The sequence below is a fragment of the Micromonospora sp. NPDC049523 genome (assembly GCF_040676775.1).
Lineage (GTDB): Bacteria > Actinomycetota > Actinomycetes > Mycobacteriales > Micromonosporaceae > Micromonospora_G.
On sequence record NZ_JBFAPP010000024.1, the window covers coordinates 57672 to 112684 of the forward strand.

Genomic DNA, 55013 nt, shown 5'->3' on the forward strand with positions numbered 1-55013 from the left:
GCAGCTGATCGCCAACAGTCGCCCCTGCGGGTCGACGGCGGGCAGTTGACGGCCACGCTCGGCGAACAGTTCCAACCGGTCCGGGTGGGCCGACCAGCGCCAGGGCTGGGTGTTGTGCAGCGAGGGTGCGTACCCCGCGGCGACCGCCGCCCGGGCGAGTACTGCCGCGGGCGCACGGTCCGGTACCGAAGCCGGGTCGACCATAGCGATTCTCCTGTCGTCACATGTCCGTGTCGGATGTCCGTTGGTGGCCCGGCCCGCCGGGTCGGCGGGCCGGGCGTGCGGTGGCTACCTGAGCCAGGGCAGCCGCCGCACGATCGGTAGCCGGGCCCAGACCCGACCGAGTCCGGCGGTGTCGCCGGCGGCGGTCAGCGCGAGGCCGGCCAGGACGGCGGCGTTGATGAGGTGGTCGTCCATGAAGATGTTGTTCTCCGGCGGCAGGACGACGCTCCACATCATCACGAAGAGCAGGCCACCGGCGACCGCTGCGACGCGCAGGCCGATGCCGAGCAGCAGCGCGACCGCGATGGCGGCGAGACCGATCATGAACAACCAGTCGGCCCATCCACTGCCGGCGATCGAGTTGTAGAAGCCCTTGAACGGCCCGGCCGCGCCGAAGTTCAGGAAGCCCTCGGTCGGGCTGCCGCCGTTGATCCAGGCCGACTTCGACTCGGTCTCGTGGCCGAGCCCGAAGGTCTTGTCGAGGAAGGCCCAGAGGAAGGTCCAGCCCAGGGCGATCCGGACGCCGGCCCAGACGTAGCGGGCCGCCCGCTGTCCCACGTTCTCCGCGCGCTGCTCGGTCGGGATCGCAGTGGTTGCGGGCCCGGTGTGCCGCTCGGCCATCGCGGTCATTGTCGCCACGTCCCTTCTCGGTATCCCGCCAGGCGCTCTGGCTACCTCCATTCGACGCCAACCAGCGGGCCGAAATCAGGGGCCGTGGTCCTGTTCCGGGACGGGACCTTCGGCCCCTCCTGACGGGACTCCTGAACGGGTTCTGTGGCGGGCCACCCGTGCGGCGGGGGGCGCGTACGGCGGGTCAGCGCTGTTGTGACCAGGCTTGCCAGAGCATGGCGTAGTGGCCGGACTCGCGGGCGATCAGTTCCTCGTGGGTGCCGGAGTCGAGCACCCGACCGGCCTCCAGCACCACGATCCGGTCCGCGGTGACCGCCTGGGTCAGGCGGTGGGCGACCACCAGTGCCGTACGGCCCCGCAGCGCCCGTTCGGCCGCCCGTTCCAGCACCCGTGCCCCGGCGCTGCCGGCGTCGGCGGTGGCCTCGTCGAGGATCACCACCCGTGGGTCGGCCAGGATCACCCGGGCCAGCGCCAACTGCTGCGCCTGCGTCACCGAGAGCTGGTGTCCGCCGTCGCCGACGACCGTGTCCAGGCCGTCGGGCAGCGCCAGTGCCCAGTCCAGTGCCTCGACCTCGGCCAGCGCGGTACGCAGCTGCTCGTCGGTGGCGTCCGGCCGGGCCAGCCGCAGGTCGTCCGCGAGAGGCCCGGCGAACACGTGCACCTCCTGGGTGACCACCGCGACCGTCCGGCGCCGCTGCTCCGGCGGTAACTCGCCGAGATCCACCCCGCCGAGCATGATCGTGCCCGCTGTCGGCCGGTGTACGCCCGCGACGAGCTGGGCCAGCGTGGTCTTGCCCGCGCCGCTCGCCCCGACGAGCGCCACCCGCTGCCCCGGCGCGATGTCGAGGGTGACCCCCGACAGCACCCGCTGTCCGGGCAGGTAGGCGTACTCGACGTCGACCGCCTTCACCGAGGTGTCCACCGGCGTGGGGTGGTCCGGTGCCGTCGCCGGGGTGTCGAGCTGGGTCACGCCCACCAGCCGGGCCAGGCTCGCCGTCGCCACCTGGGCGTCGTCCACCAGTCGCAGCGCCGAGTTGATCGGGCCGAAGAGGTTGTGGAAGTAGAGCGTCGCGGCGGCGGTGGTGCCGATGGTGACCGCACCGGCGTCGGTGAGCACGAAACCGACCACGAGTACGGCGGAGAGCCCCACGAACTCGGCCAGGTTGAGCCGGCCGTAGAACCGCGTGATCAGGCGTACGGCGCGCAGCGCCAGGTCGACCGCACCACGCGAGCGGTCGGTCACCTGCGCCAGGTGGCGCTCGTCGAGCCGCAGTGCCCGTACGGTCGGCGCGCCGCCGATGCTCTCCAGCAACTGCTGCTGCTGGGCGCCGACGGCCACCCGGTGCGCGGCGTACAGGGCCGGGCTGCGGCGCAGGTACCAGCGGACGGTGTGCCACTGGATCGGGACGGCCAGCAGGGCGGCCAGCAGGAAGCGGTAGTCGAGCACGGCGAGGCCGACCAGGGTCAGCCCGATGACCAGCACCGAGCGGGCCAGTTCGGGCAGTGCACCGCGTACCGCCTCGGCGATGGCGGTGACGTCGTTGGTGACCCGCGAAGTGAGGTCGCCGGAGCCGGCCTGCTCCAGCCGCCCCAATGGCAGGTGCAGTGCCCGGTCGACGAACTGTTCCCGCAGGTCGGCGAGCATTCCCTCGCCCAGGCGGGCGATCATGCCGATGCCGATCGCGGTGGCCACCGCCTGGGTGAGCGCGATGGCGATCAGCAGCACCGCCGGTACGGTGAGCGCGCCGACCGTCCCGCCGTCGGTGACCAGGTCGACGATGTGTCCCAGCAGCGGCGGGGTGAGCAGCCCGATCGCGGTGCCGGCCGCGAGTACGCCGAGCGACCCCACGGCCAGTGCCCGCCGTCCGCGCAGCAGGTGCCGTACCGCCGCGGTGGTCTGGGCCGGGCTGGCGATGGGTAGCACGTGCGGGGTCACTGGTCTCCCTTGTCAGGCGTTCGACGTCGATCGGCTGTTTCGCGCCGGCCGGGCGGCGGTTGGCGTCCTAGCGGCACCGGTCGGCGGTTTCAGGCGAGGACCGTCGTGCGGTAGCGCTCGTGGTCGCGTACCAGGTCGGTGTGTTGCCCGACGACCGGTTGCCGGTCACCGTCGAGCAGCACCACCCGGTCGGTGACGGCGAGCAGGGCGGGGCTGCCGGTGACCAGGATCGTCGTCCGTCCGGCGCGCAGTTGCCGCAGTCGTACGGCGATCCGGGCCTCGGTCGCGGCGTCCACGGCGGTGGTGGGCTCGTGTACGACGAGCACCGCCGCCCCGGCTTGCAGCGCCCGGGCCAGGGCGACCCGCTGACGTTGCCCGCCGGAGAGCGACCGGCCGCGTTCACCGACCATGGTGTGCATCCCGTCCGGCAGTACATCGGCGACCTGGTCGACCGAGGTGGCGGCGAGCACCCGGTCGAGTGCGTCCGTCTCGCCGCCGGCCGCGGTGACGTTGTCCAGGACACTGCCCTCGAACAGCACCGCGTCGTGGGTGGCGGTGAGCATCGCCGCGCGGACCAGCGCCGGGTCCAGTTCGGTCAGCGCGATCCCGTCGAGGGTCACGGTGCCGCTTGCGGGGTCGGCCTCGCGGGCCAGGTACCGGACCAGCGCGGCGGCCGCCGCCGGGTCCGGGGCGACCACGCCGAGCATCTCTCCGGGCGCCACCCGGAGGTCGTCGATGTGCAGCGGACCGTCCGCGATCCCGTGCAGCCGCAGTTCGCCGCGCACCGGGGTGGCCGGGCCGGGGCCACCGGGCCGGACCGCCGGGGTGGCCGCGTGCACGGCGGCGATCCGGGCGGCCGACGCGCGTGCCTGCGCGAGTTCGGCGTTCACCCAGCTCACCAGGGCCAGCGGGTTGAGCAGGAACAGTGCGAGTCCGACCGCGGCGATCAGCTCACCGATGGTGATGTCGCCGCGGATCGCGAGCCGGGCGCCCCAGAGGGCGACCGCGGTGATGAAGACGCCGGTGACGGCGATCAGCGCGCCGTCGTGCCAGGCCTGTGCCTGCGCGGCCCGCAGGGTGGCGGCCAGCGACCGGCGGTTGATCAGACGGTAGCGGGCCCAGGCGGCCTGTTCGGCGCCGATGCCCTTGAGGATCCGCAGGCCGGCGACCAGGTCGGCGGCGACCCCGGAGGCGTGCGCGGCGTTCTCCTGCTCGGCCGCGCTGCGCCGCTGGAGCAGACCGCCGAGCAGGTGCGCGACCCAGAGCACCGGCGGCGCACCGAGCAGGATCAGCACGCCCAGCGACACCGACATGCTCAGCAGGGCCACGGCGGTGGTGGCCAGCGCGGCCAACGCCGCCGCCCCGGCGGTCAGCGCCATGTTCACCGCGCCGACCCGGCTCGCGTCGCTGGTGGCGATGTTGACCAGCGCCCCGGAGAGGTGCCCGCGCTCCACCCCGCCGTACGGGGCGAGGACCCGCCCGGTCAGCTCGCGGCGGATCTCGTGCGCGGCCTGTTCGGCCGCCCGTTCACCGGCCCGAGCCGCGAACCGATAGCACGTCGACAGGGCCGCGAAGACCACCGCCAGTACGGCGAGCCACTGCACCAGTGCCGAGGTGGATCCGGTCGCCACCGCCCGGTCCACGACCACGCCGATGATCACCGGCACCAGCGCCTCACCGGCCTGGTGACCGATCGCGAGCAGAGCGCCGAGGGTGACGTACCGGCCCTGCCCGGTGACCGCCCGGCGCAGGATCCGGCGTGCGGTCGGTCCCGCTGCCGGCTCGGCCGGGTTGGGCATGGCCGGCGCGGGCGCCTCGGTCACCCGGCTCATGCCACGGCCAGCGGAGTCGTGCCGGCCCGGTGGTGCCGACCGACCGGAATGATCATCGGGGTGCCGGTGACCGGGTCGACGGTGATCCGGCAGTCGAGGTCGAAGACCTGCTCGACCAGCTCCGTGGTGATCACCTCGGCGGGGGCACCCTGCGCGACGATCCGTCCCGCCTTCATCGCGATCAGGTGGTCGGCGTACCGGCTGGCCTGGTTGAGGTCGTGCAGCACCATCACGACGGTGCGGTGCTCCTGCCGGTTGAGGTCGACGACCAGGTCGAGTACGTCGATCTGGTGGGCCAGGTCGAGGAACGTGGTCGGCTCGTCGAGCAGGAGTACCGGCGTGCCCTGCGCGATGGACATCGCGATCCAGGCCCGTTGCCGCTGGCCGCCGGAGAGTTCGTCGACCGGGCGGTGCGCGAGTTCGAGCATGTCGGTGGCGGTCAGCGCCTCGTGCACCGCCCGTTCGTCGGTCGTGGACCACTGCCGCCACCAGTTCTGGTGTGGCGCGCGCCCCCGGGTGACCAGGTCGATGACGGTGAGCCCGGCCGGTGCGACCGGTGACTGCGGCAGGATCCCGATCCGGCGGGCCACCTGCCGGGTCGGCATGGACTGGATCGACCTGCCGTCCAGTTCGACCGCGCCGGCGCGCGGCGGGAGCAGCCGGGCGAGTGCCTGGAGCAGGGTCGACTTGCCGCAGGCGTTGGCGCCGACGATCACCGTGATCCGCCCAGGCGGGATCGCGACCTCCAGGTCGTCGACCACGACCAGTTTGTCGTAGCCCAGACGCAGGCCGGTCGCGCGCAGGTCGGGGGGTTCGCCCGTGGTGTCGGACGTGGCTCGGCCGGGCGGTTCAGCGATCACGGGTCATCCTCCGGAGCCGGTTCGGTTGGCGCGGGCGAGGAGCCAGAGCAGGACCGGGGCACCGAGCACACCGGTCACCACCCCGACGGGCAGGTGGTCGTCGGGCAGCACGTGCCGGGCGATCAGGTCACCGGTCAGCACGATCAGGGACCCGGTCAGCGCGGAGACCAGCAGCGGCGGTGCGGCCACGGCGGCCAGCCGCTGCGCGATCTGCGGCGCGATCAGCGCGACGAACAGGATCGGGCCGGCGGCGGCGGTACCGAACGCGGCCAGGCCGACGGCGGTCACCAGCAGCGCCAACTGGGCGCGGGCGACGTGCGTACCGAGGCCGGTGGCGACCGCCTCGCCGAGTTGCAGCGTACGCAGCCAGCGGCTGAGCAGCAGGGTTGCGGGTACGAGCACCGCCAGCGCCAGCCCGATCGGGCGTACGTGTTGCCAGCCGCGTTCGTTGAGGCTGCCGACCAGCCAGCCGACGGCCTTCTGCGCTTCGAACGGCAACGCCTTGGCGATCAGGTAGTCGGTGGCGCTGGTGCACATCCAGGCGACCCCGATGCCGACCAGGACGATCCGGTAACCGGTCGCCCCGCGTCCCCACGCGAGCACGTACACCGCGAGGGCGGCGACGAGGGCGCCGAGCAGGCCGAGCGCCTGGGTGCCGAGCCCGGCGCCGAAGCCGAGCACGATGCCGGCGACCACCGCGGTCTGCGCGCCGGCGATCACCCCGATCATGTCGGGGCTGGCGAGCGGGTTGCGGGTCATGGTCTGGAACACCGCACCGGAGATGCCGAAGGCGGCTCCGACGAGCAGGCCGACCAGCACCCGGGGCAGGCGCAGCTCGTTGACCACGAGCAGGGTGCCGGAGTCGCCGACACCGAACAGGGCGGGGACCACGTCGGTGACCGATATCGGGTAGTCACCGGTGGCGACGCCGAGGCAGAACACCCCGAAGGTGGCGACCGCGAGCACGGTGGTGACCACCAGCACGCGTACGGACACCACGCCGGACACGGCGCCCCGGCCCAGCCGGAACGTGGCCCGTCCGGCTTCGGTGGAGAGTTCGAGCAGCGCCATCAGAGTTCCGCCAGCCGACGTCGGCGGACCAGGGCGATGAAGAACGGCGCACCGAGGAAGGCGACGATGACGCCGACCTGGATCTCGCCGGGCCGGGCCACCACCCGGCCGGCGATGTCCGCCGTCAGCAGCAGGATCGGGGCCAGGACCAGGGTGTACGGCAGCAGCCAGCGATAGTCCGGCCCGGTGATCATCCGCACCAGGTGCGGTACGACCAGCCCGACGAAGACGATCGGTCCGGTCACCGCGACCGTGGCGGCGGCCAGCACGGTGACGGCGGCGGCTCCGCCCAGCCGGATCAGGCCGACCCGGCGGCCGAGTGCGGTGGCCACCTGGTCGCCGAGGGCGAGGCTGTTCAGCGCGGGTGCGAGGGCGAGCGCGGCGAGGATGCCGACGGCGAGGAACGGCAGCACCCGCAGCAGGGTGCCACTGGTCTGCCCGGCGATGGAGCCGGCGGTCCAGTACCGGTAGCGGTCCAGTGCGAGCGGGCTGGCCAGCACGATGGCGCTGGTCAGGGAGCCGAGCAGCAGGGTCACCCCGACTCCGGCCAGGGCCAGTTTCACCGGGGTCGCGCCGCCGCGTCCCACCCCGCCGAGCAGGTAGACGACGGCGCTGGCCAGCAGCGCGCCGAGGATGGCGAACCAGATGTAGCCGTACAGGCCGGTGAGATGCAGCACAGCGCTCGCGGTGACGATGCCGAAGGCCGCGCCGGCGCTGACCCCGAGCAGTCCCGGGTCGGCCAGCGGATTGCGGGTCAGTCCCTGCATCACGGCACCGGCCAGGCCGATAGCGGCACCGGCCAGCAGCCCGAGCGCGGTACGCGGCAACCGCAGCCCGCGTACGATCGCGAGGATGTCCTCGGGTGCCCGGCCGGGGTCCACAAGGGACGACACGACCTGGGTGAGCGGGATCTGCCGGGCTCCGATCGCGATCGACAGCAGGCAGACCAGAGCGAGTACGAGCAACCCGGCGGTGAGCGCGACCACGTGGTGTCGGGTGCGCCCGCGCACCGTGGGTGGCCTGATCGGTGCGCTCACATGGTCTCCCCTCGCGGTGGTGTCTTCGCGGCGTTGATCGTCGCTCGACACGGGTGCGAGCATCCTACGGCTTGAGGTTAGGTAAGCCGACCCTTACTATATGGCAACCTCTCCTCGGCCGGTGCCGAGGCTCAGCGCGACGCGATTCCCGAAGGGGACCAATGCTTAGCCCGTCGAAGATAGTCAATGGCCGGTCCGGCCTGCTGGCGCGGACGCTGCTGGCGGTGGCCTTGACCGCCACAGTGGCCGCCTGCGGTGGCGAATCCGCCGAGCCCGAGACCGCCGCGCCATCGGCGAACTCCGGGGCGTTCCCGGTCACCATCGAGCACAAGTACGGTTCCACCACCGTCACCAAGGCGGCCACCCGCGTGGTCACCCTGGGGCTCAGTGACCAGGACACGGTGCTGGCGTTGGGCATCAAGCCGGTCGGCGCGGTCGACTGGTTCGGCGAGCGCCCGTTCGGCAACTGGGCCTGGATGAAGGACAAGTGGGGCACCACCCCGCCGGAGATCGTCGGCGAGCGGGACGAGTACCAGGTCGAGAAGATCGTCGCGCTGAAGCCTGACCTGATCATCGCGCAGTATTCGGGCATGACGCAGGAGCAGTACACCACCCTGTCGAAGATCGCCCCGGTGGTCGCCCAGTCCAAGAAGTACGACGACTACTCCACGCCGTGGGACGAGATGGCCCGGGTGATCGGGCAGGCCCTCGGTCAGCAGCCGAAGGTCGACGAGCTGCTCGCCGCGATCGACCAGCGCCTCGCCGACATCCGCAAGCAGCACCCGGAGTTCGCGACCCAGACCGCCGTGGTGGCGGACCCGAGCGAGCCGGGCACGTACGCCGCGTTCGCCAAGAGCGACCCCAAGGCGCAACTGCTCAACGAGATGGGCTTCAAGCTCTCCGAGCAGGTCGAACAGGTCGCCGGCAAGGACACCGCCGCGGTGATCAGCTCGGAGCGGCTGGACCTGCTCGACGTGGACCGGCTGGTGCTGCTGACCACCGACGAGTCGGTGGAGCCGCGGGTCAAGGCCGACCCGGTTTACGCGGCGCTGAAGGTGGCCAAGGAGCAGCGGGCCGTGTTCGTGCCCTACATGGAGCCGCCGGTCGGTGCCGCACTGTCCTTCGTCACCGTGCTCAGCGTTCCGTACGCGATCGACCAACTCCTGCCGATGCTCGTCGCGCCCGGTCGGTAGACGTGGCGGCCTACCTGCCGTTCGCCGTACGGGTGCTCCGGGTGCAGCGCCTGAGCCCGACCTTCGTACGCGTGACCGTGGCCGGCGAATCCCTCGCGGGGTTCGCCGGTCACGGCTTCGACCAGCGGATCAACCTGCTGTTCCCGCCCAACGGCGATCCCGACGAGCTGCCCACCGGCCCCGACTGGGTGCAGCGGTGGCAGTCGGTCCCGGTCGACCGGCGCCCGCCGCTGCGGACGTACACCGTGCGGGCGTTCCGGCCGGAACGGCGCGAACTCGACCTGGACTTCGTCCTGCACGGTGACATCGGGCCGGCGTCGCGCTGGGCGGGTGCCGCCCGCCCCGGTGACTCGATCACCATCATCGGCCCGGTGGCCGGACATCCCGGACCCGTCGGCGACGTGGCCTGGGCGCCGCCGCCGCACCCGAGGCGGCTGCTGCTGGCCGCGGACGAGGCCGCCCTGCCGGCGGCGTCCGCCATCGCCGAGGCACTCGGACCCGAGGACCGGGCGACGGTGGTGCTGGAGGTGGCGGAGCCCGCCGACGCCGTCGAGTTCGAGGCGCCGGCCGGTGTGACGGTGATCTGGTTGTCCCGCAGCCGGGGCGAGCGTCTCGGACCGGTGGTACGCGACCTGCTCACGGACCTGGTACCGGTGCCGGTGGGCGCGACCTCGACCGTCCAGCCCGGACATCCGGAGCGCGCCGCCACGGGTGGCGGAGGTAGACCCGAGCTGGCGGACGACGGCGAGGACCCGTGGGACGTACCCGAGCCGGGTGACACGGACGGCTCGGCCGGCTTCTACGCCTGGCTCGCCGGGGAGGCGGGTGCGGTGGTGGCGATGCGTCGCCACCTGGTGGGGGAGCGCGGGATCGACCGGCGCGCGGTGGCCTTCATGGGGTACTGGCGACGGGGCCGGTCCCAGGAGAACTGACGGCTCGGGCGGTTCCGGGGCCGGTGCTCGACGCACTGGAGCCGGAACCGCCCGAGCTTGGTTGTCAGGGCTGGTTGGTGAGGTAACCGCCCATGGTGTGGAAGTACTCGGTCGCCGGGTACTCGGTGCCGTCGTCGGTGCGTACCCGCTTGATCACCAGGCCGTGGCTGCGGCCGTGCCGGGCCTCGCTGCCCGCGACGATGACGATGCCGTCGCCTTCCTTGATGAAAACCCGGCCGGGGGTGCCGCCGTAGTAGCCGCGCGACACCCCGGCCTCGATGACCCGGATCCGCTCGCCCCGGTGGTGGGTGAACGCGTTCGGGTACGGGTCGGCCAGCGCCCGGACCAGCCGCTCCAGGTCTTCTGCCGGCCAGGTCCAGTCGATCAGGCTGTCCTGGATGGACCGCTTGTGGAAGAAGCTGCCCTGGCTCGGGTCCTGCTTGGTCCAGTCCGTGCGACCGGATTCGATCAGCGCCAGGCCATCCAGTGTGATCGGCCCGAACAGCGCCAGCGTGCGGTGGAACAGGTTCGCGGTGGTGTCGGTCGGCCCGACCGGCACCGCGCGCTGAAGCACGATGTCGCCGCCGTCCAGGGTGTCGTCCATCAGGTGCGCGGTGACCCCGACCTCCGGCTCGCCGTTGATCAGAGCCCAGATCAGCGGGGAGAAGCCGGCGTACTTGGGCAGCAGCGAGTCGTGCACGTTGAGGGTGCCGTGACGAGGGATGTTGAAGATCGCCGGGGGGAGCCAGGTGCGCCAGTTGGTGGCCACGATCACGTCCGCGTCGGCCTGCTTGACCTGGTCGGCCAGTTCGTCGTCCGGGCGCTGGCGCAACAGCACCGGTACGTCGTGCGCGCGGGCCAGGTCCGCCACCGAGTCGTCCCACATCTGCTCGTACGCGTGATCGCTCTTGGGATGCGTCACCACCATGACGACCTCATGTTCCGAGTCCAGCAGCGCCTGCAGGGTCCGATGACCCCAGGTCTGGTAACCGAACATGATCACTCGCATGTGGAGGCCTCCTGGCGATAGGGGATACTAGTCAGGCAAGGCTTACCTAGCTAGCGTGTGCGGTGTTGCTGTCGACTCATTGACCGAGATTTGAAGCAAGGGTAGCCTACCCTAAATCGACGATCTAGGGGTGTGGTCCATGGCGCACGTACCGCCGCATGACGAGGTGCCTGTTCACGACATCGTCGGAGTGGGGTTCGGGCCGTCCAACCTGGCCTTGGCCATCGCCCTGACCGAGCAGGCCGGCACAACCGGACCGGGCGAGGTGAAACGGCCGCTGAGCGCGGTCTTCCTCGAACGACAACAGAGCTTCGGCTGGCACCGGGGCATGCTGCTCGACGACGCGACCATGCAGGTTTCCTTCCTCAAGGACCTGGTCACGCTCCGCAACCCGACCAGCCGGTTCAGCTTCCTGGCCTACCTGCACGCCAAGGACCGGCTGGTCGACTTCATCAACCACAAGACGCTCTACCCGCTGCGGATCGAGTACCACGACTACCTCGAATGGGCCGCCGCCCAGGTCGACAACCTGGTCCGGTACGGCCACGAGGTGATCGGCGTACGCCCGGTGACCACCGAGGACGGCATCGAGCTGGTCGACGTGCTGGTCGACACCGGCCAGGGCACCACCGTGCACCGCGCCCGCAACCTCGTGCTCGCCACCGGTCTCACACCTCGGCTGCCGGCCGGCGTGATCACCGGCGACCGGATCTGGCACAGCCGCGACCTGCTGTTCAACCTCGCCCGACGCACCGGCCCCGCCCCGTCGCGGTTCGTCGTCGTCGGCGCCGGACAGAGCGCCGCCGAGGTCACCGCGCACCTGCACGAGCGGTTCCCCGACGCCGAGGTCTGCGCCGTCTTCTCCCGCTACGGCTACAGCCCGGCCGACGACAGCTCGTTCGCCAACCGGATCTTCGACCCGGGCGCCGTCGACGACTACTTCGACGCGCCCGCCGAGGTGAAGACCCAGCTCATGGACTACCACGGCAACACCAACTACTCCGTGGTGGACGGCGACCTCATCGCCGAGCTGTACCGCCGCAGCTACCGGGAACAGGTGCTCGGCCAATCCCGGCTGCGGCTGCTCAACACCTCCCGGCTGCGCGCCGCCGTGTCGCACCCCGACGGCGTACAGGTCACCATCGAGACGTTGATCACCGGGCAGCCCGCCGTACTCGACGCGGACGTGCTGATCTGCGCCACCGGTTACGACCCGGTCGACCCGGCCACCATGCTCGGTGAGCTGAGCCGCTACTGCCACCGCGACGAATTCGGCCGACTGCGGCTGGACCGGGACTACCGGGTCTGCACCAGCGAAGAGCTGCGCTGCGGCATCTACCTGCAGGGCGGCACCGAGCACAGTCACGGGATCAGCTCCTCCCTGCTGTCCAACGGCTCCGTACGCGCCGCCGAGATCCTGGAGTCGATCGTGGCCCACCGCGACCTGGCCAACTCGGTGCCGGCGTACCCGGCCGGGGCACTGCGGGCCTGACCGTCACCGGTGCTCCGCCCGGTCGGACGGACACCGGCACCGTGTCCCGCCTGCCTGCCCGCCGCGGGACGGCCGCGCCCGCCGCCGTCCCGCGCATTCCCGCGCAACCTGTCGAAGAGGTGTGAGTCTTCTTGTCCGCCAGCGAACTGACCACCGTGGACGACGCGCTCCGGTATTGGCGCGACCGGCTGACGCCGGCCGCGCCGGAGATCGCCCTACCGTCCGACGGACCGGAACGGGAACTCACCGAGGACAACGACCCGGACCTCGCCGGCCACCGGCGGGTGCTGCCGGCCGCCCTCGCCGCGCTGGTCACCGAGCACGCACGGCAGGCCGGCGCGAACCCCGACGACGTGGTGCTCGCCGGCCTCGCGGCCCTGCTCGCCCGCTACGGCAACGGCACCGACCTGGTGCTGACCGCCGCAGACCTGCCGCTGCGGCTGGACCTGGACGGCCACCCCGGCTTCGGGGACCTGGTCGCCCGGGTCACCGCCGCGCGGGTCGAGGCATCGGCGTACGCGCTGCCGCTGCCGGCGATCGCCGCGCACCTGGACCCGGAGCGGAACACCCCGCTCACCAACATCGGGTACGCCGGCACCCCCGACCCCCGGTTCGACCTGTGGCTCGGTGTCACCGAGACGGCGGGCACCATCACGCTGGAACTGCGGCACTCCCGCCGCGCACTGACCGGTGCGGGTGCCGACCGGCTGCTCGGCCACCTGGAGCGGCTGCTCACCGACGGGCTCCACCGGCCGGACCAGCCGCTCGGGCGGCTCGACCTGCTCACCGACGGCGAACGTGGGCTGATGGTCGAGCAGTGGAACGACACCGCCATCTCCGGCCCGTCGACGCCGTTGCCGGAGCTGTTCGAGGCCTGGGTCCGGCGCACCCCGGACGCGGTCGCGCTGGTGCTGGACCGGACCGAGCTGACGTACCGGGAACTGAACGTACGGGCCAACCGGCTCGCCCACCGACTGATCGCCGACGGGGTCGGACCGGAGCGGCTGGTCGCGTTGGCGCTGCCCCGTTCGGTCGACCTGTTCGTGGCGGAACTGGCCGTGCTCAAGGCCGGCGGGGCGTACCTGCCGGTGGACGTCGACTACCCGGCCGAGCGGATCGGGTACATGCTCGGCGACGCCGCGCCGATCTGCCTGCTGACCACGGTCGAGTTGGCCGCGGACGTACCCGAGCACCCGGGCACCGCCCGGCTGCTGCTCGACGAGCCACACCTCGCCGGCCAGGTCGCCGCCTGCCCCGACACCGACCCGACCGACCGGGACCGGACCACGCCGCTGTCCGTGCACAACACCGCGTACGTCATCTACACCTCCGGCTCCACCGGGCGTCCCAAGGGCGTGGTGCTCTCCCACACCGGCGTGGCGAAGCTGCTCGCCACCCAGACGCAACGCTTCGGCATCGGCCCGCACAGCCGGATCCTCCAGTTCGCGTCGCCCAGCTTCGACGTGGCGTTCTGGGACCTGTGCCTGGCCCTGCTCTCCGGTGCCCGGCTGGTCGTGGTTCCCAGCGAACTGCGGCTGCCCACCGCCGAACTCGCCGACTACGCCCGCGAGCACGGCGTCACCTTCATGATCCTGCCGCCGGCCCTGCTGGCCGCGCTGCCGCCGCAGGTTGAACTGCCCGACGGCGCGACCCTGCTCGCCGGCACCGAACGCGTCTCCGCCGAACTCGTCGCCCGGTACGCCGGACGGCAGCGGATGTTCAACGCGTACGGGCCGACCGAGGCGACCGTCAACTCCACCCTGGGCCTGTGCACCCCGACCACCCGCCCCGGTTCCTCGGTGCCGATCGGCCGCCCCGACCCCGGCACCCGCGCGTACGTGCTCGACGCGTGCCTGCGACCGATGCCGGTCGGTGTCATCGGCGAGCTGTACCTCGGCGGCCCCGGGCTCGCCCGCGGTTACCTCGGCCGCCCGGCACTGACCGCCCAGCGGTTCGTCGCCGACCCGTACGGCGAACCCGGGCAACGGCTCTACCGGACAGGTGACCTGGTCCGGTGGCGCGCCGACGGTCAACTCGACTTCGTCGGCCGCGCCGACGACCAGGTGAAGATCCGCGGCTACCGGATCGAACTCGGCGAGGTCGAATCCGCACTCGCCCGCGATCCCGACGTGACCCAGGTGGTCGCCACCGTCCGGGAGGACCAACCGGGCGAGCGCCGCCTGGTCGCGTACGTCGTGCCGGCCACCGGTGACCAGCCCGCACAGGGCAGCGGTGAACACCAGGTCGCCCAGTGGAAGGACCTGCACGAACTGCTCTACACCGCCGGCACGACCGAACCGGCGGCGGAGAACTTCACCGGCTGGAATAGCAGCTACGACGGCCAGCCGATCCCGCTGCCGCAGATGCGGGCCTGGCGGGACGCCACCGTGGCCCGGATCGCCGCACTGCGCCCGGAACGGATCCTGGAAATCGGCGTCGGCAGCGGCCTGCTCCTGTCCGGCCTCGCCCCCGGCTGCGCCGACTACTGGGGCACCGACCTTTCCGAGCAGGCGATCGACTCGCTGCGCCGGCAGGTCGACCGCGACACCGACCTCGCCCCCCGGGTCACCCTGCGGGCGCAGCCGGCGCACCGCTTCGACGGGCTGCCGAGCGGCTACTTCGACACCGTCATTGTCAACTCCGTGGCGCAGTACTTCCCCGACGCCGACTACCTCGCCGACGTACTGCGTCGCGCGGTGGACCTGGTCGTGCCCGGCGGCCGGGTCTTCGTCGGCGACGTCCGCAACCTGCGCCTGCTGCCCTGCTTCCGGGCCGCGATCCAGGTCGGACGCCGACCCGCCGACGCCGACCCGGCCGATCTCGGCGCTACCCGGACCGCGGTCGAGCAGGACCTCGCCTGGGAGGGTGAACTCCTGCTCGACCCGGAGTTCTTCCCCGCGCTCGCCCGTGAGCTGCCCGAGGTCGACGGCACCGACCTGTGGGTCAAGCGCGGCGACGACCACAACGAACTCACCCGCTACCGGTACGACGTGGTACTCCGCCGCCGCGGCGACAGCCCCACCGCACCGGCGTCCGGCGGGGACGAGCCGACCGCGTACCGGTGGGGGACCGGCATCGCGGACCTCGACGCGCTCGCGGACCTGCTCACCGACGAGCGTCCGGCGACGCTGCGGCTCACCGCCGTGCCGAACGCGCGACTGACCGTGGACCTCGCCGCCGCGCACACCCTGGTCGGCGCACCGGCACCGGCGGCCGACCCGGTCGACCCGGTCGACCCGGAGGCCCTGCACCGCCTCGGCCAGCGGCTCGGATACGCCGTCGCCGTCACCTGGACCCCGGACGCCACCGACGGCAGCCTCGACGTGGTGTTCACCGCCGGGTCCGCGAACCCCGTCGCGGCCTACCGCGCCACCTCGTCCGGGCCCCGGAGCCCCGAGCACAGCAACCACCCGGTTCGTTTCCGCGACATCCCGACCCTGCTGCGGCGGCTGCGGGAGCAGGCCCGCGCCTGGCTGCCGGAGTACATGGTGCCGGCCGCCATCGTGCCGCTGCACCGGCTCCCGGTCACCGGCAGCGGCAAGCTCGACCGCGCCGCCCTGCCCGTCCCCGACCGGGGCGCGCTCAGCACCGGCGTACGGCCGCGCAGTGCCCGCGAGGAACTGCTCTGCACCCTCTACGCCGAGGTGCTGGACCTGCCCACGGTCGGCATCGACGACGACTTCTTCGCCCTCGGCGGGGACAGCATCGTCGCCATCCAACTCGTCATTCGCGCCCGGCAGGCCGGACTGGCGGTCACCCTCCGGCAGGTGTTCGTCAGCCGTACGGTCGCCGAACTCGCCCCGGTCGCGGTGCCCGCCACCGACGCGCCGGCGACCGCACCGCTGCCGCCGGTGCTCGACCCGGACGCCACCGCCCAGCTCGCCGCCGACCTGCCGGGACTGGTCGAGGCGCTGCCGGTCACCCCGATGCAGGAGGGCTTCTACTTCCACGCCCTCGCCGACGGCACCGGCACCGACGCGTACCTGGTCCAGCTCATCGTCGACCTCGACGGCCCGCTCGACCCGGCCGCACTGCGCCGCGCCGGACAGCGGATGCTGGACCGGCACGCACCGCTGCGGGCCGGGTTCCGGCTCGCGCCCGACGGCCGACTGATCCAGGCCGTGGTGAGCGGCGTGGACCTGCCCTGGCGCACCGTCGACCTGTCCGGGCTCGACGAGTCCGGGCAGCGGGACCGGCTCGCCGCCGAAACCGACAGCGAACGGGCCCGCCCGTTCGACCTGGGCCGACCGCCGCTGCTGCGGGCACTGCTGCTGCGCCGCGACGACACCCGGCACTGGCTGGTGCTCCAGTTCCCGCACATCGTCGCCGACGGCTGGTCGGTGCCGGTCCTCCTGCGCGACCTGCTCGCCCTCTACGGGTCCGCCGACAGCGCACCGCAGCTCCCGGCGGTCACGCCGTACCGGGACCATCTCGGCTGGCTCGCCCGGCAGGACCGGGACGCTGCCCGGGCCGCCTGGCAGCAGGCACTGTCCGGGGTGGACGAACCGACCCGGCTCGTCCCGCCGGCCGGAAACGACCAGCCGGCCCGCCCCGGCGAGGTACGCATCGCGCTGCCCGCGCCGACCACCGCCGGCCTCGGCGCCCGCGCCCGCGAGCAGGGCATCACCCTCGGCGTCCTGCTCCAGGGCGCCTGGGGCATCCTGCTCGGCCACCTCACCGGGCGCCGTGACGTGCTGTTCGGCACCACCGTCAGCGGTCGGGCGGCCGACCTCGACGGCATCGGCGACCTGGTCGGGTTGCTCATCAACACGCTGCCGATCCGGGCCCGCTGGCGGCCGGAGGAGTCACTGGCCGCCGTGTTCGCCCGGCTGCACGGCGAACAGTCGGACCTGCTCGACCACCAGCACCTCGGGCTGGCCGAACTGCACCGGATCGCCGGGCTCGACGAGCTGTTCGACACCCTGGTGGTGCTGGAGAACTACCCGGACCAGGCGGACCTGCGCGACCCGAGTGGGGAGCTCGCCGTCGCCGGAACCGACTACCGGGACGCGGGACACTATCCACTCGCGCTGATCGTCGTCCCCGGCGACCGGCTGGAACTGCGCTTCAAGCACGACGCGGCACGGCTGGACCGGGCCGCCGTGCACCGGATCGCGGGCTGGTTGACCCGGCTGTTGGAACAGGTCGTCGACGACCCGTACCGGCCGGTCGGGCGGGTCGAACTGCTCTCCGCCACCGAGCGGCAGGACCTGCTGGCCCGGCTCGCCGGGCCCGACCACGACGGTGGGTCCAGCACGCTTGTCGCCGCGGTCGAGGCGCAGGTGGCGCGGACTCCGTACGCGCCCGCGCTGGTGTCCGACGACGGCACCGTGACCTACGCTGAACTCGACGCCCGTGCCGGGGCGCTCGCCGCGCAACTGGTGGCTCGGGGCGCCGGACCGGAGCAGGTCGTCGCGGTCGCCGTGCCCCGCTCGGCCGAACTGGTCGTGGCCCTGCTCGGCGTGCTCAAGGCCGGTGCCGCGTACCTGCCGTTGGACGTGGACCACCCGGCCGACCGGTTGGCGTACCTGCTCGCCGACTCCGGCGTACGCACGGTGGTCACCACCGCCTCCGCCGTGTCCCTGCTGCCCGCCGCCGGACTCGACCTCCTCGTCCTGGGCGAAGCCGCCGGCAGTGGCCTCGGTGCCGCGGCAGACGACAGCAAGGCGTCCTTCGTCGACCCGCGGCACCCGGCCTACCTGCTCTACACCTCCGGGTCCACCGGCCAACCGAAGGGTGTGCTGGTACCGCATTCGGCGATCGCCAGCCAGCTCGCCTGGGTGCAGGAACGGTTCCGCCTCACCGCCGACGATCGGGTGCTGCACCACCTGTCGGCGAGCTTCGACCCGGCGGCACTGGAGATCTTCTGGCCGCTGACGGCCGGCGCCGCCGTGGTGCTCACCGCGCCGGACGCCACCGGCGACCCCGCCCGGCTGGCCGAGGCGGTCCGCCGGCACGAGGTGAGCACGCTGGTGGTCGTCTCCTCGATGCTGGCCGCGTTCGCCGACGCGGTCGAGGTCGGCGGCGACGCGCGGGCGGTGGGCACGCTGCGCCGGGTGCTCGCCGGCGGCGACGCGCTCGGCGACGCCGTCGCGCGCCGCTGGCAGGAGTCGACCGGGGTGCCGGTGCACAACGTGTACGGCCCGACCGAGGCGGCGATCCAGGTCACCTGCGCCGAGCCGGTCGACGGGGGCGCCGGTCGGGGGACCGGTGGCACCGTGCCGATCGGTCGCGCGGTGGCCGGCACCCGGCTCTACGTACTCGACGAGGGATTGCGGCCGGTGCCGTCGGGGGTGCCCGGTGAGCTCTACGTCGCCGGGGTGCAACTCGCCCGCGGTTACCTCGACCGGGCGGCACTGACCGCGCACCGGTTCGTCGCCGACCCGTACGGGCCGGCGGGGGAGCGGATGTACCGCACCGGTGACCTGGTCCGGTCCGCCGCCGACAGCACGCTCGAATACCTCGGGCGTACCGACCGGCAGGTGAAGATCCGGGGCCACCGGGTGGAGCTCGGCGAGATCGAGGCACGGCTCGCCGGGCTGCCGGAGGTGGCGGCCTGCGCGGTGGTGGCCCGTACCGGAGCCGCCGGGACGTCCCGACTGCTCGGTTACGTGGTGGCCCGGCCGGGCGTCACCATCGACCCGGACGCGCTGCTGGCGGGGCTCGCCGCGACGCTGCCGGCACCGCTGGTTCCGGCTGCGGTGCTGGTGCTGGACACGCTGCCGCGTACGCCCAGCGGCAAGCTCGACCTCGGTGCGCTGCCGGAGCCGCAACCCGTACGGGTTACCGGCCGGGCACCGCGTACGGCACGGGAGCGGCTGTTCTGCGAGATCTTCGCGTCCGTACTCGGGCTGCCCGAGGTCGGGCCGGACGACGACTTCTTCGTCCTCGGCGGGGACAGCATCCAGTCCATCGGGGTGTCGAACCGGGCACACGTGCACGACCTCCCGATCAGTCCCCGCGACGTGTTCACCCACCGCACCCCGGCCCACCTGGCGGAACTGGCCGGACCGGAACCCGTCGCCCCGGCCACCGACCCGGCCCCGGTTGCGGTGCCGGCGAGCCCGGAGCCGGAGCAGGTCTCCGACCGGTACGGGGACGTGCCGCCGACCCCGGCGGTACACCGCCTGCGGGAGAGCGGACTGCCCGTCGTCGGGGCGGGTACGGCGGTGCTCGCCCGTACCCCCTCCGGGACGACCACGACCCAGGTCCGCGCCGCGCTCGCGGCCCTGCTGGACCGGCACGACGGGCTGCGCCAGCGGCTGACCCGCATCGGCGCGCTGCTCTGGACCCTGCGCATCGCCCCGCCCGGCGTGCCTGCCGCGGACGACGTCGCGCTGGCCGTCGTGACCGCGGCGACGCCCCCCGATCCGGCGCAGTCGGACGAACAGGCGCAGGTGGACGCGGCGGTACGGGCGACGCTCGGGCGGCTCGACCCGGAGGCCGGTGCCGTGTTCGAGGCCGTCTGGTTCGACGACGGTCCGGACCGTCCCGGCCGGCTGCTGCTGGCCGCGCACCGGTTGGCGGTGGACGAGGCGTCCTGGCCGATCCTCCTGGCCGACCTGGCCGAACTGTTGGACGCGGCCCGGCTCGACCCCGCGACGGCCGCCCGGGCGTTCGACACGGCCCCGGTGCACACCCCGCTGCGCGGTCACGTCCGTTCCCTCGGGGAGCAGGCCCAGCATCCGGACCGGCTGGCCGAGTTGACGCATTGGGCGGAGATCCTCGCACCCGGCGCCGACCCGCTGACCCGGCCACTGCCGGCCGGCGCGGACCCGGCAGCCCGGTCCACCATCGACCTGGACCTCACCGCCGTCGCCCACGACAACCCGGTCGACGTGCTGCTCGCCGCCCTGCGGGTCGCGGTGACCCGCTGGCAGCAGCGCCATGGTCGGGACGCAGGTGACCTGCTCGTCGACGTGGCGACCACCGGCCGCGGCACGACCGGCCACGACCTCTCCCGTACGGTCGGGCCGCTCGGCCGGGTACATCCGGTACGCCTGCCCGCCTCGGCCGATCCCGCCGAAGCGCTGGCCGAGGTGGCTCGCCGACGTGGTGCCGTACCGGACCACGGATCCGGGTACGACCTGCTGCGCCACCTCAACCCGCAGGCCGCCCCGATCCTCGCCCAGGTGGCCCGCCCGCCGGTGCTGGTCGACTACGCGGGCGCACTGCCCGAGGCGCAGTGGCTGCGCACCCCGCCCGCGCACCCGCACCCGTTGCAGATCACCGTCCGGGGCGGGGTCACCAACCCGACCGCCACCTGGACCTGGGCCACGGCCGCCTGGGACGAGTCGGACGCACGCGAACTCGCCGACGACTGGCTCGCCGCGCTGACCGAACTGACCGCACCCGTCCCCGACGCGCGGTCGCTGCCCACGATCGACCCGGCCGAACTGGAGCTGGTACGGGCGCGCAGCCCGTGGCCGGTGGCCGAGGTCTGGCCACTGTCGCCGCTGCAGGAGGGGCTGTTCTTCCACGCCAGCTACGACCAGGGCGAGATCGACGTCTACACCGCGCAGGTCGCGTTCGACGTGGCGTACCGGATGGACACCGACCGGCTGCTCGCCGCCTGCGTGACCCTGCTGGCCCGCAACCCCGGCCTGCGGGCCGGATTCACCGGCGACGGGCTGACCGCGCCGGTCCAGTTCGTCACCACCGACCCGCCACCGCCGCTGACCGTGGTCGACCTCTCCACCGAGTCCGGCCCCGAACGGGTCGCGCGGATCGAGGCACTGCTCGCCGACGACCGGACCCGGCGGTTCGACCTGGCCCGGCCGCCGCTGTTCCGGCTGCTGCTGATCCGCCTCGACGACGGCACCGACCGGCTGGTCATCACCCACCACGTGCTGCTCTGGGACGGCTGGTCGGCCGCGATCGTGCTCGACCAGCTCCTCGCCCTGTACGCCACCGGCGGCGACGACACCGACCTGCCACCGGCCGGCTCGTACCGGGACTACCTGGTCTGGTTGACCGAACAGGACCGGGACGCGGGGCTGGCCGCATGGCAGGCCGAGTTCGCCGACCTGGCCGAACCGACCCTGGTCGCACCGGTCGACCGGGCCCGCCGGCCGGTCCTGCCGCAGCGCCGCCGGGCCGAGCTGTCCGAGGCGCTGACCGACCGGATCCGGATCGCCGCGCGGGAGCAGGGCGTCACCCTCAACACCCTGCTCAACGCCGCCTGGGCGCTGGCACTGTCGAACGCGGTCGGGCGTACCGACGTGGTGTTCGGCGCCACCGTCGCCGGGCGGCCGGCGGAGATCCCGCATGTTGCGAACGCGGTCGGCCTGTTCCTCAACACCGTGCCGGTACGGGTCGCCCTCGACCCGACCGAGCGGGTCGGTGACCTGCTGCGCCGGATCCAGGCGTCCCGTACGGCGCTGATGGCCCACGAGTACCTGGGCCTCGGCGAGGTGCAGCGCGGCAGCGGGCACGCCCAGCTCTTCGACACCCTGTTCGCGCTGCAACAGGTCGGCGGCGGGGAGGAGAGCACGCACCGGCACGGGTTGACCGAGGTCGGCAGCGTGGACGCCACCCACTACCCGCTGACCCTGGTGGTCGCACCGGGCCGGACGGTACGGGCGACGCTGGCGTACCGGGACGACGCGATCGCCGCCACCACCGCGGCGAGCCTGCTGGACCGGTTCACCACCGCGTTGGAGCGACTCGCCGGTGACCCGGACCGGCCGGTCGGCCGGCTGGACGTACTCCCGGCCGCGCAGCGAGCGGCGGTGGCGGTCCGGGCCCGGGCGACGGCCCGACCGGTGCCGAACGAGACGGTCGCCGACCTGCTCGGCGCGCAGGCCCGGCGTACGCCGGACGAGACCGCACTGGTCTTCGGCGACTCCCGGCTGACCTACGCCGAACTGGACGCGCGGGTGAACCGGCTGGCCCGGCTGCTGCTGGCCCGGGGCGCCGGACCGGAGCGGGTGGTGGCGCTGGCCCTGCCCCGCTCGGCGGACATGGTGGCCGCACTGTTCGCGGTGCTCCGTACGGGGGCGGCGTACCTGCCGCTGGAACTGGACCATCCGGCCGAGCGGCTGGCGCACATGGTCACCGACGCCTCCCCGGTCTGCGTGCTCACCACCACCTCGGTGGCGACCCGGCTGCCGGTACCCGGCATCGTCGCCCTCGACGATCCGGCGGTCGCCGCCGAACTCGACACGCTGCCACCGACCCGGATCACCGACGCGGAGCACCCCGAGTTCGCCAGCACCCGTGCCGACCGGCTCGAACATCCCGCGTACGTCATCTACACCTCCGGCTCGACCGGGCGCCCCAAGGGTGTCGTCACGCCGTACCGGGGGCTGACCAACATGCAGCTCAACCACCAGGAGGCCATCTTCGGCCCGACGGTGGCGGCGGCCGGCGGGCGACGACTGCGGATCGCGCACACCGTCTCGTTCGCCTTCGACATGTCCTGGGAGGAGCTGCTCTGGCTGGTCGAGGGACATGAGGTGCACGTCTGCGACGAGGATCTGCGCCGCGACGCGGAGGCGCTGGTGGCGTACTGCGACCGGCACCGCATCGACGTGGTCAACGTGACCCCGACGTACGCCGACCACCTGATCTCCGAGGGGCTGCTCCGGCACGACCCGGCGGCCGGACGGCACCGCCCGGTGCTGGTGCTGCTCGGCGGCGAGGCCGTTTCCGAGCAGGTGTGGAGCAGTCTGCGCGACACCGAGGGCACCCTCGGCTACAACCTGTACGGCCCGACCGAGTACACCATCAACACCCTCGGCGGCGGCACCGAGGACAGTGCCACCCCGACGGTCGGGCGGGAGATCTGGAACACCCACGCCCACCTGCTCGACCCCTGGCTGCGTCCGGTGCCCGACGGCTGCCCCGGCGAGCTGTACATCGGCGGTGCCGGTCTGGCCCGGGGTTACCTGGGCGCGCCGGGGCTGACCGCGTCGCGGTTCGTCGCGGACCCGTTCGGTGCCCCCGGCGACCGGCTCTACCGCACCGGTGACCTGGCCCGCCGCCGCCCCGACGGCAACCTCGACTTCCTCGGCCGCACCGACGACCAGGTGAAGATCCGGGGCTACCGGGTGGAACTCGGCGAGATCGAGTCGGTGCTGGCCGAACATCCCGAGGTGGCCCGTGCCGCGGTCATCGCCAAGGACGGCGCGTCCGGCGCCGGCCGACGGCTGATCGGGTACGTCGTACCGGTCGCCGGTGTCGACGAGGGCAACGAACGCGAGCACCTGGCCGAGTGGCAGCAGATCTACCACGACGAGTACAACGCGATCGGCACCGCCGTGGCCGACGAGGACTTCGCCGGCTGGGACAGCAGCTACGACGGCCAGCCGATCCCGCTCGACGACATGCGCGAGTGGCGGGAGGCGACGGTCGCCCGGATCCGGGAGCTGCGTCCCCGCCGGGTGCTGGAGATCGGGGTGGGTACCGGGCTGCTGCTGTCGCGTCTCGCGCCGGAGTGCGAGACGTACTGGGGTACCGACTTCGCCGGTCCGGTGATCGAGAAACTGCGGGCCGACATCGCCGACCTGCCGGATCTCGCCGGCCGGGTCGAGCTGCGCCACCAGAGCGCCGACGTGCTCGACGGGCTGCCCCGCGACTACTTCGACACCATCGTGATCAACTCGGTGGTGCAGTACTTCCCGAGCGTCGAGTACCTGGTCGAGGTGCTGGCCGGGGCGGTCGACCTGCTGGTACCCGGCGGCTCGCTGTTCGTCGGCGACGTACGCAACCTGCGCCTGGCCCGGACGTTCCACGCGGCCGTGCAGACCACCCGCTCCGGGGCGGGCGCCGACCCGGACCGGCTGCGCCGGGCGGTCGAGCGCAGCGTGCTGCTGGAGAAGGAACTGCTGGTCGACCCGGACCTGTTCGCGTCCCTCCCGGCCGCCTGGGCACAGACCACGCCGGTCGCGGTGACCGTGCGGACCAAGCGGGGCCACCGGCACAACGAGCTGACCCGGCACCGGTACGACGCCGTCCTGCGCCGCCTCGGCACCCCGTCGACCGCCGACCCGTTCTCGCTGGCCGAGGCGCCCACCATCCGCTGGGGCGACGACACCGCCGACCTGTCCACGCTGGGCGAGCACCTGAAGGCGCGTCGACCGGACCGGCTGCGGGTGGAACGCGTACCCAATGCCCGGCTCGCCGCCGAACAGGCGGTGCTGCGCGGGCTCGACCCGGACCGGGCCGACGCCGCCGGCACGCCGACGGCGGCCCCGGTGGAACCCGAGGACCTGCACGAACTGGGGGAGGGGCTCGGCTACCGGGTCTTCACCACCTGGTCGCCGGTCTCCGACGGCAGCCTCGACGCGCTGTTCGTGGCGCCGGACCTGCTCACCTCCGGTGAGCTGCCGGTCGACCTGTGCCGGCCGCTGCGGGCGGCGGCGACACCCGCCGACTGCGCCAACCGGCCGGCCGTCGCCCGGGGCGTGGCCGCGCTCACCGCCCGGCTGCGCGAACACCTCAAGCTCCGGTTGCCCGACTACATGGTGCCGGCCGCCCTGGTCACCCTCTCCGCGCTGCCGCTGACGGTGAACGGCAAGCTGAACGTACGGGCGTTGCCGGACGCCGAGCCGACCGGCTCGGTCGGCGGCGACCAGGCCCCGAGCACCGAGCAGGAGAAGCAGCTCTGCCAGCTCTTCGCCGACGTGCTGGGCCTACCCGCCGTCGGGGTCCGGGACAGCTTCTTCGACCTCGGTGGGCACTCCCTGCTCGCCACCCGGCTGATCGGCCGGGCCCGCAGCGTGCTCGGCGCGGAACTGTCCATCCGGGACCTGTTCGAGGCGCCGACCGTCGCCGAGCTGACCGCCCGGCTCGCCCCGGAGACCGCTGTCGCCGTACGCCCGGCCCTGGTGCCGGTGGACCGGCCGGACCCGCTGCCCGCCGCGTACGCGCAGCAGCGGCTCTGGGTCATCCAACAGCTCGACCCGGACTCCCCGGCGTACAACTTCCCACTGGTGGCGAGGCTGCGCGGGGCGCTGGACGAGAGCGCCTTCACCGCCGCGATCCGCGACGTCATGCTCCGCCACGAGGCGCTGCGTACGCTCATCGTCGAACACGACGGGCTGCCGACGCAGCGGGTCGTCGCCCCCGCCGACGCCCACCCCGTGGTGCGTACGGTGGCAGTCGACCGGGCCGACCTCGCCGAGGTCGTCCGCGCCGCCGCGTCCCGCCCGTTCGACCTCGCCACCGAGCTGCCGTTGCGGGTCACCATCGCCCGGCTCACCCCGGACGAGCACGTGGTGGTGTTCCTGCTGCACCACATCACCACCGACGAGTGGTCCGACGGGCCGTTCCTGCGTGACCTCGGCGTCGCCTACGCGGCCCGCAGCGGCGGTGCCGCACCGGACTGGGCGCCGCTGCCGGTGCAGTACGCCGACTACACGCTCTGGCAGCGGGAACTGCTCGGCGACCCGGACGCACCGGACAGTCTCGCTGCCCGCCAGCTCGACTTCTGGCGGGAAACCCTGCGCGACGTACCGCAGCGGATCGAGCTGCCGACCGACCGGGCGCCCAGACCGGGGCAGCCCCGCCAGGCCGGCGGGGAGATGACCGTCGAGCTGGACCCGGCGGCCGTACGCGCCCTGCGTCGGCTCGCCCAGGCCAGCGGTGCCAGCATGTTCATGGTCGGTCAGGCCGCGGTGGCGGCGCTGCTGCACCGGCTCGGTGCGGGCACCGACATCCCGCTCGGCGCCCCGATCGCCGGCCGTACCGACGAGGCGCTCGACGACCTGATCGGCTTCTTCGTCAACACGCTGGTATTGCGTACCGACGTGGCCGGTGACCCGAGCTTCGCCGAGTTGCTGAGCCGGGTCCGGGCCGCCGACCTGGCCGCGTTCTCGCACCAGGACGTGCCGTTCGAGGCTGTGGTCCGGGCCCTGAACCCGGACCGGTCGGTCACCGACAACCCGCTGTTCCAGGTGATGGTGGTCTACCGCAACCGGAACTCCGACCGGCTGGAACTCGGCGGGCTGGAGGCAACGCCGGAACCGTACGCGGCCGGCGCCGCCCGGTTCGACCTGGTGTTCGGCTTCGGCGAGCAGGCCGACGAGGACTCGATCACGGTGCTGCTCGAATACCGGACCGACCTGTTCGATGCCGACACCGTACGGGCCATCGGCCGGCGACTGAGCCGGTTGATCGAGGCCGTCGCGGCCGACCCCGAGGCGCCGGTGAGCCGGGTCGACCTGCTCGACGACACCGAACGCCGTCGGGTGCTGCACGAACTCAACAACACCGACCGTCAGGTGGACGAGGGCACGGTGTCGGAGCTGTTCGCCGCCCAGGTGGTGCAGCGACCGGAGGCGGTCGCCGTCGTCGACACCGACGGCGAGCTGACGTACGCCCAACTCGACGCCCGTTCGAACCGGATCGCCCGGCTGCTCGCGGCACGCGGGGTCCGCGCCGGCGACGTGGTCGGACTGGCCGTGCCCCGGTCACGGGAGATGGTCGCGGCGATCCTCGGTGTGCTCAAGCTCGGTGCCGCGTACCTGCCGCTGGAGCTGACCCTGCCGGCCGACCGGCTCGACTACCTGCTCACCGACAGCGGCACCCGTCTCGTGCTGGTCACCGCCGAGGCCCGGGACCGGTTGCCGGACCCGGCCGGGGTGGACCGGATCGGGTTGGACAGCCCGGAAACCCTCGCGGAGCTGGCCGGACTGGCCGACGACGCGCTGGACCCCGGACAGACCCGGATCCCGGCGGGACTCGACCACGCCGCGTACGTCATCTACACCTCGGGCTCGACCGGCCGGCCCAAGGGCGTGGTGGTCAGCCACGAGGGCATCGGCAGCCTGATCGCCACCGCGGTGGACCGGATGGGTGTCACCGCCGACAGCCGGGTGTCGCAGTTCGCCTCCGTCGGCTTCGACGTGGCCGTGTTCGACCTGGTCATGTCGCTGTGCGTGGGTGGGCGACTGGTGCTGATCCCGGACGAGGCGCGGGTCGCCGACCACCCGCTGACCGACTTCCTGCACCAGCACGGCGTCACCCACATGATCCTGCCGCCGTCGCTGCTGTCCGCGCTGCCGGCCGGGTGCGAGCTGCCCGACGGCGGCACCGTCCTGGTCGGTACGGAGACCGTGCCACCGGACCTGATCCGGCGGCTCGCCAAGCGGCAGCGGGTGTTCGGCGCGTACGGCCTCACCGAGGCGACCGTCAACTCCACCCTCTGGGCGGCGCAGCCGGACTGGGACGCGGCCGTACCGATCGGCCGCCCCGACCCGAACACCCGCACGTACGTGCTGGACGCCAACCTGCGCCCGGTCCCGCCGGGTGTGGTCGGCGAGCTGTACGTCGCCGGACGTGGCCTGGCCCGTGGTTACCTGGGCCGGTCCGCGCTCACCGCCGAGCGCTTCGTCGCCTCCCCGTTCGGCCCGCCCGGGGCCAGGATGTACCGCACCGGTGACCGGGCCCGCTGGCGCGCCGACGGCAACCTCGACTTCCTCGGCCGGGTCGACGACCAGGTGAAGATCCGGGGCTTCCGGATCGAACTGGGCGAGATCGAGGCCGCGTTGGCCGGGCACCCCGACCTGACCCAGGCCGCGGTCGTGGCGGACCGGGCCGGCAGCGTGGTGCGGCTGGTCGCGTACGTGGTCCCCGACCCGGCCTGCGCGGCGGCACCGGACCCGACGGTGCTCCGGGCATACGTGGCGGACCTGCTGCCGGAATACATGGTGCCGGCGGCGGTGGTGGTGCTCGACGGCCCGTTGCCGCTGACCGCGAACGGCAAGCTCGACCGGCGGGCACTGCCGGCACCGGACTTCGCCACGACCGGTGGCGGGCGCCTGCCGGCGACCGCCCGCGAGGAGGTGTTCTGCCGGCTCGTCGCCGAGCTGCTGCACCTGCCCCGGGTCGGCGCCGACGACGACTTCTTCGCCCTCGGCGGGGACAGCATCATCGCGATCCAGCTTGTCAGCCGGGCCCGCCGCGAAGGGTTCGGCATCCGCCCGGCCGCGGTGTTCCAGGCCCGTACGCCGGCCGGTCTGGCCCGGGCCGCCCACGAGCTGGCGCCGGCCGCGGTGCCGGCACCCAGCGCGCTGCTCGACCTGGATCCGGCCGAGCGGGCCGAGGTCGCCGCGTTCGACCCGGCCCCGGTGGAGTTGCTGCCGCTGACCCCGTTGCAGGCGGGGCTGCTTTTCCACGCCTCGCTGGACGCCGACGGGCCGGACGTCTACACCGTGCAGACCTGGTTCGAGCTGGACGGTCCGGTGGATCCGGACCGGCTGCGTCGCGCCGTGCAGGCGCTGCTGGACCGGCACCCGAACCTGCGCGCCGGGTTCCGCTACCTGGGCTCGGGCCGACCGGTGGCCGTGGTGCCGGCGAACGCACCGGTTCCGTGGACCGAACGAGTCCTGTCCGGTGCCGGCGAGCTGGCCGCCGAGGACGCCTGGCAGGCACTGCTCGGCGAGCAGGCGGCCAGGTTCGACCCGGCCCGACCGCCGCTGCTGCGGCTGCTGCTGGCCCGGTTCGGCGCCGACCGGCACCGGCTGCTGCTCACCCATCAGCACCTGCTGCTGGACGGGTGGTCCGGGCCGCCGCTGGTCGAGGAACTGTCCACCCTGTACGCCGCCGACGCCGACCCGAGCGCGCTCGCCCCGGCCGTACCTTTCCGGGACTACCTGGGCTGGCTCGCCGGCCAGGACCGGGGCGCCGCCCGTACGGCCTGGGCGGCGGAACTCGCCGGGCTGACCGAGCCGACCCTGCTGGCCCCGGCGGAACCGACCCGGCTGCCGATCGCACCGAAGTTGCACGAGGTGGTGCTGCCGGAGCCGGTGACCGCGGCGCTGACCGCGCTCGCCCGGCGCCGGGGCCTGACCCTCGGTGCCGTGGTGCACGCCGCCTGGGGTGTGGCCCTCGGCCAACTCACCGGTCGCCACGACGTCGTGTTCGGCGCCACCGTGTCCGGACGCCCGGCCGACCTGCCCGGCATGGAGTCGATGATCGGCCTGTTCATCACCACCGTGCCGGTACGGGTGCACTGCGCCCCGGCGGACCCGCTCGGCGCGGTGCTGGACCGGGTCTGGGCGGCCCAGTCGCGACTGGTCGAACACGAACACCTCGGCCTGGCCGAGATCCAGCGGTCGGCCGGCATCGGCGAACTCTTCGACAGTCTGGTGGTGTTCGAGAACTTCCCCGCCGTACCGGACCTGCCGGAAGTTCCCGGTGACGGGTTGGTGATCCGGCCGACCGGTGGGCGCGACGCCACCCACTACCCGCTGACCTGGGCTGTCGGCCCCGGTGCGGAACTGACCCTGGTCGCCGAGTACCGCCCCGACCTCTTCGACGAGCAGGCGGTACGCCGGTTCGCCGACGCGTTCGTACGGGTGCTCACCGCACTCGCCGACGACCCGGACGCTCCGGTCGGCACGATCGACCTGCTGACCGGTTCCGTACGGCACCGGGTGCTGACCGAGTGGAACGACACCGCCCTGCACGTGCCTGCGGCCACCATGCCGGCGCTGTTCGCCGCGCAGGTGACCGAGTCACCGGAGGCGGTGGCGGTAGTCGCGGACGACACCGGTGCCGGCGGGTGGACGTTCGCCGAACTCGACGACCGGGTCAACCGGCTCGCCCGGCTGCTGGTGAGCCGGGGCGCCGGCCCGGAGCGGGTGGTCGCCCTGGCGCTGCCCCGCCGCGCACGGATGATCACGGCGATCCTCGCCGCCCAGCAGGCCGGCGCCGCCTACCTGCCGATCGACCCGGACCTGCCGGCCGACCGGGTCACCATGATGCTCGACGACGCCGACCCGGTGCTGCTGCTCACCACCGCCGCGCTCGCCGGGGACCTGCCCCGGACCGGTCGTCCCCACCTGCTGCTCGACACCGCCGAGACGGCCGACCTGCTCGCCGGGCAGCCGGGCCACGCGCTCGACGACGACGACCGGCTCGCGCCGCTGCGCCCGGACCACCCGGCGTACGTCATCTACACGTCCGGCTCCACCGGTCGGCCCAAGGGCGTCGTGGTCACCCACCGCAACCTGGTCAACCTGTTCCACAGTCACCGGAGCACGCTGCACCGGCCGGCGGTCGCCGCCACCGGGCGGCGTCACCTACGGGTCGGCCACGCCTGGTCGTTCTCCTTCGACGCCTCCTGGCAGCCTCAGCTCTGGCTCTTCGACGGGCACGCGCTGCACGTCGTGGACGACGAGACCCGGCGCGACCCCGGCCGGCTCGCCGCCCGGGTGCGTACGGACGCGCTCGACTTCGTCGAGGTCACCCCGGCGCACTTCGCCGCGATGGCGGACGCCGGACTGGTGCGCGACGGCCGGTGCGGGCTCGCCGTGGTCGGCGTCGGCGGGGAGGCGGTGCCGCCGGCCCTGTGGCAGCGACTGCGGGAACTGGCCGGCACCGAGAGCTACAACCTGTACGGGCCGACCGAGTGCACGGTGGACGCGCTGGTCGGCCGGATCCGGGACAGCGACGTACCGGTGGTCGGCCGCCCGGTGCACAACACCCGCGCGTACGTGCTCGACACCGCGCTGCGGCCGGTGGCGCCCGGGGTGACCGGTGAGCTGTACCTGGCCGGTGCCGGGCTGGCTCGCGGTTACCTGGGCCGCCCCGCGCTGACCTCGGAACGGTTCGTCGCCGACCCGTTCGGGGCGCCCGGCAGCCGGATGTACCGCACCGGGGACCTGGCCCGGTGGACCCCGGACGGTCAGCTCGACTACGCCGGGCGGGCCGACGACCAGGTGAAGATCCGCGGTTTCCGGGTGGAACCGGGTGAGATCGAGGCCGCGCTGGCCCAGCATCCCGCCGTCGCCCAGGCAACCGTCGTCGTACGCGAGGACCGGGCGCGTGGCCGACACCTGGTGGCGTACCTGGTCACCGTTTCCGGGGAGTCGGTGAACCGGGCCGAGCTGCGAAGCCATCTCACCGGACTGCTGCCCGAGTACATGACCCCGGCCGCGTTCGTCGTGCTGCCCCGACTGCCGGTGCTGCGCAACGGGAAACTCGACCGTTCCGCCCTGCCGGTGCCGCAGTACCCGGCAACAGCGGGCCGGGCACCCCGTACGCCGGTGGAGGAGGCGCTGCTCGCGGTCGCCGTACGGGCGTTGGCTCGACCGGATCTCGGCGTCGAGGACGACTTCTTCGCCCTGGGTGGGGACAGTGCTGCCTCGATCCAGTTGGTGGTGCTGGCCCGGCGGGCCGGGCTGGAGTTGCGCCCCCGTGACGTGTTCCGGTTGCGGACCGTCGCGGCGCTGGCCGAGGTCGCGGTCCCGGTGGAGACGGTGGTGCCGCTGACCCCGGTCATGCACTGGCTGCGCGAGCTCACCGGCCCGATCGCCGGGTTCAACCAGTCGGTGGTGCTGCGGGTGCCGGCCGGTCTCGGCACCGAGCGGCTCGGCCGGGCACTGGGCAACCTGCTGGACCGGCACGACCTGCTGCGGGCCCGGCTCGACCGGGGAGCATCCGACGGCGACGAGTGGACGCTGCGGACCCCGGCACCGGGCACGGTCGACGCCCTACCGCTGATCACGCGGGTGGACGTGGCCACGCTCGACGACGACGGGCTCCGGGTCGTGGTTGACGAGCAGGCCGGGCTGGCCCGGCAGCGGCTCGACCCGGACCGGGGTGTGCTGGTCCAGGCGGTGTGGTTCGACGCGGGGGACCGGCCCGGCCGGCTGCTGCTGATGATCCACCACCTGGCGGTCGACGGTGTCTCCTGGCGGATCCTGGTGCCCGAACTCGCGACCGCCTGCGCCGCCGCGACCCCGGCGCCCGCCGACATCGACGAACCGGCGCCGACGACCACGCCCTTCGCCCGGTGGGCGGACGTGCTCGCCGCGGCGGCGGTCGACCCCGCGCGCGAGGCGGAACTGGCGTACTGGGTCGAGGTGATGAACGGCGCCGCACCCCTGCTGGCGCCGGTCGACCCGGCCCGGGACACCGCGGCGACCACCCGCGAGGTACGGGTCACCCTCGACCCGGCGGAGGTGTCGCCGTTGCTGACCCGGTTGCCGGCCGCGCTCGACGTCACCGTCAACGAGGTGCTGATGACGGGGCTCGCCCTGGCCGCCAACGAAACGTGGCGCGATGCCGGCGACACCGGCACCGCCGTCCGGTTCTCGCTCGAGGGCCACGGGCGGGAGGAGGCGGCCGTCGACGGCGATCTCGACCTGTCCCGCACCGTCGGCTGGTTCACCAGCGTCTACCCGGTACGCCTGGATCCTGGACCGGTACGCCTGACCGACCCGCCCGGTACGGACCAGAGCCCTGCGCTGGCCACCGCCGTGACCAGGGTGCGGGACCAGTTGCGGGCCCTGCCCGACAACGGTCTCGGCTACGGTCTGCTGCGTTACCTCAACCCGCGGACCGCCCCGACGCTCGCCGCGCTCGGCCTGCCCGACATCCAGGTGAACTACCTGGGACGGTTCGGGCTGCCGGAGGAGGCGGACTGGTCCTTTGCCCCGGAGATGGCGGCCGCGGCGGCCCACTCCTCGGATCCGGGCATGCCGCAGGCGTACGGTCTCAGTGTCACCGTGCACATCGAGGACCGCACCGATGGGCCGTACCTGATCGCAAGCTGGACCTGGCCCGACGCGGTACTTGCCGAGGACGCGGTCCGGGACCTGGCCGACACCTGGATCCGGGCGCTGCGGGTGCTCGTCGCGTCCATTGACCCCAACCCGAGGAGAAACCGATGACCAACCCGTTCGAAGACCCGGACGGCACCTACCTGGTGCTGGTGAACGCCGAGAACCAGCACAGCCTCTGGCCGTCGTTCGTGGACGTACCGGCCGGGTGGACCACCGTGCACGGGCCCGGGCCCCGGCAGGAGTGCCTGGACTACGTGGAGGCGCACTGGACGGACCTGCGTCCGCAGAGCCTGATCGACGCCATGGGCGCCGACCGGTAGCTCGGGGTTTGCCGAAGGGTTGCCCGACGCGTCCGGCGCGATCGGGCAACCCTTTCCCGTGGGCGCGGCGAATCGGTCGCCACCGCGTCCCGTGCCGGTTCAGCGGTCGAGCAGGAAGGCCCGCCGTTCGTCGGGGGTGAAGGGCCGGTCCTGCCTGCTCGCGGCGGCGGCGAGGACCCGGTCGACCGGACCGCAGACGTCGCAGTTCCAGGTACGGACCGAACCGTCCGAGTGGACCGTCGCCGCGCGCCCACCGTCGGGGCTGAACGCGAAACCGAGCGGCCCCGGTCCCAGCGGATGCAGGGTGACCGGCTCGGTGGTGCCGGCATCCGCGGCCCAGAGCTGAATTCCGGTCAGCTCGCCACCACCGAGCAGCGCCAGATGGCGACCGTCCGGGGTGTAGGTCAGCCGGGTGGTGGCCGCGCCCTGCCCGGCGGCGGCCAACAGGGTCGCCGCGCCGCCGTCCACCGGCCAGATCCGAATCGTGCTGTCCAGTCCGAGGCTGGCGACGCTGCCACCGCGAGGGCTGTACGACAGCGAGGTCACCGCCCCGTCGTGCCGGCCGAGGGACACCCCTTCGGTGGTGCCGGCGGTCACCGGTCGGATCGAGACGGTGCCGTCCTCGGCCCCGGTCACCACGTGCCGTCCGTCCGGGGCGAACGCGGCAACGGAACCGGCGGGGGCCAGCAGCACGGCGCTCGGCGTACCGGCCTCGATCCCGTCCCAGACCCGTACGCCGCCCGGTCCGCTGGTCAGCAGCCGGTGGCTGTCCGGGCCGAAGACGAGCCGGCTGGATCCGGCCGCGTCGAAGGTGGCGGTCAGCGTACCGGTCGGCCAGGCCCAGATCCGTACGGTGCCGGCCGAGTCGAGGCTGGCCACGCGGGTGCCGTCGGGTGCGAACGCCACCTCCGACACCATGCCGGAGTGACCGGGCAGGGTTGTCGTCTCGGCGGGCTCGGCGGCGAGCGTGATGTCGCCGGTGGGAGTCGGCGTGATCGTGGTGATCCGGACCAGTCCGTCGCCGATGCCGCCGGTGGCGAGGTGGCGGCCGTCGGGGCTGAACCGGGCCACGTGCACCAGGTCGTCGTGCGGGTGGGTGACGTCCGGGTGGAACGGCCCGTCGATGTCCCAGGAGCGGATCGTGCCGTCCTCGCCGACGCTCACCAGGTGTCCGTCCGGCCCGACCGTGGCGGCCCGTACGGCACCGGCGTGGCCGCGCAGCGGCAGCGGGTCACCGGGCACGGTGGTGTCCCAGAACCCGAGTACGCCGTACCCGTTGGTGGTGATCAGCCGTTGCCCGTCCGGGCTGAACGTCGCCGGGGTCACCCCGCGCAGCCGCCCCAGTACGGTCGGCGGCCCACCGGACGCCGCCCAGATCCGCAGGGTGCCGGCCTGGCCGCCAGCCACCCGGCTGCCGTCCGGGCTGAACAGCAACTCGTCGGTGTCGACGGAGTCGGGCAGTTCCACCGGGGGCCGCCCGGGCTCGGCCAGGTCCCAGATCCGGGCCGGTGACAACCCGGTGCCGGCGGCCAGCCGCCGCCCGTCGGCAGACCAGGCCAGCGTGAAGACGCCACCACGACCGTTGTACGGCATCACCCGAGGTACGGCCGCAGTCCCGGACAGGTCCCACAGCCGTACGGTCCCGTCCGCGTCCCCGCTGGCCAGGTACCGTCCGTCGGGGCTGAACCGGACGTCGCGTACCGGGCCGGTGTGGCCGGGCAGCAGGATCGGCCCCCGGTCGGGTGCCGAGGCGTCCCAGATCCGCACCACCGGTTGGTTGTACGAGGCGGCCACCCACCGGCCGTCGCCGCTGATCGCCACCGTACGCAGGTCCGCGCCGGGATCGGGCAGCGCCGGGGCGAGGGCGGTGGAGGAGTCGGTGGCGTGCCAGACCCGTACGGTGCCGTCGGGGGTGCCGGCGACCGCGTGGCGGCCGTCCCTGGTCAGCGCCGCCGCCCGGTTCCGCGGCCCGAACACCGACCGGACCGACAGCTCCCGCCAGTTCAGGGTGGCCTGCCGCAGCACGGTCTCGGCCCGTACGTCCGGCCGGAACCGGTACGCCTCCCGCGCCAGCAGGAAGGCCAGTTGCGGGTCGCGTTCCATCTGCGCTCTGGCCCCGGCGACGAGTTGCCCGTGCAGGGCGTTGTCCCGCTGGTCGGCGGCGCGTCCGGCCTGGACGACCGCCAGCGACGCGAGCACGGTGACAACCGAGGCCACCCCGGCGAGGGTGCCGAGCACGACCCGTCCCCGCCGACGCCTCCTGGTGAGCCGTAACTCGTCGGCCCGCTGGCTGCCGGCGAGGAAGTCCCGTTCGGCGCGGGTCAGACTGTCCGGCTGGGCATCCGCCCAGACCCGGGTCCGGGACAGGGCCAGCCCGCGCAGCAGCGCGCCCGGGTCGTGGTCCAGCGACTGCCACACCGCCGCGGCCTGGGTGAGCTGGCGGTGGGTCCGTACGCCCTCGCGGTCCTCGTCGAGCCAGTCCCGCAGCCGGGGCCAGGCGTCGAGCAGTGCCTCGTGGGCCACCCGGACCCACTGCCCGTCCACGGTGACCAGTCGCGCGCCCGCCAACCGCTCCAGTACGGACGCGGTGACCGGGTCGGCGTCGTCGAGTTCGTCGCGCGCCAGCCGGCGGCTGGTCACCGGCTCGTCCCCGGTGCCGACCTCGACCATCCGCAGCAGCACCTGCCGGGCCGCCCGCCGCTGGTCGGTGTCGAACTCCTGCCAGATCCGCTCGGCGGTCTGGGCGACTGCGCCGTCCAACCCGCCGGCGGCTTCGTAACCTGCCAGGGTCACGGCGTTGCCCCGGCGTCGCCACCACGCCTCCAGTAACGCGTGCGATGCCATCGGCAGGGCGCCGGCCCGCCCGGCGACCTGCGCGACGATGGTCGAGACCAGGGCGCCCTCGACCATCGCGCCGGCCCGCTCGGCCGGTCGGACGACCGCGTCGCGGACCTGCGGCGGCGTCATCGGTCCGAGCAGCACCTGCGCCTGCGTCAGCGCCGCCGGCAGGTCCGGCAACTCGGCGCAGCGGCCGTAGAAGTCGGCCCGGACGCCGAGGACCACCCGCAGCCGGCTGTCCGGTGCCCGTACCGCGGCCAGCAGGGCGGCCACGAAATGCTCCCGTGTCGCGCCGTCTCGGCACAACGTGAAGACCTCTTCGAACTGGTCCACGACCAGCCATAACTCCGGGTCCGCGGGCTCACCGCCGACCGCCTGACGAATCGTCAGGTGCAGGTGCGCCGGGTCGGCGGCCAGGTCGGCACGCAACGCCCCGGCCGGCACGCCGGTCAACCGGGCCAGCCGTACCGCCAACTCGCCCACCGGGTCGGCTCCCGGCGTCAACACCAGCACCACCGGCCGGCGCGGCCCCGGTTCCGGTTCCGGTTCCGCCGAGGGCTGCGACTGCGGGGTACGTCCGGCGAGTGCGGCCGGTACGAGTCCCGCCCGCAGCAGGGAAGACTTGCCGCTGCCGGAGGCGCCGAATACCCCGACGAGTCGCGCTCGCGCCAACCGCCGCAGGAGGTCGTCGACCAGGTCCTCACGCCCGAAGAACCACTCGGCCCGCTCCGGCCCGTACGCGGCCAGTCCCTGGTACGGCACCTCCTGGTCGGTCCCGTCCGGGTCGGGTGACATCCCACCGGCAACGGTTCCGGGTGCTGCCGACCGGGCGGCGTGGCGCCACCGCTGCTCCCACTCCGGACCGTTCCCACCGCACCCCGCCACGTACGCCAGGGTGACCGCGAGCGTCGGCAACCGCCTGCCCCCGGCGGCCTCGGACAGGGTAGTGGCGGAGAAGTGCGCCCGCCGGGCCAGTTCCCGGTAGCCCGGCCGGCCGGCCTTCTCCCGCAGCAGGCGCAGCCCGGCCGCGAATTCCATGATCTCCGGGTCGCCCGGACCCAGCTCACCCTCCGGCCGTGGCACCCAGCCCTCCAAGGTCCATTTCGGTCCAGCTTGTCCGCAGTTGATTGTCCGGCTTGCCGGCCCGAAGCCGGACAACGAGTCGGCGACTAGACATCGATCCAGCGGGTTCCGAACGGTGCCCGCCGTAACACTCGACGAGGGGGAACCCGGCAATGTCCAAGATCTCCAGCAGGGGCAGGCTCACTGCCCTGACCAGCACGATCGGCGTACTCGTGGGCCTGACCGCGGTTGTCGCGGTGGCCGCGGCGCCGGCGGCGGCCCGACCGGCACCGGCGGACCGGGCGGCGGTCGCCGCGTCCGTGGTGCGGTTCAACGCCATCTGGGAACCGGGCGGCGACGGCCGGCCCACGGCACACACCCACACCGCGAGCCAACTGCTCCAGCGCAACTCGGAGCTGTTCGACCTGGGCTACCGGATCGATTCGCTGACCCAGGTGAAGCTGGACAACGGCGAGCTGCGCTACGACGCGATCTGGAAGCCCGGCACCGGCGTCAGCCCGTTCGTGGTCGGCTGGACCGAGGCCCAGTTCTTCGCGCAGAACTCGGTCTACTGGGCGCAGGGGCTGCGGGTCTGGCGGATCAACCGTTACCTACACAACGGGGCGATCCTCTACGACGCGATCTGGAAGCCGGGCACCGACGGCCGTCGGTTCGTGGTGGACTGGACGCTGGCGGCGTTCCGCGCCGAGGACACCCGGATGCGGGCCCAGGGTTACCGGTTGATCCAGGCGAGCGGTGTTAACCAGTCCGGCTCGACGTCCGGCGACATCCGCTACATCGGCATCTGGATGCCGGGTACGGACCTCCGGCCGACGATCCTCGGCGCGACCTGGGACGAGATGATCCAGGCGAACTCCAACAACTGGGCGATCGGCTACCGGATCAAGTACCTGAACGTCTACCGGACGGTCGGCGGCGCGCTGCGCTACGACGCGATCTGGGAGCCGGGCAGCGACGGGCGGCCGTCCGTCACCGCCTGGACCTTCCCGGAGCTGATGGCGAAGAACGGGGAGATGTGGGCGGCCGGCTACCGGATGACGGTGGTCCAGCCGTACCTGAACTACAACTGAGTCGACCGGTGCGGCGGGCGCTGTTGCCCGCCGCACCGGCCCCGCGGTCGCGACCCAGCGTCCGGGCCGTGTGCTGGCTCGTTGGGACCTGGAGATCGTCGATCGGTGAGGAGGGAGCCGTGTACGTCTTCGGTCTGCCCGCCCGATGACCGGTGCCGAGCAGCCCGGTGTGCTGCGCAGCGCGGAGAGTACGCAGCGGGCCACGTTCCTCGAACTCTTCTTCGACCTCGTCTTCGTCTTCGCGCTGACCCGGATCTCGCAACGGTTGATCACGGACTTCGGTGACGAGCGCCGGATCCTGTTGTCCGAGGTCGGTCAGACGCTACTGCTCTTCCTGGCCCTCTGGCTGGTCTGGTCGTTCACCGCGTTGGTCACCAGTCGGCTGGACCCCGACCAGCCGGCGATCCAGCTCATGGTGGTGGGCACCATGTTCGGCGCGTTGGTGATGGCGGTCGCGGTGCCGAAGGGCTTCGGTGAGCGGGCCGTCGTGTTCGCCGGGGCGTACGTCGCGATCCAGATCGGCCGGACCCTGTTCCTTCTGGTGATCAACCGTTCCGAACGGGACGTCGGCTTCCGGTTGCTCTTCTGGCTCGGACTGAGCACGGTGCCCTGGTTGCTCGGTGCCCTGGTCGCGCAGCCCTGGTTGCGCGGCGTGCTGTGGACCGCGGCGGTGCTGCTCGACTACGGCGGGGTGATGCTGGACTGGCCCACTCCCAGGCTGGGCCGGGCCCGTACCGAGGGGGTGTCGATCGCCGGTGAGCACCTGGCCGAGCGCTACCAGCAGTTCCTGCTGGTCACCCTGGGCGAGTCGGTCCTGGTGATCGGCCTGACCTTCAGCGGGGCCAGCTTCGCCCTCGACCGGAGCACCGCGTTCCTGGTGGCGTTCCTGACCACCGTGCTGCTCTGGCGGGTCTACTTCCACCAGGCCGGACATCTGCTGCCACTGGCCATCAGCGTCGCCCGCCGGCAGCTCCGGTTCGGCGTGTCGATGTCCTTCTCGCACCTGTTCATGGTCGCCGGCATCGTGCTCACCGCGGTCGGCTACGAACTCTCCATCGCCCACCCGCTCGGGCACACCAGCCCGGTCTGGCTGTACGCGATCCTGGGCGGGCCGGCGCTGTTCCTGGTCGGGCGGGCGTTGTTCGAGTACCAGGTGTTCGCCCGGGTGTCCCGGTCCCGTACCGGCGGCTTCGTGGCGCTGGGCCTGCTCGCGTTGGCGCTGGTGCACACCTCACCGCTGGTTGCCGGCGCCGCGGCGGCGGCGGTACTGGCCGGGGTGGCGGTCGCCGACGCGCTCCGGGCCCGGAGCACCGGTCCGGAACAACCCATGCCTCCGGCGTGACCGCCGCCGGTTGCCCGCGATCACGCCCGGTCGAGCCGGTAGAGCGTCGCGACGGCGGTCAGGCTGTAGGCGACGTACGGCAGCGCGTCCTCGAACCAGTCCTGTGCCCCCCACCGCCGGGGGTTCGTCACGCCCAACGCCGCCATCGGGCCGTCCGCGACCAGCATGCCGCCGAGCCCGATCAGTGCCGCCGCCACCGGTGGCGCCGGACGCCGTCGTCCGGTGAGCGTGGCGAAGAGGGCGACGGTCAGCACCCCGTTGGCGAACCCGAGCAGTGGTCCGAGGCCGGCACGGCGCTTCGCGGCCGGCTCCTCCGGGCCGAGGCTCAGGTGGGCCTTGGCCACGAGCCGCTGCACCATCCGCTCGTGGCTGTTGCTCATCGGGCGCGCCCGTACCACCACGTCCAGGTTGCTGACCAGCTCACGGGCCAGGGTGGCGGCCGCGCCGGCCAGGACGCCGTTGGCCAGGTTGGTCAGCGGGTGCCCCCGGTGGCGCGACATGAGATCCCCTCAGCTCCGGTGCGCTCCTCAGCTCGCCGCGGGACGCGGCCCCGGCCGCTTACCCGTACTGTTGCGCCGCATTCCCGACCGACGGAAGGGATGAGGACTCACACCGAGGCGGTGGCCGTACCGACTGTCCGGTTCCGGGCCCGTACGCGGATCAGCCGGTGCAGCACGACCAGCGGTACGACGCCGACCGGGTACCAGGCCAGGTCTACCGGGTCGAACTGCACACCCAGCACGAACCGGGCCAGCAGGCTGCGCGCCGACAGCGCAGCCGGTACGGGAGTCAGTTGTGCGATCTCGACCAGCCAACAGAATCCCGTGGTGAACCCGCCGGCCACCAGCGCGGTGATCGGTGGCCACACGAACACCACCGCGGCGTAGACGATCGACGCGTACAGGGCCGTGCCCGAGTACTGCTCCAGGGCACCGCCGAAGAACGCGCGGATGCCCAGGGCGACGGCCAGGATGACAACCGCCGACGCCGACGTCACCAGCCGGATTTTCCATGGGTTGAGCGACACCCGAAGATCGTAGCGACGATCCACCCGGCGCCCCTTCTGTCGGGACGGGGACCCGGCGGGGTGTAAACCGCTGGGCGCTGGCCCGCTACGGCGATACAGTCGGGGACGTGGAGATCACCCATGGGTACACCGCCGCAACCGCGCGAGCTACCAGCTCGTCGGTTGCCGCCGCCTGATCTCCCGATTCCCCGCCGGCGACCGGAAACGGTCGCCCGGCGCATCGGTTCATCCCAGCCCGTCCCGCGCCAGTAGCCCCCTTTCCGGTCGTCATGACTCGAAAGGCCGCTGCCATGACACCGGACCGGATCGTCCGCACCTTCGTCGACTACTACCGCGAGCGGGGACACCTGTTGGTGCCCGACACCTCGCTGATCCCGCCGCCGGGTGACCCGGTGCTCTTCACCACCTCCGGCATGCACCCGCTGACCCCGTACCTGCTGGGGCGTCCGCACCCGCTCGGGCGGCGGCTGGTGAACCTCCAGCGCTGCCTGCGCACCACCGACCTGGACGAGGTCGGCGACCCGACCCACCTGACCGTGTTCGAGATGCTGGGGTCGTGGTCGCTCGGTGACTACGACGGCTCGCAGAGCCTGCGCTGGGGCTACGACCTGCTGCGCGAGGGCTTCGGCATCGACCGGGACCGGCTGCACGCCACGGTCTTCGGCGGCGACGACCTCGTCGGGCCGGACACCGGTTCGCTGCGGACCTGGGGCGAACTCGGCGTACCGGTGGAGTTGACCGGGGAGGAGAACTGGTGGTCGAACGGGCCGACGGGACCCTGCGGCCCAGACTCGGAGATATTCGTCTGGACCGGACAGACCCCGCCGGAGGGCACGCCGGGGACCGACGACCGCTGGATGGAGGTCTGGAACCACGTCGGAATGCGCTACCACCGCCACGACGACGGCCGCCTCGAACCGCTGCGGCAGCCCAACGTCGACACCGGCATGGGGCTGGAGCGGATGGAGATGGTGCTACGCGGCGGACGTTCGGTGTTCGAGGGCGACGGCTTCGAGCCGTGGGTGCGTACCGTCTCGGGGCTGTGGGGACAGGAAGGGGAGTCGCTGCGCCGGGTCTGCGACCACCTGCGGTCCGCCGTCGTGGTCGTCGGTGACGGCGTACGACCGTCGAACACCGGTCGGGGGTACGTGCTGCGCCGGCTGGTTCGCCGGGTGCTCACCACGCTCTGGCGGGACGACCTCTCGTCGAGCCTGTCCGACCTGCCCCCGGAGCCGTTGCTGCACACCCTCGACCGGTTCCGCCAACGGGTGGACGTCGGTGACCTGCGCGATCTGCTCTGCGAGGAGGAGCGCCGGTTCCGGGACCTGGTCCAGCGCGGGCGTCCGTTGGTCTCCCGGACCCGTTCTCGTGGTCCGTTGACCGACCAGGACTACCACTACCTGCACGACACCCACGGGTTGCCGCGCGAACTGGTCGACGGCCTGCTGGGCGGGGCGGGCTGACGGGTCCCCGACGACGCTGCGGATACGCAGCGCAGCGGCGTAGAGCACATTCGGTGGCTTCCGACGATGATTGCGGACGGAGTCTGGACACTGTGGATTTCCCACGGCCGGTGTCGCCTAGCGTCGGGGAATGGCACATGAAGAGCCGCTGGCACAGTTCGCGGCCCGGTTGCGCGAGTTGCGCGCGGTATGCGGTGGACCGTCGGTGCGGGACCTGGCGGAGTACATGAGGGAGGCCGGCCGGTCGTTTCCCCGGTCGACGATCAGTGACAAGCTCGCCGGTGTCTCCAAGCCGTCGTGGGAGTTCGTCGAGGCGTACGTGCGCACCTGCGCCCGTCTCGGCGGGCACCCCGCCGACCTGGACGACTGGCGTTCGTCGTACCGCAGGCTCTTACAGGAGCTGGCGGAACGACGCTCCGGGCACCGGCAGGCGGTCGCCGCGCACCTGGAACTCACCGCGACCGGCCCGACGGCGCGCCCGGTGCCGGGCCTGCTACCGGCCGCGGACCCGCCGCGTCAACTACCCGGCGACGTGCCGGCCTTCACCGGCCGCGAAGCCGAATCCGCCGCCCTGGACGACCTGCTGACCACGGCGGCGTCGGCGGGGGCGGTCGCGGTCGTCTCGGGTACGGCGGGAGTCGGCAAGACCGCGCTGGCGGTGCACTGGGCGCACCGGGTGGCCGCCACGTTCCCCGACGGGCAGCTCTACCTCGACCTGCGTGGGTACGACGTGGACGCACCGGTCACGCCGGTCCGCGCGCTCGAGGGTTTCCTGCACGCGCTCGACGGCAACCGGGCCCAGCCGTGGGGCGGCGTCGACGAACTCGCGGCCCGGTTCCGGTCCCTGGTCGCCGGCCGGCGGATGCTCCTGGTGCTGGACAACGCGAATTCGGTCGAGCAGGTACGCCCGCTGCTGCCCGGCACGGCGTCCTGCTTCGTGCTGGTCACCAGCCGCGACCGGTTGACCGCGCTGGCCGTGCGGCACGGCGCACGCCGGGTGGCATTGGACCGCCTGCCGCTGGACGAGTCGCTGCGCCTGCTGGGAGCGCTCGTCGGGCCGCGGGTCACGGCCGACCCGGAGTCGGCCGCCGTGCTCGCCCGGAGCTGCGCCCAGCTCCCGCTCGCCCTGCGGATCGCCGGGGACCTGGCCGCCGCCCGCCCGACCGCCCCGCTGGCGGACCTTGCCGTGGACCTCGCCGACGAGCAGCACCGGCTCGACCTGCTCGACGCGGGCGGCGACGAACGTACCGACGTCCGGGCGGTCTTCTCCTGGTCGTACCGGCGGCTGGATCCGCCGGCGATGCGCCTGTTCCGGCTGCTCGCCCTGCACCCCGGGGATTTCGACCGGTACGCCGCGGCGGCGCTCGCCGGCCTGCACCCGGCACAGCTGCACCGGCCCCTGGAGACGCTGCTGCGCACCCACCTGGTCCAGCGGGTGGACGGCGACCGGATGGAGTTGCACGACCTGCTCCGCGCGTACGCCAACGAGCTGCTTCGTGACGACGAGCGCCGGCGGGTCGACGTCCTGGTCGACTACTACCGGCATGCCGCGATCGCCGCGCTGGACGTGGCCTCACCGGACGACCGGTACGACTGGCTCAGCCGCGGCGGTTACCCGGGGACGCTGCCGTCGTTCGCCGACCCGGGGGCGGCCCGGCGCTGGCTGGACGCGGAGCGGTCGAACCTGATGGCGGTGACGGACTACGCCCACCGGCACGACCGGTGGGAGGAGACCAAGGAGCTGTCCGCGATGCTCTGGCGCTACCTCGACCTCGAGCCGGCGACCGACGGTGAGCACCTGCTGCTGTCCTATTCGACCTAGGAAGGGAACAGGTCGTCAGAGCGCGGTGGCGTAGGTGCCGCGGCCGCGCGTTCCACGGCACCCGGGCGGTCGCGTTCGGGTGCCGGTTCGCGACCACCCGATCGCGATAGTGGTACGCGGTCGGGTCCGATGATCAGGTGCGGCTGCCGGCCGTACGCCGGGCTTTCGACCGCCTGCGGCGCGGCCGGGCCGGACTCGGGGCGGGCTGCCGCTGCCGGACCAACTCGGCCTCGAGGGCGTTCAACGCGGTCCGCAGTTCGCGCAGCCGTTCGTCGACGAGCTGTGTGCTCTCCGGCGGGTCCGGGACGGCCGGAGGCGCAGGCGCAGGGGTCGGCTGTTGCTCGGGTACCGCTGCCGCGGCCGGCTGCTCGGCCTGGTGGGCCTCCTCGAGGGCCTTGAGTACGATGCCGATCAGCAGGTTCGTGAGCAGGTACGACGCCACGATGATGTACGACGTGTAGTAGGGGATGCTCCACTCGGAGACGAGTCGACCGGTTTCCAGCGCGTCGGTGATGCCGTCCAGCGAGAGCAGCAGGAACAGGGTGAGCATGGCCCGCCCGACGGTGCCGTACCGGTCCGGGTAGGCGTCACCGAAGGTCATCCAGCCGACCATCGCGTAGAGGTAGACGGTCAGCGTCGCGATCAGCAGGAAGCTGCCCAGTCCGGGTAGGCTGCGCAGCACCCCGCCGATGATCATCCGCAGGCTGGGGAAGAGGCGTACCGCCCGGACGACCCGGGCCAGCCGGAACAGCCGCAGCAGGGTGACGTTCTCCCGTACCCCGGGCAGCAGCGGCGCGCAGACCACCAGCAGGTCGAAGACGTTCCACCCGTCGCGGAAGAAGCCGCGCGGGGCGGCGAGGTGCGCGCCGAACCGCAGCCCCAGTTCGAGGGTGAAGCAGGCCAGGCAGGCGTACTCCACGGCCAGCAGGGCGCCGCCGGCCCGGTCCAGGGCCCTGTCGTACGTCTCGACACCGAGCACGACCGCGTTGACGATGATCACGCCGAAGGCGACCGCGTTGAACCACTCGGCGCCCACCACCCGCTCACACCAGCTCGCCACTCGTGATCTGACGGCAGCCGGAACCTCGTTCACGCCGAGCACTCTCCCCTGTGGATCAATCTGTCGCGGGGGCAGCCTACGGGCGTACGATCCGACGCCGCACACGCCGTCCGGCCGTACGACGATCCTCGGGTCGATCGGGGTGGTCAGCAGCCGCCGGTGAACGCGGCCTCGTCCGAGCGTCGCAAGGCGTGCACCGGCGGTACCGGTGTCCTGGGCGGCAGCGGACGTTGTCCGGTCCGGTGCACCTTGGCCCGTACCTGCTCGGCGTCGGGATGGCCGAGCGCGTCGAGGATGTCGAGGGCCACGAGCCAGCTCTGCCGCGCGGCTTCCGGGACGCCCGAGGCGTGGTGGCTGTCGCCGATGTGGGTGAGCGTGTCGGCCTCGTAGTAGCGGTCGCCGACGTTACGGAACAGGTCGACCGCCCGGCGGTAGCACGCGATCGCCTGCCGGTAGTTGCCGAGATGGTGGTGGGCGTAACCGAGGCTGTCCCAGGTGTTCGCCTCACCGAACCGGTCGCCGACCCGGCGCAGCAGCACGAGCGCGCGTTCGCAGTGGTGCAGGGCCTGCCCGTGGTCGTGCAGTTGGGCGTACTGCCAGCCGACCGAGTTGAGCGCACGGGCCAGCATGGCGAGGTCACCCACGGTTTCGAACAGGCCGAGTGCCCGCTGGGCGTGGGCGAGCCCCTGCCGGTGTCGTCCCTGCCGGGAGTACACCCAGGCGATGCACCGGTCGGTGTGTGCCTGCCCGGCCAGGTCACCGAGGTCGCCGTACAGGCCCGCCGCGAGGCGCAGGTGGGCGTGCGCGTCGGCGAACCGGCCCAGTTGCGCCCGGGCCCGCCCGAGACCGCAGTGCACGCTCGCCGCGGCCCGGCGGTCGGCCAGTCGCCGGGTGGCGGCGAGCGCGGTTTCCTGGGTGGCCGCCCAGTCCCGCCAGTGCCCCTTGCGGTCCAGGAAGTCGGCCATGGTCCAGGCCAGCCGCCAGACGTGGCCGTGCAGGCCCTCGTCGGCGGCTCGCGCGACCGCGTTGAGCAGTACCGGATGCTCGGCGCTGAACCAGGCCAGCGCGGCGTCGGCGTCCGTGCTGACCGCCGCCGTGACGCCGGGGCGGGCGGGTTCCAGGTCGATCAGGTCCCGGAACGGCTGCAACAGCCGGGCCTGGGCGTACGCCGAGTGCAGGTAGTGGTCGAGCAGCCGGTGCGTCGCCCCCCGGCGTTCGGACTCGCTTTCGAGTTCGCGGGTCAGCTCCGCGGCGTACGAGCGCAGCAGGTCGTGGAAGCCGAACCGGCCGGCGGTGTGCTCGACCAGCAGGTGGGCGCGGGCGAGGGTGGCCAGCAGCGTACGTGCCTGGCGCGGCGGCACACCGGCGAGGCTGGCCGCGGCGGGGGCCGAGATGTCCGGACCGGGATGCAGCCCGAGCAGCCGGAACAGTCGACCGGCGTCCGGGCTCAGCGCCCGGTAGGACCAGGAGAAGACACCGCGTACGTCGGTGGCGGGGTCACCGCCGTCGAAGGCGTCCAGCGCACCCGCGGCGCTGCGCAGTTCGTCGGCGAGCGCGGCCAGGGGGAAGCCGGGGCGGGTCGCGGCCCGGGAACTCGCGATCGCGAGGGTGAGCGGCAACCCCGCGCAGCTCGCGATGATCTGGTCGACGGCGTGGGGTTCCTCGGCCACCCGCGCCGTACCGAGCCGGCGGACGAGCAGGTCACGGGCCTCGACCGTCGGTAGCGGATCCAGCGCGAGCGGGTACGCGCCCTCGGCGGCGATCAGCGGCGTGAGCTGACTGCGACTGGTAACCAGCACGAGGCAGCCGGCGGAGCCGGGCAGCAGCGGCCGGACCTGGTCCGGGTCGCGGGCGTTGTCCAGCACCACCAGGATCCGTCTGCCGGCCAGCAGGCTGCGGTACAGGGCGGCCTGCGGTGCCAACCCGACCGGAATCCGTTCCACCGGCACACCGAGCGCGTCCAGGAAGCCCCGGACCGCCTCGGCCGGGTCCATCACGGATCCGCCGGCGTCGAACCCGCGCAGGTTGACGTAGAGCTGACCGTCCTCGAAGTGGCCTGCGACCCGGTGTGCCCAGTGCACCGCCAGGGTCGTCTTGCCCACCCCCGGAGTGCCCGAAACGGCGGCGATGATCGGCGTCGGGGGACCGGCGCCGTCGAATCCGCCGAGCAGCCGGTCGAGCCGGCCGAGTTCGGCGCCGCGGCCGGCGAAGGCGCGTACGGCGGGCGGAAGCTGGGCCGGCACCGAGCCGCGCGCGGCGGCGGGCCCGGAGTGGTCCACCGCCGCCGGCCCGGCACCCACCTCGATCGCGGGCGGCACCGGGTCGAGCGCCGGATCCTGGAGCAGGATCGCGTTCTCCAGATCACGCAGCGTTGGCCCGGGCTCGATGCCCAGGTCCTCCCCGAGCCGGTGCCGCAACCGGCGGTACGTCGCCAGCGCGTCGGACTGCCGGCCGGCCCGGTAGAGCGCGAGCATGAGCTGTTCGTGGATGTGCTCGTCGAGGTCGTGTTCCTGGCTCAGCAGCTCCAGTTCCGGCACCAGCCGGGCGTGTTCACCCAGCGCCAGCCGGACGTCGGTGAGGGCCCGTACGGCCACCAGACGGACCCGCTCCAGCCGTTCGGCCTGCTCGTCCAGCCAGACCGGGCCGGCGACGTCCACCAGCGCCCGTCCGCGCCACAGGTCGAGGGCGGCCCGCAGGCAGGTGTCGGCGTGCGCGTGGTCGGCGGACCTGGTGCCTTGCCGGATCAGGTGTTCGGCCGCACCGACGTCCACCGCCTCGGCGGGCAGGTCCAGCAGGTAACCCGGTCGCCGGGCCACGATCGGAGCCGGCGCGCCGATCGTGCGGCGCAGGTACGACACGTGGCTCTGCAGGCTGTTCAGCGCGGTTGCCGGTGCCCGGTCGCCCCAGACGACGTCGATGAGCCGGTCGGTGCTGACGATCTCGCCGGGATGCAGGGCGAGTACGGCGAGCACCGCCTTGCGTCGCAACCCGGAAAACGTACGCGGTGCGCCGCCGACGGTCACGTCCACCGGCCCGAGCAGCCTGACGCGCATATCGTCCCGCCCCCACCCCACCGGATATTTGAGCCCAGGTTATCGGCGGCGCGACGGGTCCCGGACGGCTCAGTCGGACATTGGACCATCCACGGTTTCAGCGTCGCGTCAGCACCGTTGTGGGAGGCCCTGCGAGATTCATGTGCAGCGCCGGCAACCCGCCGACGTGCACCATTCCGGATCTCCACCCGATTTCCGGATCTCTATCGCAGGGAAGGTCGTCATGCGTTTCCGTATCCCGATCGTGCTCGCCAGCGCTCTCGTCGTCCTGATGGGCGCGCTCGGCGCCGGCAGCGCTGCCGCCGCGGCCCCGGCCGCAAAGCAGGGCGACGTCGGCATCAACGCCGTCACCAGGTACTGGATCTTCGTGCACACCGCCAACATCCAGGACGCGGGCACCGACGCCACCGTCCGGATGAAGGTCTACGGCACGCTCGCCGAGTCCCCGGGTTATGTCAACCTCGATAATTCCGTCGACAACTTCGAGCGCAACAGCAACGATACGTTCGGTCCGTTCTCCTGGTTCGACATCGGGCGGCCCGACTTCATCGGCGTCTACAAGGGCAGCAACGGATCCGAGTGGTACCCCGAATATGCGATGGTCTATTCGGAAGCCACCCGGATCTGGTACCAGTGCCCGATGAACGCGTACTACGGCGACGGCGAGGAAACCCGCTGGTTCGACTGCCCGTAGTGGGGATTCCGATCATCTGAACTCTATTCGCGACACCCGATCGTGCCCCGGTCGCCGAAACGGATCATCCGTCCCGGTGGCCGGGGCACCGCCGTCCGTTGCCGCCGGAAGGGCCGCCGCCGGGTTCGCCCTGGACGTGGACGGCACCGGGGGAGTTCGCTGGACGCATGGTTGACGTGGTGGTCGTCGGCGCCGGGGTGGTGGGTCTCACCTGTGCGGCGAGGTTGCAGCGTGACGGCGTACGGGTGGCCGTGGTGACGGCGGACGAACCGGCGGCGACGGTGTCGCGGATCGCCGCGGCGGTCTGGTACCCGACCCGCACCGAGGGCGACCCGCGGGTGCTGGACTGGTCCCGGCGCACCTTCGAGGAACTGGTCGAGCAGGCACGACGGGGCGTGCCTGGGGTGGTGATGCGGCCGACCCGGATGCTGCTGCGCGGCGTGGACGGGTTGTCACCGTGGTGGGCGGCCGCCGTACCGGACTTCCGCGTGACCGCCGCGGCCGGTCTACCGGACGGCTACGCCGGTGAGTGGCGGTTCACCGTCCCGTCGGTGGAGATGGGCCCCTACCTCGACTGGCTGCTGCAGCAGGTCACGGCGGCCGGCGGGATGCTGGTACGGCGACGGGTGACCCGGCTGGCCGACGTCGCCGAACTGGCCCCGGTGGTGGTGAACGCCACCGGCCTGGCCGCTGGCGTGCTGGCCGGTGACGAGGCGGTTCATCCGGCCCGTGGTCAGATCGTGCTGGTCGGCAACCCCGGACTGCACGTCTCCGTACGGGACGAGGAGAACCCGGCCGGGATGACGTACGTGCATCCGCGCAGCCGGGACGTGGTGCTCGGCGGCACCTTCGACCGTGACGTGTGGGACACCACACCGGACGAGGCCACCGGGCGGGCCATCCTCGACCGGTGCGTCGCCCTGGTGCCGGAACTGGCCGGCGCGCCGGTGCTGGCACACCTGGTCGGGCTGCGGCCAGCGCGGCACGGCGGGGCACGGGTGGCGGTCGACGCCGCGGTCCTGCCGGGCGGATCCACGCTGGTGCACAACTACGGACACGGTGGAGCCGGTGTCACGCTCTCCTGGGGATGCGCCGACGAGGTGGTCGAGCTGTGCCGGGGACTGGTGGTCAATTGACCACGGACCGCAGTGGTGCGGCGAGCGCGGCGAACCGGTCGGCGGTGTGCACCTCGCCGGGCAGGTCGAGGATCGGACCGAGCGCCGCGGCCCAACCGTGGCAGAACAGTTCCCACCCGTCGTGCACGGCCAACCCGTCCGTACGCCGGGCCTGGCGCAGTATGGCCAGGTCACCGCGGTAGTTCAGGTCCCACACCACCGCGCCGGGCGGGAATTCGGCGACCGGCGACAGCGGACTGCCGGGCCGGTCCTTGCCCAGCCCGGTGGCGTTGACCACCAACGTCCCGGCCGGACTCCGCTCGACCGTGCCGTCCCACGGGCCGGCACCGACGTGCACCTCGAGACGGACCCCGCGATCGGCAGCCCAGGGGCCGAGGACCGAACGCAGGTGGTCGCGGGCCCTGTCGTCGCGGTCGGTGAACACCAACCGGGCGGGCGGGTCCGGTCGGGCCAGCAGGTGCCGGCCGAGGGCGATCGCGGTGCCGCCCGCGCCGAGACACACCACCCGTTCACCGTGGGGCCAGATCCGGTCGACCACCCGACCGACCGAGATCGGATCCCGGGCGAAGCCCGTCAGGCCACCTGAGCTGCGGCGCAGGGCGTTGACCTCGCCACATTCGGCCGCCAGCGGGTCGAGTCGGCCGATCAGGTCGCCGGCTGCGGTCAGCAGGGCCACCTTGTGTGAGGTGACGACCGCGCCGAGCGCCTCATTGTCGGCGACCAGTTCCTCGACCAGGGTGCGGTACACCCCGGCGGGCGCACCGAGCGGCACGTCGCGGCCGGTCAGGCGTACGTCGAGACCGAGGTCGGCCATCCAGATCGGAAACGCGTGGTTGACTGTCGACTCAGCGGTCGACACCCCCACGAACCACACTGTGGACGTCACCGACCAAGTATGACCTTGACCTGGTCGGCCCGCTTTGTCCGACTCAGCGGCATTAGCGCGGCCGTGGAGCGCTATCCGGGCTGTGACCTCCATAAGTGTCCCCGTGAGGGAGCGCGATCAAATGTTGCGAAACATCCTCGGCTCCCATAGGTTGCTTGCCGCTACAAGACTGAACGGCTGATGTCGAACTTCCACGGAGGCAACGATGACGTTGGTGACGTGGCGCGGCCCGCTGCGGGCGAGCGCGCCCGGGTGCCTCCGGCTACCGGGGCGTGACCACCTGGCGGCTTCGGCCGCGGCACCCGCGTGCGCGTGTGCGAACCCGGCCGGGAGCCGCAGCCATGAGTGACGGTCCCATCCTGCTGGAAATGCGTTCGATCACCAAGGAGTTCCCGGGCGTCAAGGCGCTCGCCGACGTGAACCTGGTGGTCCGGGCCGGTGAGATCCACGCGATCTGCGGCGAGAACGGCGCCGGCAAGTCGACCCTGATGAAGGTGCTGAGCGGGGTGTACCCGTACGGCAGCTATTCCGGTGACATCGTCTACCGCAACGCCGAGTGCCGGTTCTCCGACATCCGGGCCAGCGAACACGCCGGCATCGTGATCATCCACCAGGAACTCGCGCTGGTCCCCGGCATGTCCATCACCGAGAACCTCTTCCTCGGCAACGAGCCCCGCCGTGCGGGCGCGATCGACTGGAAGGCCGCGAACCGCCGGGCGCTGGAGTTGATGGCGAGGGTGGGACTGCGGGAGGACCCGGACACCCTCATCAAGGACATCGGCGTCGGCAAGCAGCAGCTCATCGAGATCGCGAAGGCGTTCGCGAAGGACGTCAAGCTGCTCATCCTCGACGAGCCGACCGCGGCCCTGAACGAGGCCGACTCGCAACACCTGCTCGACCTGCTGCGCGGGTTCAAGGAGCGGGGCATCACCTCGATCATCATCTCGCACAAGCTGAACGAGATCGAGCAGATCGCCGACTCGATCACGATCCTGCGCGACGGCCGGAGCATCGAGACGCTCGACGTCAAGGCGGAGGGCGTCAACGAGGACCGGATCGTACGCGGCATGGTCGGCCGGGAGCTGAGCAGCCGGTTCCCGGAACACACCCCCTCGATCGGGGAGGTGTTCTTCGAGGTGCGCGACTGGACGGTCCGCCACCCGATCTCGGCCGAGCGTCTGGTCTGCAAGGGCTCCAGTTTCAACGTCCGTCGCGGCGAGATCGTCGGCTTCGCCGGGCTGATGGGCGCCGGGCGTACCGAGTTGGCGATGAGCGTCTTCGGTCGGTCCTACGGCACCTATCTGTCCGGGCAGATCTTCAAGGACGGTCGGGAGATCGTGCTGAAGTCCGTGTCGGACGCGATCGACCACGGGCTGGCGTACGTCAGCGAGGACCGCAAGTCGATCGGCCTGAACCTGCTCGACGACATCAAGACCTCGATGGTCTCGGCCAAGCTGCCCAAGGTCTCCACCCACGGGGTGCTCGACCAGGTGAAGGAGTACCGCGCGGCCGAGGGGTACCGGACCAGCCTGCGGGTCAAGGCGCCGACCGTCGACGAGGGCGTGACCAAGCTCTCGGGTGGCAACCAGCAGAAGGTGGTCCTGGCGAAGTGGATGTTCACCGACCCGGACCTGCTGATCCTCGACGAACCGACCCGCGGCATCGACGTGGGCGCCAAGTACGAGATCTACGGCATCATCCAGCGGCTCGCCGACCAGGGCAAGGGCGTCGTCATCATCTCCTCGGAGCTGCCCGAGCTGATCGGCCTGTGTGACCGCATCTACACGGTGTTCGAAGGAACCATCACCGGCAACATCGACAAGCGGGACGCGGACCCGGAGACCCTGTTGAAGCAGATGACCTCAGCGAAGAAGACGCAGACGCCATGAGTCGTATGAAAGACCTCCAGAAGTCCCTGTTCGGAGGGACGACCTCGAACGCCCGACAGTTCGGGATGATCTTCACGCTGGTGGCGATCGTCCTGCTGTTCCAGTTCCTGACCAACGGGCTCACCCTGAACTCGGGGAACCTCATCTCGCTGGTGAGTCAATACTCCTACATCCTCATCCTCGCCATCGGGATGCTGATGGTGATCGTCGCCGGTCACATCGACCTTTCCGTCGGCTCGATCGCCGCGTTCGTCGGCATCGTGGTCGCGAAGGTCATGCAGGAATACTCCGTGCCGTGGTTCCTGGCGATCCTGATCGGCCTGGCCGTCGGCGCCCTGATCGGCGCCTGGCAGGGATTCTGGGTGGCGTACGTCGGTGTGCCGGCGTTCATCGTCACCCTCGCCGGCATGATGCTGTTCCGGGGCGGCAACCAGTTCATCGGCAACGCCGACACCATTCCCGTACCCGAGGGGTTCAGGTTCATCGGCTCCGGCTTCCTTTGGGAGGTCGGCCCGGACACCGGGTACAACAACCTCACCCTGCTGCTCGGGCTCGCCGCCTGCGCGGCCGTGGTGATCCGGGAATGGCGGCTGCGCCGGACCCGGCGGGAGATGGAGGCCGAGGTCGCACCAATGTGGATCTCGGCGCTCCGGGTCGCCGTCGCGCTCGGTGTGATCGTGTACGTGACCCTGCGGTTCGCCGGTGGCCGGGTCGGCACCAGCTTCCCGGTCTCCGGCATCATCCTCGCCGTCCTGGTGCTCGCCTACTCGTTCATCACCCGTAACACGGCCGGCGGCCGGCACATCTACGCCGTCGGCGGCAACGCACGGGCCGCGGAGCTGTCCGGTGTCAAACTCCGGCGGGTCAACTTCTTCGTGATGATGAACATGTCGGTCCTCGCGGCGCTCGCCGGCATGATCTTCGTCGCCCGATCCGCCGCGTCCGGACCGCAGGACGGGCTGGGTTGGGAGCTCGACGCCATCGCCGCCGTCTTCATCGGAGGCGCCGCGGTCTCGGGTGGACTCGGCACCATCAGCGGTTCGATCGTCGGTGGCCTGGTGATGGCCGTGCTCAACAACGGCCTGCAGCTCATGGGTGTCGGATCGGACCGGGTCCAGATCATCAAGGGCCTGGTGCTGCTGCTGGCGGTCGCGCTCGACGTCTACAACAAGAACCAGGGACGGACCTCGATCACGGGGGCGTTCATGCGCCAGTTCCGCCGGCAGGCCGCCGTCGGACCGGCGCCCACCGCCGAGACGGGCTCCGCGCCCGCGAAGACCCCGGTGGCCAGCTGACGGTCACCGCCGACGGGGCGGAACACATCTGCCTCGCCACCTCGAAGAAGGGCCACCACCACCATGCGTAAGTTCCTCGCCAGGAGCGTCGCGCTCAGCGCCGTCGCCCTGCTGGCACTCACCGCCTGCTCCGAACGTGAGGGTTCCGACTCCGGCTCGACCGGGTCGGAGAAGGGCTTCGCCGCGAACGCGCTGATCGGTGTCGCGCTGCCGTCGAAGACCTCGGAGAACTGGGTCCTCGCCGGTGACCTGTTCACCAACGGCCTGAAGGAGGCCGGCTTCCAGTCCGACGTGCAGTACGCCGGTGCCTCCACCATCGTCGCCGACCAGCAGGCGCAGATCTCCGCGATGATCACCAAGGGCGCCAAGGTGATCATCATCGGCGCGACCGACGCCGCGCAGCTCTCGACCCAGGTCGAGGCCGCCAAGGCCGCCGGCATCACCGTGATCGCGTACGACCGGCTGATCACGAACACCGCGGGCGTGGACTACTACGTCGCCTACGACAACTTCAAGGTCGGCCAGCTCCAGGGCGAGGCGCTGCTCAAGGGCATGAAGGAGAAGAAGCCGACCGGCCCGTACACCATCGAGCTGTTCGCCGGCTCGTCGGACGACAACAACTCCGGGGTCTTCTTCAACGGTGCGATGGACGTGCTGAAGAAGGAGATCGACGCCGGGAACGTCGTGATCGGCTCCGGCCAGACCGACATCAAGCAGGTCGCCACCGACGGCTGGAAGGCGGAAAACGCACAGCGGCGGATGGACTCGCTGCTGACCGCCAGCTACAGCAGCAAGACCCTGGACGGCGTGCTCTCCCCGAACGACACCCTGGCCCGCGCGATCATCACCTCGGTCAAGGGCGCCAACAAGCCGCTGCCGGTGGTGACCGGGCAGGACTCCGAGGTCGAGTCGGTCAAGTCGATCATGGCTGGCGAGCAGTACTCGACCATCAACAAGGACACCCGCAACCTGGTCAAGCAGGCCATCCAGATGGCCAAGGACCTGCAGGGCGGCAAGGACCCCGAGACCAACGACACCAAGTCGTACAACAACGGCGTCAAGGTCGTCCCGGCGTACCTGCTCCCGCCGCTGATCGTCACCAAGACCAACGCGGTCGAGGCGTACGCCAACGACCCGAAGCTCGCCCCGCTCACCAAGTAACACCAGCTCGGCCGCCCGACGAAGCGGCAGGAACGGGTCCCCGGAGTTTCGGAACCCGGGGGCCCGGGCAGGCGGGTCGGGGGGGGGGCAGGTTGGAGGGGGGGGGCCCCCCGAACCGCGGGGTGGCGGGGGGGGGCGGCGCCG

28 protein-coding genes (1 of these 28 only partly in view) are annotated in these 55013 nt (G+C 72.4%); 14 read left to right on the plus strand and 14 right to left on the minus strand.

The features are described 5' to 3' along the window. The 7 genes from AB0J90_RS29415 to AB0J90_RS29445 form a co-directional block, all read right to left on the minus strand. A protein-coding gene (locus AB0J90_RS29415) for a nitroreductase (RefSeq protein WP_363601341.1) crosses the window boundary here: on the minus strand, positions 1-204 show its beginning. 792 nt of this gene lie to the left of the window's left edge; only the first 204 of its 996 coding nucleotides appear in the window; the start codon lies at positions 202-204; its stop codon lies beyond the left edge, outside the window. Positions 205-288: 84 nt separating this feature from the next. After that, a complete protein-coding gene (locus AB0J90_RS29420) occupies positions 289-861 on the minus strand; it encodes a hypothetical protein (protein ID WP_363601342.1) in 573 nt (190 codons plus the stop codon). Positions 862-1036: 175 nt separating this feature from the next. Continuing rightward, complete coding sequence (locus AB0J90_RS29425) at positions 1037-2788, minus strand: ABC transporter ATP-binding protein (protein ID WP_363601344.1); 1752 nt, start codon at positions 2786-2788, stop codon at positions 1037-1039. 89 nt (positions 2789-2877) lie between these two features. Next, a complete protein-coding gene (locus AB0J90_RS29430) occupies positions 2878-4620 on the minus strand; it encodes an ABC transporter ATP-binding protein (protein ID WP_363601346.1) in 1743 nt (580 codons plus the stop codon). Further along, positions 4617-5480, minus strand: a complete 864-nt coding sequence (locus AB0J90_RS29435) for an ABC transporter ATP-binding protein (RefSeq protein ID WP_363601348.1) — start codon at positions 5478-5480, stop codon at positions 4617-4619. The genes AB0J90_RS29430 and AB0J90_RS29435 overlap by 4 nt, the downstream gene beginning before the upstream one ends. A gap of 3 nt (positions 5481-5483) precedes the next feature. Further along, positions 5484-6551 (minus strand): iron chelate uptake ABC transporter family permease subunit, encoded by a 1068-nt coding sequence (locus AB0J90_RS29440; protein ID WP_363601350.1) that lies wholly within the window; start codon positions 6549-6551, stop codon positions 5484-5486. Continuing rightward, on the minus strand, positions 6551-7588 hold the full coding sequence (locus AB0J90_RS29445; RefSeq protein WP_363601352.1) for an iron chelate uptake ABC transporter family permease subunit: 1038 nt from the start codon (positions 7586-7588) through the stop codon (positions 6551-6553). The genes AB0J90_RS29440 and AB0J90_RS29445 overlap by 1 nt, the downstream gene beginning before the upstream one ends. A gap of 161 nt (positions 7589-7749) precedes the next feature. On the opposite strand from AB0J90_RS29445, the gene AB0J90_RS29450 reads away from it, so the two are divergent. After that, entirely contained in the window at positions 7750-8781 is a 1032-nt protein-coding gene (locus AB0J90_RS29450) for an iron-siderophore ABC transporter substrate-binding protein (RefSeq protein WP_363601354.1), read from the plus strand. Between the two features lie 2 nt (positions 8782-8783). Continuing rightward, positions 8784-9713, plus strand: a complete 930-nt coding sequence (locus tag AB0J90_RS29455; protein WP_363601356.1) for a siderophore-interacting protein — start codon at positions 8784-8786, stop codon at positions 9711-9713. Between the two features lie 64 nt (positions 9714-9777). Here the strand turns inward: AB0J90_RS29455 and AB0J90_RS29460 are convergent, their stop codons facing one another. Next, positions 9778-10722, minus strand: coding sequence for a methionyl-tRNA formyltransferase (locus AB0J90_RS29460; RefSeq protein WP_363601358.1), 945 nt, complete (start codon positions 10720-10722; stop codon positions 9778-9780). A 139-nt stretch (positions 10723-10861) separates the two neighbouring features. Between AB0J90_RS29460 and AB0J90_RS29465 the strand changes: the two genes are divergently transcribed. The 3 genes from AB0J90_RS29465 (at position 10862) to AB0J90_RS29475 (ending at position 33050) form a co-directional block, all read left to right on the plus strand. Then, positions 10862-12214: a lysine N(6)-hydroxylase/L-ornithine N(5)-oxygenase family protein gene (locus tag AB0J90_RS29465; RefSeq protein ID WP_363601360.1), complete on the plus strand. Its 1353-nt coding sequence runs from the start codon at positions 10862-10864 to the stop codon at positions 12212-12214. A 131-nt stretch (positions 12215-12345) separates the two neighbouring features. Then, on the plus strand, positions 12346-32838 hold the full coding sequence (locus AB0J90_RS29470; protein ID WP_363601362.1) for an amino acid adenylation domain-containing protein: 20493 nt from the start codon (positions 12346-12348) through the stop codon (positions 32836-32838). After that, positions 32835-33050 (plus strand): MbtH family protein, encoded by a 216-nt coding sequence (locus AB0J90_RS29475; RefSeq protein WP_326558193.1) that lies wholly within the window; start codon positions 32835-32837, stop codon positions 33048-33050. Before AB0J90_RS29470 ends, AB0J90_RS29475 begins: the two co-directional genes overlap by 4 nt. A 99-nt stretch (positions 33051-33149) precedes the next feature. Here AB0J90_RS29475 and AB0J90_RS29480 read toward each other — a convergent pair whose 3' ends face one another. Then, complete coding sequence (locus tag AB0J90_RS29480) at positions 33150-36971, minus strand: hypothetical protein (RefSeq protein WP_363601364.1); 3822 nt, start codon at positions 36969-36971, stop codon at positions 33150-33152. A gap of 152 nt (positions 36972-37123) precedes the next feature. On the opposite strand from AB0J90_RS29480, the gene AB0J90_RS29485 reads away from it, so the two are divergent. Next, positions 37124-38041, plus strand: a complete 918-nt coding sequence (locus AB0J90_RS29485) for a hypothetical protein (protein ID WP_363601366.1) — start codon at positions 37124-37126, stop codon at positions 38039-38041. A gap of 145 nt (positions 38042-38186) precedes the next feature. Continuing rightward, positions 38187-39383, plus strand: coding sequence for a low temperature requirement protein A (locus AB0J90_RS29490; RefSeq protein ID WP_363601367.1), 1197 nt, complete (start codon positions 38187-38189; stop codon positions 39381-39383). A gap of 20 nt (positions 39384-39403) precedes the next feature. Here AB0J90_RS29490 and AB0J90_RS29495 read toward each other — a convergent pair whose 3' ends face one another. Then, positions 39404-39883 (minus strand): hypothetical protein, encoded by a 480-nt coding sequence (locus tag AB0J90_RS29495; protein WP_363601369.1) that lies wholly within the window; start codon positions 39881-39883, stop codon positions 39404-39406. Positions 39884-39990: 107 nt separating this feature from the next. Continuing rightward, complete coding sequence (locus AB0J90_RS29500; RefSeq protein ID WP_363601371.1) at positions 39991-40410, minus strand: DUF2809 domain-containing protein; 420 nt, start codon at positions 40408-40410, stop codon at positions 39991-39993. Positions 40411-40700: 290 nt separating this feature from the next. Between AB0J90_RS29500 and AB0J90_RS29505 the strand changes: the two genes are divergently transcribed. Then, positions 40701-41873: an alanine--tRNA ligase-related protein gene (locus tag AB0J90_RS29505; RefSeq protein WP_363601373.1), complete on the plus strand. Its 1173-nt coding sequence runs from the start codon at positions 40701-40703 to the stop codon at positions 41871-41873. Between the two features lie 130 nt (positions 41874-42003). Beyond that, entirely contained in the window at positions 42004-43695 is a 1692-nt protein-coding gene (locus AB0J90_RS29510) for an NB-ARC domain-containing protein (RefSeq protein WP_363601375.1), read from the plus strand. Positions 43696-43828: 133 nt separating this feature from the next. Here the strand turns inward: AB0J90_RS29510 and AB0J90_RS29515 are convergent, their stop codons facing one another. Then, positions 43829-44788 carry an ion transporter gene (locus tag AB0J90_RS29515; RefSeq protein WP_363601377.1) on the minus strand — a complete coding sequence of 320 codons (960 nt, stop codon included), beginning with the start codon at positions 44786-44788 and terminating at the stop codon, positions 43829-43831. A 113-nt stretch (positions 44789-44901) separates the two neighbouring features. Continuing rightward, positions 44902-47808 carry a BTAD domain-containing putative transcriptional regulator gene (locus tag AB0J90_RS29520; RefSeq protein ID WP_363601379.1) on the minus strand — a complete coding sequence of 969 codons (2907 nt, stop codon included), beginning with the start codon at positions 47806-47808 and terminating at the stop codon, positions 44902-44904. 223 nt (positions 47809-48031) lie between these two features. On the opposite strand from AB0J90_RS29520, the gene AB0J90_RS29525 reads away from it, so the two are divergent. Together AB0J90_RS29525 and AB0J90_RS29530 are read left to right on the plus strand one after the other, a co-directional pair. Next, the gene (locus AB0J90_RS29525) at positions 48032-48502 is read left to right on the plus strand and encodes a PLAT/LH2 domain-containing protein (protein WP_363601381.1); all 471 of its coding nucleotides are present in this window, start codon (positions 48032-48034) and stop codon (positions 48500-48502) included. A gap of 167 nt (positions 48503-48669) precedes the next feature. Continuing rightward, positions 48670-49638 carry an FAD-dependent oxidoreductase gene (locus tag AB0J90_RS29530; RefSeq protein WP_363601383.1) on the plus strand — a complete coding sequence of 323 codons (969 nt, stop codon included), beginning with the start codon at positions 48670-48672 and terminating at the stop codon, positions 49636-49638. Here the strand turns inward: AB0J90_RS29530 and AB0J90_RS29535 are convergent. After that, a complete protein-coding gene (locus AB0J90_RS29535; RefSeq protein WP_363601385.1) occupies positions 49631-50524 on the minus strand; it encodes a hypothetical protein in 894 nt (297 codons plus the stop codon). The two genes, AB0J90_RS29530 and AB0J90_RS29535, sit on opposite strands and share 8 nt — an antisense overlap. Positions 50525-50865: 341 nt before the next feature. Here AB0J90_RS29535 and mmsA point away from each other — a divergent pair, with 341 nt between their 5' ends. The 3 genes from mmsA (at position 50866) to AB0J90_RS29550 (ending at position 54869) form a co-directional block, all read left to right on the plus strand. After that, entirely contained in the window at positions 50866-52413 is a 1548-nt protein-coding gene (mmsA, locus tag AB0J90_RS29540) for a multiple monosaccharide ABC transporter ATP-binding protein (protein WP_363601386.1), read from the plus strand. After that, positions 52410-53708: a multiple monosaccharide ABC transporter permease gene (gene mmsB / locus AB0J90_RS29545; protein WP_363601388.1), complete on the plus strand. Its 1299-nt coding sequence runs from the start codon at positions 52410-52412 to the stop codon at positions 53706-53708. The genes mmsA and mmsB overlap by 4 nt, the downstream gene beginning before the upstream one ends. A gap of 63 nt (positions 53709-53771) precedes the next feature. Continuing rightward, positions 53772-54869, plus strand: coding sequence for a sugar-binding protein (locus tag AB0J90_RS29550; RefSeq protein ID WP_363601390.1), 1098 nt, complete (start codon positions 53772-53774; stop codon positions 54867-54869). The last annotated feature ends 144 nt before the right edge of the window (positions 54870-55013 follow it).

Excerpts from the sequence above, each read along its gene's own strand:
- AB0J90_RS29525 (WP_363601381.1), top strand. The coding sequence starts at position 48,032 with ATGCGTTTCCGTATCCCGATCGTGCTCGCCAGCGCTCTCGTCGTCCTG.
- mmsA (WP_363601386.1), top strand. The coding sequence starts at position 50,866 with ATGAGTGACGGTCCCATCCTGCTGGAAATGCGTTCGATCACCAAGGAG.
- AB0J90_RS29485 (WP_363601366.1), top strand. The coding sequence starts at position 37,124 with ATGTCCAAGATCTCCAGCAGGGGCAGGCTCACTGCCCTGACCAGCACG.
- AB0J90_RS29475 (WP_326558193.1), top strand. The coding sequence starts at position 32,835 with ATGACCAACCCGTTCGAAGACCCGGACGGCACCTACCTGGTGCTGGTG.
- AB0J90_RS29450 (WP_363601354.1), top strand. The coding sequence starts at position 7,750 with ATGCTTAGCCCGTCGAAGATAGTCAATGGCCGGTCCGGCCTGCTGGCG.
- AB0J90_RS29490 (WP_363601367.1), top strand. The coding sequence starts at position 38,187 with ATGACCGGTGCCGAGCAGCCCGGTGTGCTGCGCAGCGCGGAGAGTACG.
- AB0J90_RS29460 (WP_363601358.1), bottom strand. The coding sequence starts at position 10,722 with ATGCGAGTGATCATGTTCGGTTACCAGACCTGGGGTCATCGGACCCTG.
- AB0J90_RS29505 (WP_363601373.1), top strand. The coding sequence starts at position 40,701 with ATGACACCGGACCGGATCGTCCGCACCTTCGTCGACTACTACCGCGAG.
- AB0J90_RS29465 (WP_363601360.1), top strand. The coding sequence starts at position 10,862 with ATGGCGCACGTACCGCCGCATGACGAGGTGCCTGTTCACGACATCGTC.
- AB0J90_RS29510 (WP_363601375.1), top strand. The coding sequence starts at position 42,004 with ATGGCACATGAAGAGCCGCTGGCACAGTTCGCGGCCCGGTTGCGCGAG.
- AB0J90_RS29430 (WP_363601346.1), bottom strand. The coding sequence starts at position 4,620 with ATGAGCCGGGTGACCGAGGCGCCCGCGCCGGCCATGCCCAACCCGGCC.
- AB0J90_RS29440 (WP_363601350.1), bottom strand. The coding sequence starts at position 6,551 with ATGGCGCTGCTCGAACTCTCCACCGAAGCCGGACGGGCCACGTTCCGG.
- mmsB (WP_363601388.1), top strand. The coding sequence starts at position 52,410 with ATGAGTCGTATGAAAGACCTCCAGAAGTCCCTGTTCGGAGGGACGACC.
- AB0J90_RS29550 (WP_363601390.1), top strand. The coding sequence starts at position 53,772 with ATGCGTAAGTTCCTCGCCAGGAGCGTCGCGCTCAGCGCCGTCGCCCTG.
- AB0J90_RS29495 (WP_363601369.1), bottom strand. The coding sequence starts at position 39,883 with ATGTCGCGCCACCGGGGGCACCCGCTGACCAACCTGGCCAACGGCGTC.
- AB0J90_RS29520 (WP_363601379.1), bottom strand. The coding sequence starts at position 47,808 with ATGCGCGTCAGGCTGCTCGGGCCGGTGGACGTGACCGTCGGCGGCGCA.
- AB0J90_RS29530 (WP_363601383.1), top strand. The coding sequence starts at position 48,670 with ATGGTTGACGTGGTGGTCGTCGGCGCCGGGGTGGTGGGTCTCACCTGT.